59 protein-coding genes and 2 tRNA genes (2 of these 61 only partly in view) are annotated in these 54,169 nt (G+C 74.0%); 29 read left to right on the forward strand and 32 right to left on the reverse strand.

Annotation, left to right across the window (positions count from 1 at the left end; genetic code table 11):
* On the reverse strand, nt 1-1,062 hold the 5' portion of the coding sequence (locus tag AC6CH6_RS14615) for an MDR family MFS transporter (RefSeq protein WP_368794967.1). Its footprint begins 468 nt before the window's first position; 1,062 of the gene's 1,530 nt are visible here — the first part of the coding sequence; its start codon is at nt 1,060-1,062; its stop codon lies beyond the left edge, outside the window.
* Nucleotides 1,063-1,154: 92 nt separating this feature from the next.
* Here AC6CH6_RS14615 and AC6CH6_RS14620 point away from each other — a divergent pair, with 92 nt between their 5' ends.
* Together AC6CH6_RS14620 and AC6CH6_RS14625 are read left to right on the forward strand one after the other, a co-directional pair.
* A complete protein-coding gene (locus AC6CH6_RS14620; protein ID WP_498255665.1) occupies nt 1,155-1,925 on the forward strand; it encodes a spermidine synthase in 771 nt (256 codons plus the stop codon).
* An 87-nt stretch (nt 1,926-2,012) separates the two neighbouring features.
* Nucleotides 2,013-2,456, forward strand: coding sequence for a DUF779 domain-containing protein (locus AC6CH6_RS14625; protein WP_498255780.1), 444 nt, complete (start codon nt 2,013-2,015; stop codon nt 2,454-2,456).
* Here the strand turns inward: AC6CH6_RS14625 and AC6CH6_RS14630 are convergent.
* From AC6CH6_RS14630 to AC6CH6_RS14645, 4 genes are read right to left on the reverse strand one after another with little or no spacing between them, the layout of a single operon-like run.
* Nucleotides 2,431-2,820 carry a hypothetical protein gene (locus AC6CH6_RS14630; protein ID WP_498255666.1) on the reverse strand — a complete coding sequence of 130 codons (390 nt, stop codon included), beginning with the start codon at nt 2,818-2,820 and terminating at the stop codon, nt 2,431-2,433. The two genes, AC6CH6_RS14625 and AC6CH6_RS14630, sit on opposite strands and share 26 nt — an antisense overlap.
* Nucleotides 2,810-3,775, reverse strand: a complete 966-nt coding sequence (locus AC6CH6_RS14635; protein WP_498255667.1) for a cation diffusion facilitator family transporter — start codon at nt 3,773-3,775, stop codon at nt 2,810-2,812. The genes AC6CH6_RS14630 and AC6CH6_RS14635 overlap by 11 nt, the downstream gene beginning before the upstream one ends.
* A 41-nt stretch (nt 3,776-3,816) precedes the next feature.
* Nucleotides 3,817-4,155, reverse strand: a complete 339-nt coding sequence (locus AC6CH6_RS14640; RefSeq protein ID WP_017833480.1) for an acylphosphatase — start codon at nt 4,153-4,155, stop codon at nt 3,817-3,819.
* Nucleotides 4,152-4,634, reverse strand: a complete 483-nt coding sequence (locus tag AC6CH6_RS14645) for a pyridoxamine 5'-phosphate oxidase family protein (protein ID WP_017833479.1) — start codon at nt 4,632-4,634, stop codon at nt 4,152-4,154. Before AC6CH6_RS14645 ends, AC6CH6_RS14640 begins: the two co-directional genes overlap by 4 nt.
* Nucleotides 4,635-4,767: 133 nt before the next feature.
* On the opposite strand from AC6CH6_RS14645, the gene AC6CH6_RS14650 reads away from it, so the two are divergent.
* Nucleotides 4,768-5,307, forward strand: coding sequence for a nuclear transport factor 2 family protein (locus tag AC6CH6_RS14650; protein WP_498255668.1), 540 nt, complete (start codon nt 4,768-4,770; stop codon nt 5,305-5,307).
* Complete coding sequence (locus tag AC6CH6_RS14655; RefSeq protein WP_498255669.1) at nt 5,304-5,753, forward strand: nuclear transport factor 2 family protein; 450 nt, start codon at nt 5,304-5,306, stop codon at nt 5,751-5,753. Before AC6CH6_RS14650 ends, AC6CH6_RS14655 begins: the two co-directional genes overlap by 4 nt.
* Before the next feature lie 105 nt (nt 5,754-5,858).
* On the opposite strand, the gene AC6CH6_RS14660 is transcribed toward AC6CH6_RS14655, so the two are convergent.
* On the reverse strand, nt 5,859-6,518 hold the full coding sequence (locus AC6CH6_RS14660; RefSeq protein WP_498255670.1) for an SDR family oxidoreductase: 660 nt from the start codon (nt 6,516-6,518) through the stop codon (nt 5,859-5,861).
* A 177-nt stretch (nt 6,519-6,695) separates the two neighbouring features.
* Between AC6CH6_RS14660 and AC6CH6_RS14665 the strand changes: the two genes are divergently transcribed.
* Entirely contained in the window at nt 6,696-6,863 is a 168-nt protein-coding gene (locus AC6CH6_RS14665) for a hypothetical protein (RefSeq protein WP_017833475.1), read from the forward strand.
* Nucleotides 6,864-6,896: 33 nt separating this feature from the next.
* Here the strand turns inward: AC6CH6_RS14665 and AC6CH6_RS14670 are convergent, their stop codons facing one another.
* The 3 genes from AC6CH6_RS14670 to AC6CH6_RS14680 all read right to left on the reverse strand — a co-directional run bounded on the left by AC6CH6_RS14670 (nt 6,897) and on the right by AC6CH6_RS14680 (nt 8,333).
* Nucleotides 6,897-7,229 (reverse strand): cupin domain-containing protein, encoded by a 333-nt coding sequence (locus AC6CH6_RS14670; RefSeq protein ID WP_017833474.1) that lies wholly within the window; start codon nt 7,227-7,229, stop codon nt 6,897-6,899.
* Nucleotides 7,217-7,756 (reverse strand): DUF488 domain-containing protein, encoded by a 540-nt coding sequence (locus AC6CH6_RS14675; RefSeq protein ID WP_498255671.1) that lies wholly within the window; start codon nt 7,754-7,756, stop codon nt 7,217-7,219. The genes AC6CH6_RS14670 and AC6CH6_RS14675 overlap by 13 nt, the downstream gene beginning before the upstream one ends.
* A gap of 76 nt (nt 7,757-7,832) precedes the next feature.
* Entirely contained in the window at nt 7,833-8,333 is a 501-nt protein-coding gene (locus tag AC6CH6_RS14680; protein WP_498255672.1) for a pyridoxamine 5'-phosphate oxidase family protein, read from the reverse strand.
* 136 nt (nt 8,334-8,469) lie between these two features.
* Between AC6CH6_RS14680 and AC6CH6_RS14685 the strand changes: the two genes are divergently transcribed.
* On the forward strand, nt 8,470-9,312 hold the full coding sequence (locus AC6CH6_RS14685; RefSeq protein ID WP_498255673.1) for an SDR family oxidoreductase: 843 nt from the start codon (nt 8,470-8,472) through the stop codon (nt 9,310-9,312).
* On the opposite strand, the gene AC6CH6_RS14690 is transcribed toward AC6CH6_RS14685, so the two are convergent.
* From AC6CH6_RS14690 to AC6CH6_RS14700, 3 genes are all read right to left on the reverse strand, one after another.
* Nucleotides 9,270-10,553: a cytochrome P450 gene (locus AC6CH6_RS14690; protein ID WP_498255674.1), complete on the reverse strand. Its 1,284-nt coding sequence runs from the start codon at nt 10,551-10,553 to the stop codon at nt 9,270-9,272. The two genes, AC6CH6_RS14685 and AC6CH6_RS14690, sit on opposite strands and share 43 nt — an antisense overlap.
* Nucleotides 10,554-10,877: 324 nt before the next feature.
* On the reverse strand, nt 10,878-11,363 hold the full coding sequence (locus AC6CH6_RS14695) for a hypothetical protein (protein WP_498255675.1): 486 nt from the start codon (nt 11,361-11,363) through the stop codon (nt 10,878-10,880).
* A gap of 56 nt (nt 11,364-11,419) precedes the next feature.
* Complete coding sequence (locus AC6CH6_RS14700) at nt 11,420-12,388, reverse strand: DUF5919 domain-containing protein (protein WP_498255676.1); 969 nt, start codon at nt 12,386-12,388, stop codon at nt 11,420-11,422.
* A 289-nt stretch (nt 12,389-12,677) separates the two neighbouring features.
* Here AC6CH6_RS14700 and AC6CH6_RS14705 point away from each other — a divergent pair, with 289 nt between their 5' ends.
* The 3 genes from AC6CH6_RS14705 (at nt 12,678) to AC6CH6_RS14715 (ending at nt 16,469) form a co-directional block, all read left to right on the forward strand.
* Nucleotides 12,678-13,775, forward strand: coding sequence for an acyltransferase family protein (locus AC6CH6_RS14705; RefSeq protein ID WP_498255677.1), 1,098 nt, complete (start codon nt 12,678-12,680; stop codon nt 13,773-13,775).
* A 136-nt stretch (nt 13,776-13,911) separates the two neighbouring features.
* Nucleotides 13,912-14,868: an ABC transporter ATP-binding protein gene (locus AC6CH6_RS14710; protein ID WP_498255678.1), complete on the forward strand. Its 957-nt coding sequence runs from the start codon at nt 13,912-13,914 to the stop codon at nt 14,866-14,868.
* On the forward strand, nt 14,865-16,469 hold the full coding sequence (locus AC6CH6_RS14715) for an ABC transporter permease (protein WP_498255679.1): 1,605 nt from the start codon (nt 14,865-14,867) through the stop codon (nt 16,467-16,469). Before AC6CH6_RS14710 ends, AC6CH6_RS14715 begins: the two co-directional genes overlap by 4 nt.
* 133 nt (nt 16,470-16,602) lie before the next feature.
* Here AC6CH6_RS14715 and AC6CH6_RS14720 read toward each other — a convergent pair whose 3' ends face one another.
* Complete coding sequence (locus AC6CH6_RS14720) at nt 16,603-17,145, reverse strand: type 1 glutamine amidotransferase domain-containing protein (protein WP_498255680.1); 543 nt, start codon at nt 17,143-17,145, stop codon at nt 16,603-16,605.
* A 115-nt stretch (nt 17,146-17,260) separates the two neighbouring features.
* Nucleotides 17,261-17,680, reverse strand: a complete 420-nt coding sequence (locus AC6CH6_RS14725) for a DUF302 domain-containing protein (RefSeq protein ID WP_498255681.1) — start codon at nt 17,678-17,680, stop codon at nt 17,261-17,263.
* 251 nt (nt 17,681-17,931) lie between these two features.
* Between AC6CH6_RS14725 and AC6CH6_RS14730 the strand changes: the two genes are divergently transcribed.
* From AC6CH6_RS14730 to AC6CH6_RS14750, 5 genes are all read left to right on the forward strand, one after another.
* Nucleotides 17,932-18,795: a sulfite exporter TauE/SafE family protein gene (locus tag AC6CH6_RS14730; protein ID WP_498255682.1), complete on the forward strand. Its 864-nt coding sequence runs from the start codon at nt 17,932-17,934 to the stop codon at nt 18,793-18,795.
* Between the two features lie 82 nt (nt 18,796-18,877).
* Nucleotides 18,878-19,264: a thioredoxin gene (gene trxA, locus AC6CH6_RS14735; protein ID WP_498255683.1), complete on the forward strand. Its 387-nt coding sequence runs from the start codon at nt 18,878-18,880 to the stop codon at nt 19,262-19,264.
* Nucleotides 19,265-19,394: 130 nt separating this feature from the next.
* The gene (locus AC6CH6_RS14740; RefSeq protein WP_498255684.1) at nt 19,395-20,747 is read left to right on the forward strand and encodes an MBL fold metallo-hydrolase; all 1,353 of its coding nucleotides are present in this window, start codon (nt 19,395-19,397) and stop codon (nt 20,745-20,747) included.
* Nucleotides 20,748-20,828: 81 nt separating this feature from the next.
* Nucleotides 20,829-21,899, forward strand: coding sequence for a HoxN/HupN/NixA family nickel/cobalt transporter (locus AC6CH6_RS14745; RefSeq protein WP_498255685.1), 1,071 nt, complete (start codon nt 20,829-20,831; stop codon nt 21,897-21,899).
* Nucleotides 21,900-21,904: 5 nt separating this feature from the next.
* Nucleotides 21,905-22,408: a metallophosphoesterase family protein gene (locus tag AC6CH6_RS14750; RefSeq protein WP_368794987.1), complete on the forward strand. Its 504-nt coding sequence runs from the start codon at nt 21,905-21,907 to the stop codon at nt 22,406-22,408.
* A 34-nt stretch (nt 22,409-22,442) separates the two neighbouring features.
* Here the strand turns inward: AC6CH6_RS14750 and AC6CH6_RS14755 are convergent, their stop codons facing one another.
* Both AC6CH6_RS14755 and AC6CH6_RS14760 read right to left on the reverse strand, forming a co-directional pair.
* Nucleotides 22,443-23,012: a hypothetical protein gene (locus AC6CH6_RS14755; RefSeq protein ID WP_017833458.1), complete on the reverse strand. Its 570-nt coding sequence runs from the start codon at nt 23,010-23,012 to the stop codon at nt 22,443-22,445.
* A 143-nt stretch (nt 23,013-23,155) separates the two neighbouring features.
* Nucleotides 23,156-23,452: a DUF1540 domain-containing protein gene (locus AC6CH6_RS14760; RefSeq protein ID WP_498255686.1), complete on the reverse strand. Its 297-nt coding sequence runs from the start codon at nt 23,450-23,452 to the stop codon at nt 23,156-23,158.
* A gap of 233 nt (nt 23,453-23,685) precedes the next feature.
* Here AC6CH6_RS14760 and AC6CH6_RS14765 point away from each other — a divergent pair, with 233 nt between their 5' ends.
* The 3 genes from AC6CH6_RS14765 to AC6CH6_RS14775 are packed head-to-tail and all read left to right on the forward strand — an operon-like array spanning nt 23,686 to nt 25,623.
* Nucleotides 23,686-24,246, forward strand: a complete 561-nt coding sequence (locus AC6CH6_RS14765; RefSeq protein ID WP_498255687.1) for a carboxymuconolactone decarboxylase family protein — start codon at nt 23,686-23,688, stop codon at nt 24,244-24,246.
* A complete protein-coding gene (locus AC6CH6_RS14770; protein ID WP_498255688.1) occupies nt 24,243-25,253 on the forward strand; it encodes a pirin family protein in 1,011 nt (336 codons plus the stop codon). The genes AC6CH6_RS14765 and AC6CH6_RS14770 overlap by 4 nt, the downstream gene beginning before the upstream one ends.
* A 22-nt stretch (nt 25,254-25,275) precedes the next feature.
* Nucleotides 25,276-25,623 (forward strand): GNAT family N-acetyltransferase, encoded by a 348-nt coding sequence (locus AC6CH6_RS14775; protein ID WP_498255689.1) that lies wholly within the window; start codon nt 25,276-25,278, stop codon nt 25,621-25,623.
* Nucleotides 25,624-25,692: 69 nt separating this feature from the next.
* Here the strand turns inward: AC6CH6_RS14775 and AC6CH6_RS14780 are convergent, their stop codons facing one another.
* Nucleotides 25,693-26,568, reverse strand: a complete 876-nt coding sequence (locus AC6CH6_RS14780) for a shikimate dehydrogenase (protein WP_498255690.1) — start codon at nt 26,566-26,568, stop codon at nt 25,693-25,695.
* 285 nt (nt 26,569-26,853) lie between these two features.
* Here AC6CH6_RS14780 and AC6CH6_RS14785 point away from each other — a divergent pair, with 285 nt between their 5' ends.
* Nucleotides 26,854-27,636: a cyclase family protein gene (locus tag AC6CH6_RS14785; RefSeq protein WP_017833452.1), complete on the forward strand. Its 783-nt coding sequence runs from the start codon at nt 26,854-26,856 to the stop codon at nt 27,634-27,636.
* On the forward strand, nt 27,633-29,351 hold the full coding sequence (locus tag AC6CH6_RS14790) for a thiamine pyrophosphate-binding protein (protein WP_498255691.1): 1,719 nt from the start codon (nt 27,633-27,635) through the stop codon (nt 29,349-29,351). The genes AC6CH6_RS14785 and AC6CH6_RS14790 overlap by 4 nt, the downstream gene beginning before the upstream one ends.
* Nucleotides 29,352-29,406: 55 nt before the next feature.
* Here the strand turns inward: AC6CH6_RS14790 and AC6CH6_RS14795 are convergent, their stop codons facing one another.
* Entirely contained in the window at nt 29,407-30,747 is a 1,341-nt protein-coding gene (locus AC6CH6_RS14795) for a hemolysin family protein (protein ID WP_498255692.1), read from the reverse strand.
* 129 nt (nt 30,748-30,876) lie between these two features.
* Between AC6CH6_RS14795 and AC6CH6_RS14800 the strand changes: the two genes are divergently transcribed.
* Nucleotides 30,877-32,091, forward strand: a complete 1,215-nt coding sequence (locus AC6CH6_RS14800; protein ID WP_498255693.1) for a glycerophosphodiester phosphodiesterase family protein — start codon at nt 30,877-30,879, stop codon at nt 32,089-32,091.
* A gap of 60 nt (nt 32,092-32,151) precedes the next feature.
* Here the strand turns inward: AC6CH6_RS14800 and AC6CH6_RS14805 are convergent, their stop codons facing one another.
* The 5 genes from AC6CH6_RS14805 to AC6CH6_RS14825 form a co-directional block, all read right to left on the reverse strand.
* A complete protein-coding gene (locus tag AC6CH6_RS14805; RefSeq protein WP_017833937.1) occupies nt 32,152-32,364 on the reverse strand; it encodes a hypothetical protein in 213 nt (70 codons plus the stop codon).
* A gap of 94 nt (nt 32,365-32,458) precedes the next feature.
* Entirely contained in the window at nt 32,459-33,364 is a 906-nt protein-coding gene (locus AC6CH6_RS14810) for an ABC transporter ATP-binding protein (protein ID WP_498255694.1), read from the reverse strand.
* A complete protein-coding gene (locus AC6CH6_RS14815; RefSeq protein WP_109268494.1) occupies nt 33,354-34,127 on the reverse strand; it encodes an ABC transporter permease in 774 nt (257 codons plus the stop codon). Before AC6CH6_RS14815 ends, AC6CH6_RS14810 begins: the two co-directional genes overlap by 11 nt.
* Nucleotides 34,124-34,918: an ABC transporter permease gene (locus AC6CH6_RS14820; RefSeq protein WP_133409073.1), complete on the reverse strand. Its 795-nt coding sequence runs from the start codon at nt 34,916-34,918 to the stop codon at nt 34,124-34,126. Before AC6CH6_RS14820 ends, AC6CH6_RS14815 begins: the two co-directional genes overlap by 4 nt.
* A 39-nt stretch (nt 34,919-34,957) precedes the next feature.
* A complete protein-coding gene (locus AC6CH6_RS14825; RefSeq protein ID WP_498255695.1) occupies nt 34,958-35,914 on the reverse strand; it encodes an ABC transporter substrate-binding protein in 957 nt (318 codons plus the stop codon).
* A gap of 132 nt (nt 35,915-36,046) precedes the next feature.
* On the opposite strand from AC6CH6_RS14825, the gene AC6CH6_RS14830 reads away from it, so the two are divergent.
* On the forward strand, nt 36,047-36,997 hold the full coding sequence (locus AC6CH6_RS14830) for a LysR family transcriptional regulator (RefSeq protein ID WP_498255696.1): 951 nt from the start codon (nt 36,047-36,049) through the stop codon (nt 36,995-36,997).
* A 94-nt stretch (nt 36,998-37,091) separates the two neighbouring features.
* Nucleotides 37,092-38,693: a benzoylformate decarboxylase gene (gene mdlC / locus AC6CH6_RS14835; RefSeq protein ID WP_498255697.1), complete on the forward strand. Its 1,602-nt coding sequence runs from the start codon at nt 37,092-37,094 to the stop codon at nt 38,691-38,693.
* A gap of 24 nt (nt 38,694-38,717) precedes the next feature.
* Here the strand turns inward: mdlC and manA are convergent, their stop codons facing one another.
* Nucleotides 38,718-39,821 carry a mannose-6-phosphate isomerase, class I gene (manA, locus tag AC6CH6_RS14840; RefSeq protein WP_498255698.1) on the reverse strand — a complete coding sequence of 368 codons (1,104 nt, stop codon included), beginning with the start codon at nt 39,819-39,821 and terminating at the stop codon, nt 38,718-38,720.
* Between the two features lie 73 nt (nt 39,822-39,894).
* On the opposite strand from manA, the gene AC6CH6_RS14845 reads away from it, so the two are divergent.
* Nucleotides 39,895-41,295 carry a phosphomannomutase/phosphoglucomutase gene (locus AC6CH6_RS14845; RefSeq protein WP_498255699.1) on the forward strand — a complete coding sequence of 467 codons (1,401 nt, stop codon included), beginning with the start codon at nt 39,895-39,897 and terminating at the stop codon, nt 41,293-41,295.
* Nucleotides 41,296-41,365: 70 nt separating this feature from the next.
* On the opposite strand, the gene AC6CH6_RS14850 is transcribed toward AC6CH6_RS14845, so the two are convergent.
* The 3 genes from AC6CH6_RS14850 to AC6CH6_RS14860 all read right to left on the reverse strand — a co-directional run bounded on the left by AC6CH6_RS14850 (nt 41,366) and on the right by AC6CH6_RS14860 (nt 45,147).
* Nucleotides 41,366-42,553 carry a globin domain-containing protein gene (locus tag AC6CH6_RS14850; RefSeq protein ID WP_498255700.1) on the reverse strand — a complete coding sequence of 396 codons (1,188 nt, stop codon included), beginning with the start codon at nt 42,551-42,553 and terminating at the stop codon, nt 41,366-41,368.
* A 58-nt stretch (nt 42,554-42,611) separates the two neighbouring features.
* Nucleotides 42,612-43,103, reverse strand: coding sequence for an RrF2 family transcriptional regulator (locus AC6CH6_RS14855; RefSeq protein WP_498255701.1), 492 nt, complete (start codon nt 43,101-43,103; stop codon nt 42,612-42,614).
* 178 nt (nt 43,104-43,281) lie between these two features.
* Nucleotides 43,282-45,147 (reverse strand): phosphoenolpyruvate carboxykinase (GTP), encoded by a 1,866-nt coding sequence (locus tag AC6CH6_RS14860; protein ID WP_133409065.1) that lies wholly within the window; start codon nt 45,145-45,147, stop codon nt 43,282-43,284.
* A gap of 299 nt (nt 45,148-45,446) precedes the next feature.
* Between AC6CH6_RS14860 and AC6CH6_RS14865 the strand changes: the two genes are divergently transcribed.
* Nucleotides 45,447-45,522 (forward strand) — tRNA-Arg (locus AC6CH6_RS14865).
* A gap of 84 nt (nt 45,523-45,606) precedes the next feature.
* Here AC6CH6_RS14865 and AC6CH6_RS14870 read toward each other — a convergent pair.
* From AC6CH6_RS14870 to upp, 5 genes are all read right to left on the reverse strand, one after another.
* Nucleotides 45,607-46,791, reverse strand: coding sequence for an FAD-dependent monooxygenase (locus AC6CH6_RS14870; protein WP_498255702.1), 1,185 nt, complete (start codon nt 46,789-46,791; stop codon nt 45,607-45,609).
* Between the two features lie 12 nt (nt 46,792-46,803).
* Nucleotides 46,804-47,790 (reverse strand): aldo/keto reductase, encoded by a 987-nt coding sequence (locus AC6CH6_RS14875; protein ID WP_498255703.1) that lies wholly within the window; start codon nt 47,788-47,790, stop codon nt 46,804-46,806.
* 53 nt (nt 47,791-47,843) lie between these two features.
* Nucleotides 47,844-48,383 (reverse strand): SixA phosphatase family protein, encoded by a 540-nt coding sequence (locus AC6CH6_RS14880; RefSeq protein ID WP_017833923.1) that lies wholly within the window; start codon nt 48,381-48,383, stop codon nt 47,844-47,846.
* A 96-nt stretch (nt 48,384-48,479) separates the two neighbouring features.
* Complete coding sequence (locus AC6CH6_RS14885; protein WP_498255704.1) at nt 48,480-49,304, reverse strand: winged helix-turn-helix domain-containing protein; 825 nt, start codon at nt 49,302-49,304, stop codon at nt 48,480-48,482.
* 507 nt (nt 49,305-49,811) lie between these two features.
* Nucleotides 49,812-50,447 carry a uracil phosphoribosyltransferase gene (gene upp / locus AC6CH6_RS14890; RefSeq protein WP_031283230.1) on the reverse strand — a complete coding sequence of 212 codons (636 nt, stop codon included), beginning with the start codon at nt 50,445-50,447 and terminating at the stop codon, nt 49,812-49,814.
* An 88-nt stretch (nt 50,448-50,535) separates the two neighbouring features.
* Here upp and tadA point away from each other — a divergent pair, with 88 nt between their 5' ends.
* The 5 genes from tadA to AC6CH6_RS14915 form a co-directional block, all read left to right on the forward strand.
* Entirely contained in the window at nt 50,536-51,081 is a 546-nt protein-coding gene (tadA, locus tag AC6CH6_RS14895; RefSeq protein ID WP_498255705.1) for a tRNA adenosine(34) deaminase TadA, read from the forward strand.
* Nucleotides 51,082-51,110: 29 nt separating this feature from the next.
* Nucleotides 51,111-51,200 (forward strand) — tRNA-Ser (locus AC6CH6_RS14900).
* 180 nt (nt 51,201-51,380) lie between these two features.
* Nucleotides 51,381-52,214, forward strand: coding sequence for a thioesterase family protein (locus AC6CH6_RS14905; protein ID WP_498255706.1), 834 nt, complete (start codon nt 51,381-51,383; stop codon nt 52,212-52,214).
* Nucleotides 52,215-52,337: 123 nt separating this feature from the next.
* On the forward strand, nt 52,338-52,664 hold the full coding sequence (locus AC6CH6_RS14910) for a 2Fe-2S iron-sulfur cluster-binding protein (RefSeq protein ID WP_017833918.1): 327 nt from the start codon (nt 52,338-52,340) through the stop codon (nt 52,662-52,664).
* Between the two features lie 84 nt (nt 52,665-52,748).
* On the forward strand, nt 52,749-54,169 hold the 5' end (the start) of the coding sequence (locus AC6CH6_RS14915; protein ID WP_498255707.1) for an FAD-binding and (Fe-S)-binding domain-containing protein. Its footprint extends 1,450 nt past the window's final position; 1,421 of the gene's 2,871 nt are visible here — the first part of the coding sequence; the start codon lies at nt 52,749-52,751; the stop codon falls past the right edge of the window.

Consider the following 54,169-nt stretch of genomic DNA (forward strand, 5'->3'; position numbering starts at 1 on the left):
CCCCACGAAGGGTGCCAGCAGTCCCATGACGAGCCCGCCGGGCAGCAGCAGCAGGCCCGTGCCCAGGGGGTCGAGGCCGTGCACGGTCTGCAGGTAGATGGGCAGGACGATCAGCGTGCCGAAGAGGGCCATCATGCTGACGGCGAGCACCGCCGTGGACATCGTGAACACCCGGGACCGGAAGGTCCGCAGGTCCAGCAGGGCGCGGTCCGCGCGCTGCAGCCGCGTCTGGCGCCGCACGAACACGGCCAGCGCGGCCACGCCCAGCACGAGCGGCACCCACGCCGGGAGCGCGGCGTCCCCGCCCTCGCCGAGCGTGCTCAGGCCGTAGACGAGGCCGCCGAAGCCCAGGGCCGAGAGCACCACCGAGACCACGTCCAGCGGCGCCGGGCGGGGCTCGGTGACGTTCTGCATCCGCCACGCGCCGAGCAGCAGGGAGCCCACCGCGATCGGCAGCACCAGGATGAACATCCACCGCCACTCGAGCACGCTGAGGATGACGCCCGAGATGGTGGGCCCCACGGCCGGGGCGACCGAGATGACGATCGAGATGTTGCCCATGACCCGCCCGCGCCCGGCCGGCGGCACCAGGGTCAGCACCGTGGTCATCAGCAGCGGCATCATGATGGCGGTGCCGCCGGCCTGCACCACCCGCCCCGCGAGCAGCGTCCCGAACCCGGGCGCGGCCGCGCAGACGAGGGTGCCGAGGCTGAACAGGGTCATGGCGGTCAGGAACACGGGCCGGGTGTGCAGGCGCTGGAGCAGGAATCCCGTCACCGGGATGACCACGGCCATGGTCAGCATGTAGGCGGTGGTGAGCCACTGGCCGGCGACCGCCGTGACGGAGAGGTCGGCCATGAGGCGGGGCAGCGCCACGCCCATGATCGTCTCGTTGAGGATCACCACGAACGTGGAGACCAGCAGCAGCCCGATGACCAGGCGGTTGCGGGCGGAGTGGTCGGTGTCCGCGACGACGGCCGGGGGGCCGGTGTCCGGGAGCCCGGTGGAGGGCGCGGGGGCGGGGACGGGAGGGGTCTCGGACACGGGGACGTCGGGTGCCATGGGCGGGGGATCCTTCGGGACGCAGCAGTGGTTCACCGGTAGAGCCGTCCCGGCCCCCGCTTCATTCCCGTCCGGGAAGTGACAATGGGCTCATGCGCAGATACCTCAAGGACGCCGGCGTGCACGCCGAGATCACCCCGGACGGCTTCACCGAGGGCGGGTTCGTGCTCTCCATCGGCGGGGCCGAGCAGTCCCACGTGGACCTCGCCCGTCCCGGGGAGATCTTCTACGAGTACCTGCGGCGGATCGGCGGCGTGGTCGACGTGGTGGCGGCGCCGGGTGCGCCGGTCACCGCGGTCCACCTGGGCGCCGGGGCCCTGACGCTCGCCCGGTACGTGGCCGCGACCCGGCCCGGCTCCGCGCAGGTCGCCGTGGAGCTCGAGCGGGAGCTGCCCGCGTTCGTGCTCGAGGCGCTGCCCCTGCCTGCGGGGGCGGACGTGCGCGTCGTGATCGACGACGCCCGGGCGGCCCTGCCGGACGTCGTCGTCCCCGGGACCGCGGACCTCGTGGTCCTCGACGTCTTCTCGGGCCGGGACGCCCCCGCCCACCTCACGGAGCCGTCCTTCTACGCCGAGGCCGCCGGGCTGCTGGCGCCGGGCGGGGTGCTGGTCGTCAACGTGGGCGACGACCCCGGGCTGGCGTTCTTCGCCGGGCAGGCGCGGGCGATGCGGGTGGCGCTGGCCGACGTGTGGTGCCTGGCCGAGCAGCGGCTGCTCACGGGACGCTACCCGGGCAATCTGGTCCTCGTGGGCGGGCGCCGGGCCCTGCCCCGGGAGTGGGCGGACGCCTTCGCCGCCGCCGGACCGCACCCGGCGGGCGTGCTGGACGGCCTCGGCCTGGAGGAACTGCTCCACCGCCTGTAGCGTGGATCACACCGCCGAGCCGAGGAGCGTGCTGTGAGCACCGCCGAGAACACCGCCGAGAGCACCGCCACGAACGTCACCGCGAACATCCCGGGGAACACCACCGGGGGCACCGCCGGGGACACCACCGTCCTGGAGTCCGTCCCCGCCGTCGAGGGCGAGACGTTCTCCCGGGTGGCCCTGACGCCGGCCGCCGTGGAGCTGCTCGGGACGCTGCGGGGGATCCACGGGCGGCTGATGTTCCACCAGTCCGGCGGGTGCTGCGACGGCTCCGCGCCCATGTGCTACCCGGCCGGGGACTTCCTCACCGGCCCGGCGGACGTGCTGCTGGGCGTGTTCACGCTGCCCGGTGACCCGGCCACGGCCGAGCTCGAGTTCTGGATGTCCCGCGAGCAGTTCGAGTACTGGAAGCACACCTTCCTCACGGTGGACGTGGTGGAGGGCCGTGGCTCCGGGTTCTCGGTGGAGGCGCCGGAGGGCAAGCGCTTCCTGATCCGCTCGGCGCTCATGCAGGATCCGGCCGGCTCCTGAGCCGGCCCTGCTCGTCGAAGGACGGGCCCCGGTCGTGGACCGGGAAGGTGGTGAAGGCCGGGACCTCGTAGGGGTGGGCCCCGGCCATCGCCCGCAGCACGCGCTCGCGCTCGGCGGCCGGATACAGCGTCTCGATGCGGACCTCGTCGACCTCCTGGGGCGTGCCGACCTCCCCGATCACGGGGTGCGCCCCCGGCAGCGGCGTGAACCGCCCGGTGCCGCGGCTCACGAACGCGGTGTGGGAGTAGTTCCCGGCCCGTCCGGCCCCGGCCTCGCCCAGGGCCTGCAGGACCTGCTCGGCGTGGGTGGCGGGGACGAAGACGACCAGGCAGTGCTGCCCGCCGCTCGGGGGCTCAGTGCTCATGGGGGGCGCAGACCTCCGGTTCGTCGTGGTCCGCGGGCTCCAGCTGGATCGTGGAGTGCTGGACGGACACGGGGAAGTGCTCGGCCACGCACTGCTGGATCCGGCCCAGCGCCTCCGCGGAGCCGCCGGAGTAGAAGTACTCCTCCTCGAGCACCACGTGGGCGGTGAGCACGGGCAGGTCCGAGGAGATCCGGGTCGCGTGCAGGTCGTGGACCTCCACCACGTGCGGGAGCTCGAGGATGTGCCCGCGGACCTCGTCCATGTCGAGCCCGGGGGGCACGCTCTCCATGAGCACGGACAGGGACTCCACGAGCAGCCGGATGGTGCGGGGCACGATGAGCGCCCCGATGAGCAGCGCCACCACGGCGTCCGCCTGCACCCAGCCGGTGAGGGTGATGACCACGGCCGCGACGATCACGGCGACCGAGCCCAGGGCGTCGTTGAGCACCTCGAGCATCGCCGCGCGCAGGTTCAGGTTCGAGCGCCGGCCCCCGAAGAGCACGGCCATCGCCACGAGGTTGCCGGCCAGGCCCAGGGCGCCGAAGACCAGCATCTCGGCCGAGGCCACCGGGTGCGGCTCGAGGAACCGGCGCACGCCCTCCACGAGCACGAACAGCCCCACGGCCAGCAGCACCCCGGCCTGCAGGGCCGCGGCCACGATCTCCGCGCGCCGCCAGCCCCACGTGCGCCGGGCGCTGGGCGGGCGCAGGGTCAGCTGCGCGGCGATCAGCGCGAGCAGCAGCCCGCCCGCGTCCGTGAGCACGTGGGCGGTGTCGATGAGGAGCGCCAGGGAGCCCGTCCACAGGGCGCCGACCAGCTGGACGACGAACAGCGCCGCGGTGATCCCGAGGGCGGTGGCGATCCGCCACCGGTCGGTCCCGGGGCCGGCGTGCGAGTGCCCGGGTACGTGGTCGTGCTCCGCGCGTCCGCGGTCCCCGGCGTGGTCGTGAGCCATGCCCCCATCGTAGAACGCGGGCGGGGGCCCGGCGTCGCGGCTCAGCCGGTGACGAACCCGCGGAACTCCCCGGTGGCAGGGCCGTAGTGGGAGTCCACCTTCATCACGGCGCCGGGCGTGCCGCCGCCGTTGAGGGCCTTGAGCAGGTCCCGCACGGCGTGCCGGGGGCCCTCGGCGATCACCCCCACGGTGCCGTCCGCGTTGTTCACCGCCGAGCCGTGCAGGCCCAGCCGCTCCGCGTGGCGCGCGGTCCACCAGCGGAACCCGACGCCCTGCACGGAGCCGTGCACCACGGCGGTCAGGCGCAGGACCTCCTCGAGGTCCAGCCGTTCGGGGTCCCGGCCGGCGGTGGCTCCCTGGTGGATCGGAGGCAGGCTCACAGGTCCACCACCGTGGACTGGCCGGGGTCGATCTGCTCCCCGGTGGCGCGGGCCCTGGCCCAGCGCAGCGCGGTGGCGACCGTCCCGGGGCTGCGCCAGTGCTCGGCGGTCTCCGTGCGCACGCGCAGCACCACGAGCCCGGGGGTGGCGGGCCCGTCCGGGTAGTACGCCTTCAGCGCGTCGGACCACAGCCCTTCGAGCACCTGCCGGTCCTCGACCACCTCGGCGGCGCCGGAGATCGAGACCCATTCGTGGTCCCCCACGAACGCGACGTTGACGGCGTCGTTGGCCGCCACGTCCCGGACCGAGGAGGTGTCCCGGCTGGTGAAGAAGTTGAGGTCCTCCCCCGGGGCCACGTCGACCACCGTCATCGGGCGGCTGACGAGCTTGCCGGTGGCCTCGCGGGTGCTGAGCATGCCGACGCGGGTGCGGTTCACGAACTCGACGATGTGCTGGATGTCATCCTGGTGGGTGCTCATGTGGTCAGATTAGGGAACGACCGGGCCTCGTGGCACGGCCGGGCCCGGGAATTCATCATGGGCGGAACCGCGCATGCGCCGGCGCGCCGGAACGGCCCGGTCAGCGGGCCCACGAGAGGACGAGAGCAGGACCATGGACGACACACAGGTCTCGGAGCAGACCGCAGAGACAACGACGGAGAGCACCACCGGGGCGATCAGCGCCCAGGACCGGATCGAGATCGCCGAGATCCTGAGCTTCTCCTCGCACCTGCTGGACAACCGCCAGTGGGACATGTTCGGGGAGGTGTTCGTGCCGGAGGTCCGCCTCAGTGCACCGCAGGGCGAGTTCGACGGCCCGGCGGGCGTGCGGCGCTTCGTCGAGTCCGTCGATCTCGCCCGCTTCCCCGCCACGCACACCCTGAACTCGATCGTGGAGGCCGTGGACGCGGACACCGCCGTGTGCTGGTCCAGGATGCTGCTGCTGACGTGGGACCGGAGGGTGGCCTGCGGCGACTACATCGACACGTTCCGCCGCACCGGCGACGGGTGGCGGATCGAGCGGCGCACCGTGGCGCCCCGCAACGACTCCGCCTCCGCGGCGCTCGCCGAGGGCGGCTACGCGCCGGCCCCGTACGCCTACGCGATGTTCGACGACGCCGTGCTCGCGGCCGCCGACCGGACCCGCCGGTGAGCCCCGCACCGGGCGCGGGGTGGGACCGGGTGCCCGCCGCCGACGCGCTCGAGATCGGCACCGTCCTGAGCCGGTGCGCCCGGGTGGTGGACGCCCGCGCCTGGCCGGACCTGGACCGGGTGTTCACCGGGGACGCCGTCGTCGTGTCCCCGGGCGGGACCGCGCGCGGGCCCGCCGAGATCGCCGAGCGGACCCTGGCCGAGACCCGGGACCCCCACCTGGTCACCGACACGGTGCTGCGCCGGCTCGCCCCGGACCGGGTGCGGGCCTGGAGCAAGTGGCTGGTGGTGTGCGCCGACGGGACCGCACTGGGCGGGGACCAGCTGGACCTGCTCGTGCGCACCCCGGACGGCTGGCGGATCGCCGAGCGCCGCATCGCCGCCCTGGACGCGCCCGGGCCCGGCGCGACCGCACGCGCCCTGGGGACGGCCGACTTCCTGGCCTAGGGGCCGTGCGCCGTTCCCGGCCCGGGGGCCCTGCGACGAGGGGCGGCCGCCGTGCCCGGGGTCCCGGTGCGCGGCGGCCGCCCCTCGTGCGGTGCGCTCAGGCGGTCACGGCTGCACCTCGAGCGCCTCGGTGATGAGCGTGTGCCCGTCGGAGAACTCGATGGTCTTCCCGATGGTCGAGGGGTCGTCCAGCACGGCCGCGACCACGAGCGCCACGTTGGCCCGCGAGGTCCGGTGCTCGCCGTCCCGCTCGCCCGCGGACACGTCGATCCTGCCGGTCGCCTCGTCCTCCGTGAGGGCGCCGGGGCCCACGATCGTCCAGTCGAGCGAGGAGGCGCGCAGGTGGTCGTCGGCGTCGGCCTTGGCCTGGGCGTAGGCGTGGAAGGGGTCGTCCTCGGGGACGCCGTGGTCCTGGCCGGCGCCGAAGTAGGAGACCATGACGAAGCGCTTGGCGCCGGCCATCACGGCCGCGTCCATCGCGCGGATCGCCGCGTCCCGGTCCACGGCGTAGGTGCGCTCGGGGCTGCCGCCGCCGGCGCCGGCGCTCCACACGACGGCGTCCTGGCCCTCGAGCAGGTCCGCGAGCTGGGCGACCGACAGCTGCTCCACGTCGGCCACCACGGGGGACGCGCCGGTGTTCTCGACGTCGTCCGTGTGGTCGGGGTTGCGGAAGATGCTCGTGACCTCGTTGCCGCCGGTCTTGAGCAGCTGGGCGAGGACGAGGGCGACCTTGCCGTGGCCGCCGATGATGGCTGTGCGGGACATGGATGTGCTCCTTGGGGTGGTGAGGGGACGTGGTGTTCTCCCCCGACGCTAGCCCCCTCCCGGCCGCAGGGACACGGCTCACGCGGAGGGCGAAACCGGGAATGCGCCCGGCCCCGGCGTCCGGCGCCGCCTCGGGTAGCCTCGACGGGACCCCTGTTCCCGACCGGAGGCTGCCCCGTGCTGATCTTCCAGCTCCTGCTGACCGCGATCGCCCTCGTCCTGCTGGTCGTCGCCCTGATCGACGGCGCGTGGACGCTCGCGCTCATCGCCGCCATGATGCTGATGATCGCGGTGTCCGGCGTGTTCATCGCCTACCGCCGGGAGAAGCACCTGGGCCGGCGCTGAGCGCCCCCGCTCCTCCCCCGGACCGCTCCGGGGCTACTCGGCGGCGTCCTCGATGCCGGTCACGGCGGTGAGGATGAACACCGAGTCCTCCAGGGCCACCACGGAGTGCCTCTCCGCGGGGATCACGTGCAGGTGTCCGGCCCCGAGCACCAGGTCCTCGCTCGAGGAGACCCGGATCCGCCCGTGCAGCACCTGCAGGCTCCCGGCGTAGGGGGCGTTGTGCTCCGCGAGCACCGCCCCCTCCTTGAGGGCCAGGAGGGTCTGGCGCAGCACCTTCTGGTGCAGGAGCTGCTCGGCGCTGCGCCCGTGCGGGGCGTGGCGTGCCTCGTTCAGGTGCTGCAGGGCGATCTCGTTCAGGTGCTGCATGGTTCTCCTCCTGGGTAGGTGATCCGGTCTCCGTCGACCACGGCGAAGTCCCGCAGCGTCGCGGGGGTCAGCTTGCCGGGGCCCATGATGTGCTGCACGTCGTGCCCGCGCACCAGCAGGGCCTCGGCCACGAGCGAGCGGTGGCAGCGCCACCAGACGGCCTCCGCGCACATGATCGCGACGACGCGGTCCTCGGCCAGGCGCTCGAGCCCGGCCAGCGCGGCCCGGAACTCGTCGGTCAGCATGTGGTCGGCGTAGCCGCGGAAGGACTCGTTGCGCCAGGCGGTGTTGACCGAGTCCTTCGAGGTGGGGCGCAGCCCGCCCAGGCCCTTGCAGTAGCTGTGCCCGATGCCGGCCTCCGCGAGCGTGCCCGGCAGCGCGTCGAGGTTGAACTGCGGGTTCGTCCGCGAGCGCGGCACCGTGCGGATGTCGACGAGCTGCTGCACCCCGGAATCCTGCAGCAGCGCCACGAACTCCTCGGCGGAGCGCGTGGAGTGGCCCACGGTGTAGACGGTGTGCGCTGTCATGTCCCCACCCTACTGACCGGGCACGGAGGCCTCCCCGTCCCGACACGGCCCGCTCCGCGGGAGCCGGCACGGGCCGTCACGACCCGCCGGAGCCGGCCTCGGTCCAGCGGGCGGACCCGCCCGGGGTCCGGCGGCCGACGGCCGCCCGGGAGTTCCACGCCTCGTGGTCGGCCATGGTGAAGCGCCGGCCCGTCACCGCGGTCGGGACGATGCGGACGAACTGGTCCTTCATCCCCTCCTGCCATGGGAACAGGGGCAGCTGCAGGGCCTCCATCAGCGCGTGGCCCGGCCGGACGCTCTCGGCGGCGCCCTTCACGATCACGCTCCACGCCGTGGCGGTCGCCGGGTCGTGCCCGTCGATCTCGAGGGCCACCGCCAGGCCCTCGAGCGCGCCGCTCACCTTCGTGCCCAGGCCCGAGCGGAACACGATCGTCTCGCGGTCGACCACGTAGTTGATCGGGAAGATCTCCGGCGCCCCGTCCACCACGACGGCCAGCCGGGCGACGCCGTCCGCCCGCAGCCGGCCCCAGCAGTCCTCGGGGGCGAGCTCCTCCACGTCCTTGCGGTACCACTCCACCGTCGACCCCTTCCGTGCTCCTCGGCCGCCCGGGGGTGCCCGGCCGCCACCTCCAACCTACGGTGCCGCCGCCGCCGGGGGAACAGGACCGGCCCGCGCCGCGGCGCCCGGTCCGGGACGTGGGAGAATCGGGTCCATGAGCGTGGTGATCGCGGGATGCGGAGACCTGGGCACGGAGATCGGGCTGCGGCTGGCCGCGCAGGGGCACGAGGTGCTGGGCCTGCGCCGCCGCGCGGAGCTGTTGCCGCCGCCCCTGACCGGGATCGCGGTGGACCTGAGCACCGAGGTGCCCGAGCTGCCGGGCGACGTCGAGCTGCTGGTCGTGGCCACCGCCGCGGACGGGCGGACGCCGGAGGCCTACCGGGCGGCCTACGTCGACGGCCTGCGCCACCTGTTCGACGGGCTGCGCGCCGCCGGGGCCCTGCCCCGGCGCGCCCTGCTGGTCTCCTCGACCGCCGTGTGCGGGGACGCCGACGGCGGTGAGGTCACCGAGGACACCCCGCCGGACCCCTCGACCCCCACCGCGCGGATCCTGCTGGAGGCCGAGGAGCTGTTCCACGAGCAGTTCCCGCACGGCACGGTCCTGCGGCTGTCCGGGATCTACGGGCCGGGCCGGACGCGGCTGATCGACAAGGTGCGCTCCGGGGACGGTGCCGCCGGGGCCGCCTGGACCAACCGCATCCACCGCGACGACGCGGCGGCGGCCGCCGTGCACCTGCTGACCATGGACGCGCAGCCGCTCACGCTGTACCTGGGCACGGACGACGAGCCCGTGCCCGAGCTCGAGGTCCTCGAGTTCCTGGCGCAGGAGCTCGGCGTCCCCCGGCCCGAGGACGTCCCGGAGGCGGACGCGCCGCGCCGGGGCTCGAAGCGGCTGTCCAACCGGCGGCTGCGGGAGTCCGGCGTCGAGCTGCGCCACCCCACGTACCGGGAGGGCTACCGGGCGGTGCTCGCCGGGGAGGGCGTGCGCCACCCCTGACCGGCGCCCACCCGCAGGACGACGTCGCGCACCTCGTAGGCGGCGATCAGCTCGACCCACGCGACCCGCGGCGGGTGCGCGAACTCCAGGGGCAGCCGCAGCAGGCGCTGCAGGAAGACGTCGGTCTCCTGGATCGCGAGGAACCCGCCCGGGCACCGGTGGGCGCCGTCCCCGAAGGACATCGCCTCGGGCCGGATCCCGCGCGGCCGGGACCGTTCCGGGCACAGCTGCCGGGCGTCCTCCCCCAGGGCCTGCTCGTCGGTGTTCGCCTGGCGGACGTAGAGGTCGAGCAGCGCCCCGGCGGGCACCTCGTGGCGCTCGTCCCCGTCCTCCAGGACCAGCTCCCGCGTGGTCCGGCGGTAGAGGTGGCCCACCACCGGTTCCAGGCGCAGGATCTCGTGCAGGACCCCGTGCCGGGCCGGCTCGTCGGCCGCGAGGTACTCCTCCCGCAGCCGGTCGTCCTCCAGCAGGTGCCAGGCGGCCACCGCGATGAACTCGCGGGTGGTGGCCATGCCGGCGGCCGCGTAGGTGAGGCACTCCACGAGGATCTCCCGGTCCGTGTAGTCCTCCGCGAGCAGGTGGGACACGACGTCCTCCTGCGGCTCCCGGCGCCGGGCCCGGATGGCCGGGCGCACGTCCCGGAGCTGGAAGGCGGTCATCGCCCACATCGGCCGCAGGGCTCCGGCGACGGCGCCCAGCCGAGCGGGGAGCCGGCGCCGCGGGGAACCGGCGGAGCCGCTCACGGGGCCGCTGAAGAAGCGCTCCAGGCGCCGGGACATCCCGTCGATGTCCGAGTTCGTCAGCCCCACCACCTGGGCGGCGACCTCCACGGAGTAGCGCAGGGTGATCGCGGACAGCTCGGCCCCGCCGTCCTGCCGGATCCGCTCGATCAGCTCGTCGGCGCGCTCCTCCATCAGGGCCCGGTAGCGGCGGCTCACCGCGGCCGGGGTGAAGAACCTCGCGGTGGCGGTGCGCTGGCGCCGGTGCTCCGGACCGTCCGCGTAGAGCACGGGCGGGTGGTCGCCGGTCAGGCCCTGCCGGGCGGTCTCCGCGCTGAAGCCGGCCTGGACCGTGCCGTCGGCCTCCCGCAGCACCTGGCGGACCATCGGCAGGGAGCGGACGTGCCAGACGCCGTCGAGCACCTCCACCCGCGGCGCGCTGCGCTCGCCGGGCGGGGCGGTCCGGCGCCGGTCGCCGTGCGGGACGGGGCAGCGGGTCTCGGGGCGGGCGTCGTCGCTCATGGGCTCATGCTAGTCCCGCCTCCTGACGCCGGGGGTCGCGTTCTGCGGCGATCGGCGACTCGGTCCGACCGGACGCGACCCCTCGGGGATGCACAGTGCAGAACGAGCCCCGTCGCGGCAGCCGGACCCCGGGGCGCAGCTGCGCGCGCAGGGGACCGGGCCCCTGGTCAGCGCACCGGCTCCGCCACGAGGCCGGAGACCTCGAGCCGGTCCCCGGTGACGCCGTGCCGCTGCATCAGGTCCGCGGTCCGCTGTAGATCCTCCTCCTGCGCTCCCCCGGACGAGAGCGCCGCCGCGGCCTCGCCGCCGGATCCGGGCGCGGTCTCAGCTCCGCTCCGCCTGGTCGTTCTCGATCTGCGCCGTGGCGGGCAGCACCTGGGAGGACGAGGGCCCGTCCAGCACGACCAGCAGCACGCGCAGGTCGGCCTCGGAGAGGTAGGCCCCCACCAGGCGGTGGTTGGAGTCGAGGACCACGAGGAAGCCCTCGGTCCGGTACGCCGGGACGGTGAGCTGGACCGGGCCCGACTCCTCCGCGAACTCCTGCCGCATGTGCTCGATCTTGCCCTGCCGGTCCTCCGGCCACTGCTTCGCCGCCGCCTCGGCGAGGGTCAGCGGCCGGTGCTGCGGGTGCGACCACTCGCCCGGGTTGCCCTCGGGGTCCACGTGCCACACCGTGTAGAGGTCGGCGAGCTCCTCCCGGGACGAGATCACGAGGTCCTCGATCCGGGAGTTCTCGTCGTCCACCGCACCCCAGTCGAGCCAGGCCCGGATGTCGTCGCCGAACAGGGTCTTGAAGTCCGAAACGTCCATGCCGTCATCTCAGCAGACTTGTGTGCTCACCGCCACAGTGACGCCGGGCCGGGCGCTCAGGAGCCCTCGGCGCTCCCCCGGGCCGGGCGCGCCGCCGCCCCGGGCCGGACGTTGAACGCCGAGGCGGAGCGGTCGACGGGCTCGGTCGGGAACACCGTGTGCCCCTCCGTCCACTTGTGCCGCGCGTAGGAGTGCAGCCGGTCGGCGAACGGCCCGTCCCGCCACTCCAGGTAGGGCATGTCCTGGCTCGCGTCGAGCAGGAAGTAGCTGCTGAACGCCCGGATCACCTGCGGCGCGCCCGGGTCCGCCGCCGGCTCCTCCGCCGCGGCGGGATCCCCGAGCACCAGGAAGATCGGGGCTCCGGGCAGGCCGTCGTAGACCCGCACCTCCAGGCGTTCGGCCACCACGGGATCGAGCTCGCCGAGGGCCCGGAGCTGGTGGACCAGCGTGTCGAAGCTGCGCCGCAGGTCCATGGGCGAGAGGCCGTAGTGGTGGCGGATCTCGCGGAGCCGGGACGCGAGCGCGGGCGACTTCGGGTCGAGGACCAGCAGCCGGACGCGGACCCCGGCGTCGAGCGCCTTGTGGATCGCGTCCAGGTCGCCGGCCAGGGTCAGCGGGAAGGTGTCCATCCACCACAGCTCCTGTCCGGGCTGCACGCCCCGGAGCACGTCGACCGCGTCGAGCTCCTCACGGACCCCCACGAGGCCGAGCCGGTCGTCGCGGGCCGCCGCCGGCGCGGGGACCGGGGGACGCTGCGCCTCGACGGGCCAGGAGCCGCGCCAGCGCGCCAGCCCGGCGTCCAGGAGCAGCCCCACGCCGCCCACGGTGAGCAGGACGGCCCCGGCGTCGAGGAGCACCTCCGACCACGCCCGTCCGGCCACCAGGGCGACGACGACGAGCGCCGCGCCGAGGCCGACCAGCACGACCGGCGCCGTGACCGGGCGCCGCTCCGGCACGGTGCGTGCGGCGGCGCGCCACCCGTCACCCCCGGCCCGGTCCTGGGCGGCACTGCGGATCTCCAGCACGGGACTCCCCCTCCTCGAGCGGCTCTGCTCCCACCCTGGCACGGCTCCTGACCTGGGCGTTAGCACCGTGGGCACCGGGGCTTTTTGTGACAGCCGGTGCGCCGCGCCCGTCCGGAGCTCCGTCCCCACTTCTGCGGCACCGCACCACACCATGCGTTTGCATACCTAAACTCGGAGTCGGGCGGGTGGGGGCACGGCGTCACGACCGCTCCCCGCCCCGGGGACCGGCCCCACGCCCAGCAGCTGACCGCACCGGCCGCGCTGCCCCCTCCTGCGGAAGGCACCTCTCTTGGCCACGACACTCCGGGACCGCCTCGGCGACCGTCACAACCGCCTCAACGCCCTCCGCCTGGGCCTGGCGTCCCTGGTGATCGTCGGCCACGCCTGGCCGCTGACCGGCGCGAACGGCCCGAGCCTCGAGGTCCTGTCCGACGTGGCCGTCAACGGCTTCTTCGTGCTCAGCGGCTACCTCATCGCGGAGAGCAGGGGGCGGACCACGCTGGTGCCCTACCTCTGGCGTCGGTTCCTGCGCATCTACCCGGCCTTCCTGGTGAGCCTGCTCGTGGTGGCCGCCCTCTTCGCGCCGCTCGCGGCCGCGCTCGAGGGCACGTCCCTCGACCTGGCCTCCGCCGCCGGCTTCGTGCTGAGCAACGGGGACCTGAGGATCTCGCAGTGGGGCATCGAGGGGACCCTGGTCCGGGTCCCGGCCCCGGACTCCTGGAACGGCTCCCTGTGGACCTTGTTCTACGAGGCGCTGGCCTACGTGCTGATCGGGCTCGTCCTCAGCCTCGCCGTCGCGGCGCGGCACGCCCGGTGGGTGCTCCCTGCGCTGTTCCTCGTCGTGCTCGTCCTCCGACCCCTGGTCGAGGGCCCGCTGGAGGTCACGAGCCACCTCTGGCTCAACGGCGCCCGGCTGGTGGGCTACTTCCTGGCGGGCGCGGCGGTCTGGGCCTGGGCGGGGACGTGGCGGCCCACTTGGGTGCACGTCGCGGGGGCGGGCGTCGTCTACGCCGTGCTGACGGACCAGGGCTGGGCGGACCTGTACGGGCAGCTGCCGCTCGCCGTGCTGCTCCTCGGCCTCGGCGCCGCCCCGTCCCGGAACTGGACCACCCGCACCGACCTCTCCTACGGCGTCTACATCTACGCGTACCCGGTGCAGCAGCTCCTCGTGCTGCTCGGCACGGCGTCGTGGGGCGTCGCCGTCAACTCCCTGCTCGTCGTCCTGCTGACGCTGCCCCTGGCGCTGCTGTCGTGGACGCTCGTCGAGAAGCCCGCCCTGCGGGCCAAGGCGTGGCTCGACCCCCGCCACCGGCCCGACCGGAGGGTCCCCTCCGCCGGCGCGCAGAATCCCCCGCCCGCGGCAGTGGAGGGATCCCGTCCGGAGTGACCGCACCGGCTCCCACCCCCGCCGCCCGGCCGGCGCGCCCGGGACCGCCGGGCCTCCTTGTCCGGCACCGGGGCGGTGCCTACCGTGAGGAGCAGGCGGGCGCGACGCCGCCGGCCCCGACCCGTCAGGAGCACCCATGGACACCCCGGTGATCGAGGCCCGCGGGCTCGTCAAGACCTTCGGCCCCACCGCGGCCCTGGACGGCTTCGACCTCACCGTGGCGCCGGGGCAGGTCGCGGGTTTCCTGGGCCCCAACGGCTCGGGGAAGTCCACGGCGATCCGGGTGCTGCTGGGCCTGCTCCGGTCGGACGCGGGCACGGCCACGGTCCTCGGCCTGGACGCCTGGCGGGACGCCGTGCAGATCCACCGCCGCACCGCCTACGTCCCCGGGGACACGAACCTGTGGCCCAACCTGACCGGGGGCGAGATCGTGGACCTGCTCACGGGCATCCGCGGCGGACGACGGCGGCGCCGCCGCCGCGACGAGCTCGTCGAGCGCTTCGAGCTCGACCCCACGAAGAAGGCCCGCAGCTACTCCAAGGGCAACCGGCAGAAGGTGGCCCTGGTGGCCGCCCTGAGCGCCGAGGCGGAGCTGTACGTCCTGGACGAGCCGACCTCCGGGCTGGACCCCCTCATGGAGGCCGTGTTCACGGACGAGGTGCGCCGGCTGAGCGGGCAGGGCAGCACGGTCCTGCTCTCGAGCCACATCCTGGCAGAGGTCGAGAAGCTGTGCGACACCGTGACCATCATCCGCGCCGGACGGGACGTGGAGAGCGGCACCCTCGCCCAGCTGCGCCACCTGACCCGCTCCGCCGTCACGGCCACGACCTCCGCCGACCCCGGCCGCCTGGGCGGGCTGCCGGGCGTGCACCACCTCGTGCACGAGGACGGGAGGCTGGGCTTCGACGTCGACGACGCCCGGGTCCCCGAGGTGCTCCAGGCGCTCGCCGACCTGGGCGTGCAGAACCTGACCGTCACCCCGCCCTCGCTCGAGGAGCTCTTCCTGCGCCACTACGGCGACCGCCCGGCCGAGCCCGCCGCCCCGGACGGGACCGGGCGCGGCGCCGGCCGGGACGTGCGGGCGCCCCGATGAGGACCGCCGAGCCGTGGGCCGCGACCGGCCGGCTGTTCCGGCTCAACCTGCGCCTGGACCGGGTCCGGATCCTCGTGTGGGTGCTCGCGCTCACCGGCACCGTGTCCGCGACGGTGCTCGCCCTCGAGGAGACGTTCCCGGACGGCGAGGCCCGCCAGGCCCGGGCGGCCCTGCTGGACAACCCGTCCGCCGTGCTGATGACCGGCCCGGCCTTCGGCGCGGACGACTACACGCTGGGCGCCATGACGGTCAACGAGCTGAGCCTGTCGGTGCTCGTGGCGACGGCGATCATGAGCATCCTGCTCGCGAGCCGGCACGTGCGGGCCGAGGAGGAGTCCGGGCGGCTCGAGGTCGTCCGTGCGCTGCCGGTGGGCCGCTTCGCCCCGGCGGCGGCCGCCCTGGGAGCGGTCGCCGTGGCGGACGCGGCGGTCGGCGCCGGGATCACCGCCGGGCTCTTCGCAGCGGGCCTGGGCGGCGTCGACGCCGTGGCGTGGGGCGTGGCCACGGCGCTCACCGGCCTGGTCTTCGGGGCCGTGGCGGCAGTCACAGCCCAGCTCACCGAGCACGCACGGGCCGCCTCCGGCACGGCGATGGCCGTGCTCGGCGCGGCCTTCCTGGTGCGCGGGATCGGGGACGTCGTCGAGCCCACCGGCTCGTGGCTGTCCTGGTTCTCGCCGATCGCCTGGGCCCAGCAGACCCGGCTCTACGTGGACCTGCGCTGGTGGCCGCTGGCGCTCTCGGCGGCACTCACGGCGGCGCTGCTGGTGGCGGCCGTGCTGCTGGCCCAGCGGCGGGACCTGGGCGCCGGGCTGCGGCCGGCACGCCCCGGGCCCGCGGCGGCCGGGGCGGCCCTGCTCTCCGCGACCGGGCTGGCGCGGCGGCTGCTGCGCGGCACGTTCCTGGGGTGGACCGCCGGGCTCGTCCTCTTCGGCCTGGCCTTCGGCTCGCTGGCCGACTCGCTGGAGGACAGCATCGCGGACATCCCGTCGATCACCGACTGGCTCGTGATGGACCTCGACGCCCTCACCGAATCCTTCGCCGCCGCGACGCTGTCCTACCTCGCGCTCGGGGTGGTCGCCTTCGCCGTCTCGGGCGTGCTGCGCCTGCGCTCCGAGGAGGAGTCCGGCCGCACGGCCCTGCTCCTCTCGACGGGCCTCGACCGGGTGCGCTGGGTGCTCGGCTGGCTCGCCGTGGTCGTGGTGGAGGCCCTCCTGGCCCTGCTGCTGGCCGGGGCCGCGCTGGGCGCCGGGGTCACCGCCACCACCGGGGACCTGCGCTGGACCGGCGAGCTCGCCCTGGCGGCCCTGGCCTACGCCCCGGCCGTGCTCGTGGTGGCGGGGGTCGCCGCCGCCCTGGTAGGACTCGTCCCGCGGTTCGCGGCGCTGAGCTGGGCCGTGGTCGCGTACGTGGTCTTCGTCTCGTGGTTCGGCCTGCTGCTCGACCTGCCGGAGGCGGCGATGAACCTCTCCCCCGTGCAGCTGACGCCGCTCGTGCCCTCCGAGGACTGGGAGGCCGCTCCGCTGCTGGGTCTCGCCGGGCTGGCGCTCGTCCTCCTGGCCGCGGCCGCCGCCGGGATCCGCCGCCGGGACCTCGTGGCCTGAGCCGGCGGGCCGGCCACCACCGAGGGGGCGCCCCCGGGCGGCGTCGCGGTCGACGGCCGTCCGGGGGCGCCCCCTCGGCACGCGCGGAGCCGCGCGGCCCCGCGGCCGGGCTGCGGCGGAGCCGCGGAGCGGGTCAGCCCGCGACGAGCTTGAGCGTCTCCCGGCTGAAGGCCTCGAGGTCACCGGGGTTGCGGGAGGTGACGAGGCGTCCGTCGACGACGACCTCCTCGTCCACCCACTCCGCCCCGGCGTTCTTCAGGTCCGTGGCCAGGGAGGTGTAGGACGTGAGCCGCTTGCCCTGCGCGAGTCCGGCCTCGATGAGGATCCACGGGGCGTGGCAGATGGCCGCGATCGGCTTGCCCGCGGCGTCGAACTCCTTGACCAGGCGCAGGGCGTCCTGGTCCGTGCGCACGGTGTCCGCGTTGAGGGTGCCCCCGGGCAGGACCAGCGCGTCGAAGTCCTCGGCCTTCGCCGCGGCGAGGGTGCCGTCGACGTCGTAGCTGCCGGCGCGGTCCCAGTCCCCCTGCATCGCCGTGATGGTGCCCTGCTCCGGGGACAGGAGCACGGGGGTGCCGCCGGCCTCCTGGACGGCCTTCCACGGCTCGGTGAGCTCGGGCTCCTCGACGCCGTTCGTGGCGATGAACGCGATCTTCTTGCCGGTGATGTCGGTGGTCATGAACTGCCTCCTGGGTGCGGTGGATCTGTGGATGGGGTGGATCTGTCCGTTCGGTGGACCTGCGGCTCCGGTGGAGCCGCCGGTCCGGCGGAACCGTGCCGGGGCGCCGCGGCCGCTACTGCGACCGGAGACCGCCGAGGACGTCGAGCGCCGCCCGCAGCCGGACGCCGGCGTCGTCGGCGACCTCCTGCACGGCGGGGCTGCCGCTGAGCTGGACCATGGTCTGCGGGTCGATGGCCTCGACCGTGGAGGAGCCGGCGTCCGCGCCGCGGCGCACCACCACGTTGCAGGGCAGGAGCGCGCCGAGCTGGGGCTCCGCGGCCAGGGCCTTGCTGGCGAGCCCGGGGTTGCAGGCGCCGAGGATGACGTAGTCGCCCACGCCCTCGGCGGCCTCGGCGCCGAGCTTCTTCTCGAAGGTGGCGCGCACGTCGATCTCGGTGAGGATGCCGAAGCCCTGCTCGGCCAGGGCGACCCGCGTCCGCTCGACCGCCTCCGCGTAGGGCAGCGGGACGACGACGGCGTTGGTGTAGCTCATGCTGGCACTCCTTCTCGGTCCGGGCTCCTGCTCAGGACTCCACTGTTGGCACGCGGGGCGCGGAAAGGGAAGTGCGGGACGGCCACGTTCTCGCTGGGCGATACCGGCACCCGGCCTCGATACCCCCGGGGGTAGTTGAATACCCCCAGGGGTATCTGCCATACTCGGAACGAACGCCGGGCGGAGCGCCCGGCACCCCTCCACGGCCTGACCACCCCGCCCCGGCCGGCGGGAAGCAAAGGACACGCACCATGACCGTCACCCTCGTACTGACCCTCCTGCTGTCGGTGCTGATCGGGCTCTCGCTCGGCCTGCTCGGCGGCGGCGGATCCATCCTCACCGTCCCGATCCTCACCTACGTCGCCGGACTGGACCCCAAGGAGGCCATCGCGGCCTCCCTGTTCGTCGTCGGGGTGACCTCCGCCGTCAGCGCCGTCAACCACGCCCGCAACCGGCGCGTGAAGTGGCGCACCGGCCTCGTCTTCGGCGCGGCCGGCATGGCGGGGGCCTTCCTCGGCGGCCTGGCCGGCGGCTACATCCCCGGCACCGTGCTGATGGTCGCCTTCGCCCTGATGATGGTCGCGACCTCCCTGGCCATGATCCGCGGCCGCAGGAACAGCACCGCAACAACCCACGACGGCGAGCTGCCCGTCGGCAAGGTCGTCGCCGAGGGCCTGGTCGTGGGTCTGGTCACCGGCCTGGTGGGGGCCGGCGGCGGCTTCCTCGTCGTCCCGGCCCTGGCCCTGCTGGGCGGGCTGTCCATGCCCGTGGCCGTGGGCACCTCCCTGGTGGTCATCGCGATGAAGTCCTTCGCCGGCCTCGCCGGCTACCTCACCACGGTCTCCCTGGACTGGGCCCTGGTGGGTGCGGTGACCGTCGCCGCGGTCGCCGGCTCGTTCGTCGGGGCGCGGCTGGCCGGGCGCATCCCCGAGGCCGCCCTGCGCAAGGGCTTCGGCATCTTCGTCCTGGTCATGGGCGTCTTCGTCCTGGTCCAGGAGCTGCCCGGCGCGGCCGGCCTCGCCGTCGGGATCGCCGCGGCGGCCGCGGGCGCGGCCGCCGCCGTCTGCTGGTTCGCGGTCCCGAGGTGCCCGCTGCGCACGCCCCTCACCGCCTGAGCGCCCCCTCCTCCCCGCACACCTGCACACCCGCACACCTGCACACCGCACACCGCACACCGCACACCGACAGGAGTTCCCCATGGCCACCATCGATCTCACCGAACAGGTCTTCGCCGAGACCGTCCAGGACCACGACATCGTCCTCGTGGACTTCTGGGCGAGCTGGTGCGGCCCCTGCCGCATGTTCGCCCCGACCTACGAGGCCGCCTCCGAGAAGCACCCGGACGTCGTCTTCGCCAAGGTCGACACCGAGGCCGAGCAGCGGCTCTCCGCCGCCGCCGGCATCAGCTCCATCCCCACCCTGATGGCCTTCCGCGAGGGCGTGCTCGTGTTCTCCCAGCCGGGCGCCCTGCCCGCCGCCGGGCTCGAGCAGGTCATCACCGCGGTCAAGGGCCTCGACATGGCCGAGGTCCACGCCGAGCTCGCCCGGCAGCAGGCCGGGCAGCGCACCGGGCAGCAGGCCTGAGCCGCGGCGCGGGTCCCCGGCACGTCGCTTCCGCGGTGGCCCCGCCCCTGGAACACTCCCGTAACAAGCCGCCGATACCGTCACCACGCCCCACGGCGCGCCGCGGGGCACCACCAAGGAGGAACGCACCATGGACGTCACCGTCATCGACACCCCGCAGCTCGGGGACCGCAGCTACCTCGTGCACGACGGGCAGGTGGCGCTGGTCATCGACGCCCAGCGCGACATCGACCGCGTCGAGGCCGCCGTGGAGCAGGCCGGGGTGAAGGTCACCCACGTGGCCGAGACGCACATCCACAACGACTACCTGACCGGCGGCTGCCTCTACGCCCGGAAGCACGGCGCGGCCTACCTCGTCAACGCCGCCGACGACGTCTCCTTCGAGCGCACCCCGATCGCCGACGGGGAAACCGTGCAGGTCGGCGAGCTGACCGTGAAGGCCGTGGCCACCCCCGGCCACACCCACCACCACCTCTCCTTCGTGGTGGAGCACGGCGAGGAGCAGGCCGTGTTCTCCGGCGGCAGCGTCCTCTACGGCTCCGTGGGCCGCACCGACCTGCTGGGCCGCGAGCACATGGTGGGCCTGACCCACGACCAGTACGCCTCCGCCCGCCGCCTGGCGGAGGAGGCCGAGGAGAAGGCCGCCCTGTACCCGACCCACGGGTTCGGCTCCTTCTGCTCCTCCGGCCCCGCCACCGGCGCGGACGAGTCCACGCTGGGCGAGCAGATCAGGACGAACCACGTCTACACCGATCCGGACGAGGAGCACTTCGTCGCCGAGCTGATCAGCAACCTCACGGCGTACCCGAACTACTACGTGCACATGGGCCCGGCCAACGCCGCCGGCCCCACCGAGCCGGACCTGTCCGTGCCCGACTCCCTGGACCCCGAGGAGCTGCGGTCCCGCCTCGAGGCCGGCGAGTGGGTGGTGGACCTGCGCCACCGGGTGGCCTACTCCGCCGAGCACCTGAAGGGCACCATCAGCTTCGAGTACGGCGACGGCTCCAGCTTCACCGCGTTCCTGGGCTGGATCTTCCCCTACGACCGGCAGCTGACCCTCGTGGGGTCGCGTGCGGACGTCGAGAACGCGATCCGGGACCTGTCGCGGATCGGCATCGACTCCCCCGACGCCGCACTGGGCGAGGACCCGGAGAAGCTCGCCCCCGGGGCGGCCCGCTCCTCCTACCCGCGCGTCGACTGGAAGGGCATGCTCGAGGGGCGGCCCGAGGACGAGACCGTCCTGGACGTCCGCCGGGTGGACGAGTACGAGGACTCGCACCTCCCCGGGGCGGTCAACATCCCGCTGCACGAGCTGCTGCCCCGGATGGACGAGGTGCCCGCGGGCCGGCTGTGGGTGCACTGCGGCTCCGGCTACCGCTCGGGCGTGGCCGCCAGCCTGCTCGAGCGCGCGGGCAAGGACCCGGTGCACATCGACGCCCTGTTCGCCGAGGCCGAGGAGGCCGGCGTGCCGCTCGAGAACTGACGCCGCCGCGGGGGCCGGTGCGCGCCCCCGGCCCCCGCGGCCCCTCCCCGAAGCCCGCCCCAGCCCAGCGAAAGGCCCGCCGTGAGCACCTCCCGCACCGTCCCCCCGTCCGCCGCCGGACGGCGCAGCGTCACCGTCATCGGCGCCGCGGTCGTCCTCCTGCACGTCGCAGGCTGGGGCGCGCTGCTCGCCCTCGTCCTGGGCACCGACACCCCCCAGGGGGGCACGGGGCTGTTCGTGGGACTCGCCCTCAGCGCCTACGCCCTGGGCGTCCGGCACGCCTTCGACGCCGACCACATCGCCGCGATCGACAACGCGACGCGCTCGCTGATGGCGCGGGGCCGGCAGTCCGCGGCCACCGGCTTCTGGTTCGCCCTGGGCCACTCCTCGGTGGTCCTCGTCTCCGTGCTGCTGCTGACCCTCGGCCTGGAGGCCTTCGCCGGCGGCCTCGCGGACGAGGGCTCCGGGCTGCGGCAGGCCGCGGGGCTCTGGGGCGGCACCGTCTCCGGGCTGTTCCTCGTCACCGCCGGGGTGCTCAACCTCGCCGTGCTGCTCCGGCTGCGCCGGGCCCGCCGCGCGGCGCGCACCGGCACCCTGGACGCCGCCGAGATGGACGCCCACCTCGCCGACCGGGGCGTGCTGCACCGCGTGCTGCACCCCGTGACCCGCATGGTGGACCGCCCGGCCAGGATGTACCCCGTCGGCTTCCTCTTCGGCCTCGGCCTCGACACGGCGGCCTCCATCGGGCTGTTCGTCATGGCCGGCGGGCTCGCCCCCGAGCTGCCCTGGTACGCGGTGCTCGTGCTGCCCGTGCTCTTCACCGCGGGCATGACGATGTTCGACAGCGCCGACGGCATCCTGATGAACCGGGTCTACGGCTGGGCCTCGGTGGACGCCCGCCGCCGGCTGAACTACAACGTCACGGTGACCACCGTCTCGGTCGTCATCGCCTTCGTGATCGGTGGGACCAGCCTGCTGTCCGTGCTCGCCGAGCTCCTGCAGCCGACCGGCGGCGCGCTCGCCCTCGTGGCGGCGGTCGACCTCAACTTCCTCGGCATGGCCGTGATCGTGTTCTTCGGCGTCGTCTGGCTGGGCTCGAAGGGCCGGGACCGGATCCGCCGCGACGGACGGCCGGTCCCTGTGCGAGGCTGATCGTCATGGTCCGACTCCTCCTGCTCGCCGACACGCACGTCCCGAAGCGCGCCCGCGACCTGCCCGCCGCGGTGTGGCGGGCCGTCGACGACGCCGAGGTGGTGCTGCACGCGGGCGACTGGATCGACCTCGCGACCCTCGACCGGCTCGAGGAGCGGGCCGCGCGCCTCGTGGGGGTCTGGGGGAACAACGACGGCCCGGAGCTGCGCGAACGGCTGCCCGAGGTGGCCCGCGAGACGCTCGGGGGCGTGCGCTTCGGGATGGTCCACGAGACCGGTGCCGCCGCCGGGCGGGAGGCCCGGATGGACCGGGCGTTCTCCGGCCTCGACGTCCTGGTCTTCGGCCACAGCCACATCCCGTGGGACAGCACCACCCCGGCGGGCCTGCGGCTGCTCAACCCCGGCTCCCCCACGGACCGGCGGCGCCAGCCGCACTGCACCTATCTGACGGCGGTCGCCGACGGCGGGCGGCTCACCGACGTGGAGCTCGTCCGCCTCCCGCCGCGCTGACGCCCGGCGGCACCGGCGCCGCCGGGCCGACCGCTCAGAGCAGGCCCCGCAGCTGGTAGTAGCGCCGGCCCACCACGGTCCCGTTGACCCGGACCGCGGCCCACACCAGCACGAGCAGCAGCGCCACCAGCACGGCCGGGACGGGCACGAAGAGCGCCCACACCACCAGCGCCATGCCCGGCACGGTCAGCAGGATCGGCCAGGCGTACTGCACCATCTCCACCGCCATGTAGTCCTGCATCTCCCGCAGGACCGGGTCCCGGGGGACGGCGCCGCGGCGCACCGAGGTCCGCAGCCCCTTGCTCGCCCGGGCGCGGGCGTCCATGAGGTCGTTGCGGGGCGCGTCGTCCGCCCGGGTGAGCGAGAGGATGATGCCGCTGACCAGCAGGGCCGCCCCGCCCACCACGAGTCCCCACTGGACCGGGCTGAGCAGCCCCCTCTCGCCCAGGAGGAGCGCGGCCGCGATGCCGCCCAGCAGCCCGACCACCAGGCTGGCCACGACGGCCAGCACGATCCGGCGGGCCCAGACCGCGTCGAGCTCCCCGAGCCGGGGGATCTGCACGTGCGGGTGGTCGGCCCCGCTGAGCCGGATCTCCTCGTCCATGGCGCACCGTCCTCTCGTCGCCCCGTGCTGCTGCACGGGCCCCTCCATTGTCCCGCGCCCCGGGCACGGTGGCACGTCCGCCCCGGGACAGACGGAAACCCCGGCCCCGGTCAGGTCCCCGGGGCCGGGGCGGCCGACCGCCCTCAGGCGGCCTGGTAGGTCAGGCAGTCGGCCTCGTCGGCGCCGGCGCCGATCCTCACGTCGTGGGCGGTGCACATCAGGTGCGCGTTGTGCTTGCACTCGGACCGCTGGCAGGCGCCCACCTCCGCGTGGACGGTGGGCAGGCCGCCGTCGGGGCCCAGCGAGATGAACGTGCCGCAGTGCGCGTGGCCGGAGGATCCGGTCACGGTGATCGCGTGGGCCGTGCACTCGTGGTCGTGGTTGAACGAGCACTGCCCCACGGTGCAGTCGGAGACGGGAACGAACTCGGTGGTGGCCATGACTTCTCCTCCGGGAGGATCTCCGGGCCGGAGCCTGCTGCCCCGGCCTGAACAAGCTCTTCCAGGATGCGCCTCACGAGGGACGATGGATAGCGCATCTTTTCGTGCCCCAATGTCCGCGGGCCGGCCGACGGGCCCCGCGGCGCCGCCCTTGACGGGGCACCGCCGCGGGGTATTCGCTGGACGCACGGCGGTGCCGCCCGGCGGCGCCGCGACGACCCCGAGGAGAACCCATGAGCGCCGGCGACCACTTCTACCTCGACAAGGCGGATCCCGGCAGCTGGCGGGCGCTCAACGGCCTGGCGCGCAAGGTCGCCGCCGCGGCCGAGGACGCCGGGCTGTCCCGGGCGCTCGTGGAGCTGCTCAACATCAGGGTCTCCCAGCTCAACGGGTGCGCCTACTGCCTCGACCTGCACACCGGCTACGCCGTGGAGGCCGGGGTGAGCGCGCAGAAGCTGGCGGTGCTCCCCGCCTGGCGCGAGACGGAGCTCTTCGACGACCTGGAGCGCGCCGCGCTGGCCATCGGGGAGTCCGTGGCCCTGCTGCCCGACGAGGAGACCCGGCTGGCGGAGCTGGCGGTGGCCCGGGCGGAGCTGACCGACGAGCAGTACTCGGCGCTGCAGTGGACGGCGGTGGCGATCAACGCCTTCAACCGGGTCTCCGTCCTCTCCCGCCACCGGGTCCGCCCCCGTGCGGCCGCGCCGGAGGGACACGCCCCGGGAGAACAGGCCGCGGACGAGCCGGCGCCGGACGCCCCGCGCACCCCGTCGACCGTCGCGGGGGGCACGGCGTGACCAACCTGGACGTGGACCCGCAGGAGCTGCTGTGCTCCGAGGCCGTCGGAGCCGGAGCGCAGCTGCTGGCCCCGCGCGAGGTGCCCCTGGGCGGACCCCGCGCGATGACCGTGCGCCGCACCCTGCCCCAGCGGCAGCGCAGCCTCATCGGGGCGTGGTGCTTCGTCGACCACTACGGCCCCGACCTGGTCTCGGAGTCCGGGGGCATGCGGGTGGCACGGCACCCGCACACCGGCCTGGCCACCGTGAGCCTGCTGTTCACCGGCGGGATCGCGCACCGGGACTCGGCCGGCTACGACGCGATCGTCCGACCCGGTGAGGTCAACCTGATGGTCGCCGGACGGGGGATCTCCCACCAGGAGTTCTCCACCCCCGGCACCACGCTGCTGCACGGGGTCCAGCTCTGGTACGCCCTGCCGGAGGCGACCCGCCACATGGCACCCACCTTCGAGCACCACGCCCCCGAGCCGGTGGTCGGGGAGGGCACGGAGCTGCGCGTCTTCCTCGGCTCCCTGGCCGGCAGCACCTCCCCGGTGGACACCTTCACCCCGCCGCTGCTGGCCGCCGAGGCCACCCTGCGGCCCGGCGCCCGGCTGGAGCTGGAGCTGGACCCGGCCCTCGAGCACGGCGTGCTGCTCGACACCGGCGACCTGGCGCTCAACGGCGCCCCCGTGCCGGTGGACCACCTCGCCTACCTCCCGGTCGGGCAGGGTCCCGTGGTGCTGGAGGCCGGCCTGAGCCCGGTCCGGCTGCTGCTCATCGGCGGCGAGCCGCTGGGCGAGCAGATCGTGATGTGGTGGAACTTCGTCGGCCGCAGCCACGAGGAGGTCGTCGCCTACCGCGCCGCCTGGCAGGCGGAGATCGAGGCCGAACCGGCCCCCGCGCCGGCCTCCGGCAGCTACGAGGACGGGGCGCCGTACCCGCGCTTCGGTCCCTACCCGGCGGAGCAGCCCGCCCCGCTGCCGGCCCCACCCCTGCCCACCGTCCAGCTGCGGCCCCGCGGCTGAGCCCGTCCCCCAGGAGACCACCATGGACACCTCCGCCGTCACGGTGCGGAACAACCCCGGCCGGCAGCGCTACGAGCTCCTCGACGGGGCGACCGTCATCGGCTCGGCCCACTGGGTGCCCTTCGAGGGCGCCGACGGGCCGCAGCGGATCTTCTACCACACCACCGTGGACGACGCCTACGGCGGGCAGGGCCTGGCCTCGAGACTGGCCCGGGAGGCCCTGGACGACACCGCCGGGGCCGGGCTGACGGTCGTCCCGGTGTGCCCCTACATCAAGAAGTGGCTGCACAGCCACCCCGACCACCAGCAGCACGCCGTGGCCGTGCGGCCCGAGCACCTCGCCGCCGTCCCGCGGCACGAGCAGCAGTGAGCCCGCCCGCCGCCGCGGGCCGGAGCCCGGCTGACGCCGGCCCGCGGCGGCCGGGACGGGAGCCCGTTCTCAGCCCCGCTGGGCGGCGATGAGATCGAGGAAGTGGGCGCGCATCCGGGCCCGGTCGGGCTCCACGCCGGTGATGAGCCGGAACGCGTCCACCGCCTGGCCGACCGCCATGTGGCCGCCGTCGAGCACCTGGCACCCCCGGGCCCGGGCCGCGGCGACGAGCTCGGTCTCCACCGGCAGATAGACCACGTCGGCCACCCACTGCCGGGCCTCCAGCAGGCCGGGGTCCACGGGGGTGCCGGGGTGGTGGTGCATGCCCACCGGGGTGGCGTTGACCAGCCCGTCGGCCGCGCGCACCAGCTCCGGCAGCGTCTCGGCGGTGGCGGCCGCGACCTGCTGCCCGGGGAAGAGCTCGGCCATGGCGGCGGCCCGCTCGCCCGCCCGAACGGGGTCCACGTCGAACAGGTGCAGGGTCTGCACGCCGGCGCTCAGCAGCGCGGAGGCCACGGCGGAGCCGGCGCCGCCGGTGCCGACCTGGACCACGCGGTCCTTGGCCGCGCCGGGGAGCACGGCCCGGAACCCCGCGGCGAAGCCGGACACGTCGGTGTTGTGGCCGATGAACCGCCCGTCGCGGATCACCACCGTGTTGACGGCCCTCAGCGCGGCCGCCTCCGGGGCGACCTCGTCGAGGTGGGCCAGCACCAGCTGCTTGCACGGGTGCGTGATGTTGAAGGCGTTGAACCCGAGGTCGCGCCCGGCCCGCAGCAGCTCCCCCACGTCCTCGCCCGGGCGGCCGATCACCTCGAGGTCCACCGGACGGTACAGGTAGTGCAGCCCGTGGTTCCGCGCCTCGGTCTCGTGCATCGGCGGGGTGAGGCTGCGGGTGATCCCGTCGCCGATCAGGCCCACGAGGTAGGACTCGGAGGTGGTGCTCATGCAGGGCTCCTTGCGGGGTGCGGTCAGGACGCGGCCGCGCCGACCGCTCTCGGCGCAGCACCGGTGCCGGTGGCGCGGAGGGCATCGCGAGCCGTTGGGACGCCCATCACAGTACACCGGGAGGACGCGCAGGACCCGCTCTGCACTCACTATGTGAACACGGATGCCACAGCGTGGAAGTGATTCCCGCGGCGGGGGCGCCGGGCCCGCGCCGGGGCACAATGGGCGGCAAGGCATGTGCCACGGCCCCGCCGACGGGGCCCACGAACTGCGGAGGGTGACGTCATGAGCGTGCTGGGCGAACTGGGGGCGGCGCTGGCCGCCGGGACCGTAGAGGTCGTGGACCTGACCACCCCCCTGGACCGGGACACCCCGATCCTGCGGCTGCCGGAACCGTTCGCCAACACGGTGGGCCTGTCCATGACGCCGGTGAGCGCCTACGACGAGGCCGGGCCCGGCTGGGCGTGGAACGACCTGACCCTGGGCGAGCACGCCGGCACGCACCTGGACGCGCCCGTGCACTGGATCACCGGCCGGGACGGGAGGTCGGTGGACCGGATCGAACCGGCGCGGCTCGTCGGGCCGGCCGCCGTCCTGGACCTCACCGCCGAGGCGGAGGCGGACGCCGACGCCCTGCTGGAGCCCGAGCACCTCGAGCGGTGGGAGGCCGAGCACGGGCGCTTCCCCGAGAACTGCTGGGTGCTCCTGCGCACCGGCTGGTCCGCCCGCGCGGACGACCCCGAGCGCTTCCTCAACGCCGACGCGGACGGTCTGCACGCCCCGGGGCCGTCGGTGGCCGCCGCCGAGTGGCTCGCCGCCCACCCGCACGTGAGCGGTTTCGGCGTGGAGACCGTCGGCATCGACGCGGGCATCGCCGGCGGCTTCGACCCGCCCTTCCCCGCCCACCACCACCTGCTGGGCCACGACAAGTACGGGCTGACCTCCCTGCGCCGCCTCGACCGGCTGCCGGTCCTCGGGGCGCAGCTCGTGGTCGCTCCCCTGCCGGTCGTGGGCGGCACGGGCAGCCCCGCCCGGGTGCTCGCCCTCGTCGAGCGGGCCGGGGCGTGACCGGCACGGTCGCCCAGCTCGTGGGCCGTGCGCTCGCGGAGCTGGGCGTGGGGCACGCGTTCGGCGTGGTGGGCAGCGGGAACTTCCACCTCACCAACGCGCTCATCGCGGCGGGCGTGCCCTTCACGGCCGCCCGGCACGAGAACGGCGCCGCGACCATGGCCGACGCCTGGGCCCGCACGAGCGGGCGCGTCGCCGTGGTCACCACGCACCAGGGCTGCGGGCTGACCAACGCGACCACCGGCATCGGCGAGGCCGCGAAGTCCCGCACCCCGCTGATCGTGCTCACCGCCGACACCCAGGCCGCGGCCGTGCACTCCAACTTCCGGATCGACCAGGACGCCCTCGCCCGGGCGGTGGGGGCGGTGGCCGAGCGGGTGCACTCCCCCGCGAGCGCCGCGGCCGACGTCGCCCGGGCCGTCCGGCGCGCCCGCAACGACCGCCGCACCGTGGTGCTCAGCGTCCCGCTCGACGTCCAGGCGTCCCCCGCCCCCGAGGGCGCCGTGGTGCCCGCGCTCCCGCCCGCGCCGCGCGTGCGCCCGGACGAGGACGCCGCCGAGCGCCTGGCGGGGATGCTGGCCGCCGCGCGCCGGCCGGTGTTCGTGGCGGGACGCGGCGCCCGGGGGGCCCGCGCGGAGCTGACCGCCCTCGCCGAGCGCTCGGGGGCGCTGCTGGCGACGTCGGCGGTGGCCAAGGGCCTGTTCGCCGGCGAGGACTTCGACCTCGGCATCTCCGGGGGCTTCTCGTCCCCGGCGACCGCGGAGCTGATCGGGGCGGCCGACCTCGTGGTGGCGTGGGGCTGCGCCCTGACCATGTGGACCACCCGGCACGGGCGCCTCCTGGGCCCGGAGGCCGCGGTGGTGCAGGTGGACCTCGAGGAGTCCGCCCTGGGCGCGCACCGGCCGGTGGACCGGCCGCTGGACCTCGGGGTCGTGGGCGACTGCGCGCTCACCGCCCGGGACGTCCTCGCAGCCCTGGAGCACGACGACCTGCGGACGGGCGGCACGCCAGGAGAGGTGGCGGCCGGGCCGGGAGCCGCCGCCCCGGCGTCGTCGTCCTGGCGCACGCCCGAGCTGGCCGCGCGGATCGCCCGGGAGGCCCGGTGGCGGGACGTCGCGTTCGAGGACCTGTCCACGGCGGAGCGGATCGACCCGCGGTTGCTGTCCCGCGAGCTGGACGCGATGCTGCCGTCCGAGCGGGTCGTGGCCGTCGACAGCGGCAACTTCATGGGCTACCCCAGCCAGTACCTCTCCGTGCCGGACGAGCGCGGGTTCTGCTTCACCCAGGCCTTCCAGTCCGTGGGCCTGGGCCTGGCCACGGCCATCGGCGCCGCGCTGGCGCAGCCGCACCGGCTGCCGGTGCTCGGCACGGGGGACGGCGGTTTCCTCATGGGGATCGCCGAGCTCGAGACCGCCGTCCGGCTGGGCCTGCCGCTGGTGTGCGTGGTCTACGACGACGCCGCGTACGGCGCGGAGGTGCACCACTTCGCCGGTGACGAGGACGTGCCCCTGGACACGGTGGTCTTCCCGGACGTCGACATCGCCGCGATCGGCCGGGGCTTCGGCGCCGACGGCGTGGTCGTGCGCTCCGCCGAGGACCTGGCCGCCGTGCGCACCTGGCTCGACGGGCCCCGGGACCGGCCGCTGGTGATCGACGCCAAGATCGCCTCCGACGGCGGGGCGTGGTGGCTGGCCGAGGCCTTCCGGGGCCACTGACCCGGTTCCCGCGCCACGAGGTCGCCGACGGCGGGCCGGGCCCCGCCGGGACGGGTCAGGCCCCGGACCGGCCGTCCTCCGCCGCGTCCCGCCGCAGCCGGGTGATCCGCACCCGCTCCACCCGGCTGCGGTCCACGGCCAGGACCTCGAGCCGGTAGCCGTCCACGTCGACGACGTCCGCCGGGCGCGCCACCCGCCCCAGCCGGTCCATCACGAACCCGCCGACCGTCTCGTAGTGGCCCTCCGGGATGACGGGCCCGGCCTCCACCGGGACCTCCTGGATGATCAGCCCGCCGTCCACGAGCACGGCCCCGCCCTCGCGCAGCACCGTGTCCTCGTGCTCCCGGACCCCGGCGTCGAACTCGTCGTAGATCTCGCCCACGAGCTCCTCCACGAGGTCCTCGAGGGTCACGATGCCCGCCGTCCCGCCGTACTCGTCGACCACCAGCGCGATGTGGTGCCCGTCCTTGCGCATGGCCTGCAGGGTGCGCAGCACGTGGTTGGTCTCCGGCAGGAAGGGGATGGGCCGCACCACGTCCTGCAGGGTCCGCGGCGGGGCCTCGATGACCCCGTCGCCGTCCTGGTCCGCGACCACGAGGTCGCGGATGTGCACGAAGCCCAGGACGTCGTCCACGCTGGTGCCGAGCACGGGGTAGCGGGAGTGCGGCAGGGCCAGGGCCGTGCGGTAGGCCTCCGTGACGGGCAGGGTGCCGTCCAGGAAGTGGACGTCGGGGCGCGGGCGCATGACCTCGGCGAGACGGCGCTCGCCCGCCTCGAAGACGTCCGTGAGGATCGAGCGCGAGACGGCCCCGATGCCCCGGGTGTCCACGACCATCTCCCGGATCTCCTCCGCCGAGACCTCCTCGGTGACGGCGTGCGGGTCCCCGCCCACGAGCCGGACCACGAGGTTCGTGGACACGGACAGCAGCCAGATGACGGGGCGCATGAGCTTGGCGAAGACGCTGAGCGGAGGGGCCAGGATCTTCGTGAAGCCCACGGAGCGCTGCATGGCCAGGCGCTTGGGCACGAGCTCCCCGAGGACGAGGGAGAGGTACGCGATCACCAGGGTCATGCCGATCAGCGCGGAGGTCTCCGCGGCCGCGGTGGACAGCCCGGCCCGCTCGAAGACGGGGGCCACGTCCGGGGCGAGCGTCGAGGCGCCGTAGGCCGAGGAGAAGAACCCCGCCACCGTCACGCCGATCTGCACCGCCGAGAGGAAGAGGTTGGGGTCCCGGACGAGGGCGGCGGTCCGGGCGCCCTTGCGGCCCGAGCGCTCGATCCGCTTGACCTGGCTCTCCCGCAGGCTCACGATCGCCATCTCGGTGCCCGCGAAGACGCCCCCGACGGCCACGAACAGCAGGACCAGGAGGATGTTCACGATCGTGCTGTTGTCCATGGCGACCACAGTACCGGCCGCCTCCGGGACGCCTGGAGCTCATCTGCGCGTCACGCCGCGTTGACCGGTTCGTCTCCGCGCTCCGCTTCGGTGGTGGGGTACCGTCCCCCAGGCACGAGGAGCACCGTCATGACCACCCGTTCCCCCCGCACCCTGCGCGGCGCCGCCGCGGCCCTGTCCGCCGTGGCCGTGCTCGGCTCGGCGCTGCCGGCCGCCGCCGCCCCGTCCGGCACCGAGGACCCGATCGTCGTCGGGCACCGCGGCGCCGCCGGCACCGCCCCCGAGAACACGGTCCCCGCGTTCAAGGACGCCCGCGCCGCCGGCGTCGACTACCTGGAGATCGACGTCCAGCTCAGCGCCGACGGCGTGCCGTTCCTGTTCCACGACAGCACCCCCGCGCGCACCACGGACGTCGAGGAGGTCTTCCCCGGCCGCGAGGACGACCCGATCACGTCCTTCACGTGGGACGAGCTGCAGCAGCTCGACGCCGGCTCCTCCTTCGACGCGCAGTTCGCCGGGGAGCGGATCCCCCACCTCGACGACGCCGCTCGGATCGCCACCGTCAACACCGGCGTCTACATCGAGATCAAGTCCCCGCAGAACTCCCCCGGCATCGAGCAGGTCGTGGCCGACGCCCTGGCCGAGGACCGGGACTGGGCGAAGCTGCTCGCGGCGGACAAGGTCACCGTCATCGGCTTCGACGAGGCGTCCAACCGGACCTTCGCCGGGCTGGCCCCCGACGTGCCCCTGCAGCAGCTCACCGGCAGCGTCCCGGACGCCGCCACGATCGAGCGGTGGGCCGGTGTCGTGGACTCCGTGGGCACGAACTACCGCACCCTCGACGCCGGCGACGTCGCGCGCGTCGACGCCGCCGGCCTGGCCCTGGGCGTCTACACCGTCAACTCCCCGGAAGCGGTCCAGCACGTGGTGGACCTCGGTGTCGAGATGATCACCGGCGACTTCCCCCTCCAGACTGCGCGCCACCTGGACGGGCGCGACCCCTTCCCCGCGAACAACGGGATCCGGATCGAGGACTCCGTCAACGACGTCCCCGGCGACGACCTCCAGCCCGAAACCGGCGAGCACGTGGTGCTCACCAACACGGGCCCGACCGCCGTGGACGTCAGCGGGTACGTGCTGCGCGACGCCGCGAACAACGTCCTCACCGTGGGCGAGGGCTACGAGCTGGCCCCGGGCGGGCGGCTGCGCGTGCACACCGGACCGGGCACCGGCACGGAGGACGCCCACTACAACGGCGGCACCTCCGCCGTGCTCAACAACGGCGGCGAGTCCGTCGCCCTGTGGACGGACAACGGCCGGCTGCTGGACGTCTTCGCCAACTGATCCGGGACGCCCCGCGACGGGCGGGCCCCGCCGGCGGCCACCGGCGGGGCCCGCCCGGGCTCACCAGAGGTGGCGGCACTGCCCGTTCTGGCAGGAGAACTCGGGGGCGCGCCCATCGGGCAGCATCATCGACGGGGACGCCAGCTCGACGTCGCGCGCCAGGTCCCAGTCGTCGGGCATGATCTGCACGTAGACCAGCTCGAACCCGGTGGCGCCGCAGCGCGGGCACGGCGCGGTGGTGCCGCGCAGACCGTCGGACGGGGTGGTGCTCATGGCGGGCCTCCCGGGGAGAACGGCCCCGGGCGCTCCGGAGCCGGTGGGCCCAGTGTACTGGGCGCACCGGCCCCGGACGCGGCCGCGGGCCGGCTCAGGCCCTCGTGCCCGCCTCCCGCTTGGCGCGCTGGATCTCCTCGTAGACGTGCCCGCGCAGCTCGGTGAACCGCGGCAGACCGCGGGTGGTGAGCTGGTCGCGGTCGTCGGGCAGGTCGATCGGGAGGTCCTCCTGGACCACGGTGGGCGAGCTCGAGAGGATGATGACGCGCTCGCCGAGGTAGACGGACTCGTCGATGTCGTGGGTCACGAACAGCACGGTCACGCCCATCCGGTGCCACACGTCCCGGATGAGGTCCTCGAGGTCGGCGCGGGTCTGGGCGTCCACCGCGGCGAAGGGCTCGTCCATCAGCAGGATCTTCGGCTGGTAGGCGACCGCCCGGGCGATGGCGACGCGCTGCTGCATGCCGCCGGAGAGCTGCCACGGGTACTTCTTGTCCGCGCCGCGCAGGTCCACGGCGGCGATCGCCTCCTCCACGAGCCGGTTCCGCTCGTCCCGGGCCAGCCTGGCGTTCTTCAGCGGCAGCTCCACGTTCTCGCGGACCGTCATCCAGGGGAACAGGCTGCGCCCGTACTCCTGGAAGACCACGGCCATGTCCTTGGGCGGACCGGTCACCTTCTCGCCGCCCAGCAGCACCTCGCCGGAGGTCGGCGCCATGAGCCCCGAGATGCACTTGAGCAGCGTGGTCTTGCCGGAGCCGGAGGGCCCCACGAGGCACGCCAGCTCGCCGCGGCCGAGGTCGAACGTGAGGTTGCGGACCGCCTCCACGTCGCCGTGGACGCTCTGGTAGATCTTCTGCAGCCCGCGCACGGACAGCAGCACGTCCTTCCCGCCGGTGCGTCCCGCCCCGGCGTCCGAGACCCCGGTGGCGGTCGCGTCCGTGCCGGTCCGGGGTGCGGTCGCGCCGCCGTCCACTGCCGAGCTTCCTGATTCAGCCTGCATTCTCCACCTCTTTCAGGCCCCGGTACCAGGCGAGGACCTTGCGTTCAACACGTTGGAAGACGAACGCCAGCACCACCCCGATGAGACCCAGGACGGCGATGCCGCTCCACATCTCGGGGATGGCGAACGATCGCTGGAACTGCACGATGGTGAAGCCGAGCCCCGAGGACGAGGCGAACATCTCCGAGATCACCATCAGGATCAGCCCGATCGACAGGGCCTGCCGGATGCCGGCCATCATCTGGGGGCTGGCGGCGGGGATCACCAGGTGGACGATCCGCGACCACCCGTGGATCCCGTACGAGCGTGCCGTCTCGTTCATCACGGAGTCGACCGAGCGCACGCCCTCGATGGTGTTCAGCAGGACGGGCCACACGGACCCGAGCACGATCACCACCACCTTCATCTGGTCGTTGACGCCGATGAGCAGCATCAGCACGGGCACCAGCACCGGCGGCGGGATCGCCCGGAAGAACTCGAGCACGGGCTCCAGCAGGTTCCGCAGCCAGCGCACCGACCCGATCACGAGCCCGGCGACGACGCCGAGCAGGATGGACAGCGCCAGACCCACCAGGAGCCGGCCGATGCTCGGCAGCACGTCGTCGAAGAACCGGTCCCCGAACCAGACGTCCACGAACGTCGTGGCGAACTCGCCGGGTTCCGGGACGTAGAAGTTGGTCGTCGTCAGGGTGTAGGCCCACCACAGCAGGACCAGCAGGACGGGCAGCGCGAGCGCATAGCCCAGGGTCTTGACGAGTCTCACACCGCCACCTCTCCGCGGACGGACGAGTGCCAGGCCAGCGCCCGGCGCTCGAGCGCCCGCATCCCCAGGTTGATGAGCACGCCCAGCAGCCCGGCCGTGACGATGAACGCGTACATGGCCGTGACGGCGCCGCCGGACTGGGCCAGGGAGATCTCCCGGCCCAGCCCCGGCGTGCCGATCACGAGCTGGGCGGTGACCGCCAGGATCAGCGCCACGGCCGCCCCGAGCCGCAGCCCGGTGATCACGTAGGGCAGGGACGTGGGCCACGTGACGTACCGGACGCGGGCCAGCGTCCCGAGCCCGTAGCTCTTGGCCGTGTCCTGCGCCACGGTGTCCACGTCCCCGACCCCGTACAGGACCTGGATGAGGATCTGCCAGAAGGACGCGTACACCACCAGCAGCAGGGTGGACTCGAGCTGCACCCCGAACAGCAGCACGGCCAGCGGGATGAGCGCGACCGACGGGATGGGCCGGAGGAACTCGATCGTGCTGTGGGTGGCCCGGCGCAGGAACGTGCTGCTGCCGATGACCAGCCCCAGGACGATCGCGGCGACCGCGGCGATCAGCAGCCCCAGGAACCAGGCCCGGACGGTCTGCCAGACCGCCAGCCAGAAGCCCGCCGAGCCGAGCTGCTCCCCGAGCTCCAGCAGGACGGCGCTGGCCGGGGGCAGGTACCGCGGGTCCACGATCCCCGTCAGGGGCAGGAGCTCCCAGGTGACCAGGAACCCGAGGATCCCCAGCACCCCGAGGGCGCCGGGCCCCCAGTCCCGCCCCGTGCGCTTTCGTGCCATGTCGTGCTCCCTCTCTTGCGTGCCGGGTCCGCGGACGGGCTACGGCAGCAGCGCGTCGAGGTCGGGGGCCTGCTCGAGGGTCCCGTACTCGACGGCGGCGTCGCCCAGCTTCTGCAGCGCCTCGCGGTCGAACTCGGTGCGGAAGCGCGGCAGGGCCATCTCGGCGCGCAGCTCGTCGCTGATCTCCGTGTAGGTCCCGACGATCTCCCGGACCGCGTCCGGGTTCTCGTTCGCGTACTCGAGCGAGCGGTTCATGGCGTTCTGGAACTTCTCCACCAGCTCGGGGTCCTCCTCGAGCTTCTGGGCGGTCGTGAAGTAGCCGGCGATGTCGAGCTCCGGGTCGAACTCCACGAAGTTGTAGGACACCGCGCGGGCGCCCTCGTCGAGGACCTGGGTGAGGAACGGGTCGAGGATCCAGGCCGCGTCCACCTGGCCGCGGTCGAGCGCGGCCGGGGCGTCCGGGAAGCCGACCTCCACGAAGTCGATGCTCTGCGGGTCCCCGCCGGCCACCTCGACGACGTGGCGGATCGTCGTGTCGCCGATGTTGTTGAGGTTGTTCACCGACACCGTCTTGCCCGCCAGGTCCTCGGGGCCCTGGATGTCCGAGTCGGCGGGCACCACCACGGCGCCGAAGTCCCGCTCGGTGTCGCCCGAGGTCGTGGTGCCGTTGGCGACGTACTTGAGGTCCAGCCCCTCGCCCTGGGCGACCATGACGGACAGGGTGTTGCCGAAGGCGAAGTCGAAGTCCCCGCTGACCACGCCCGGCACGGCGGCGGCGCCGCCGCTGGTGGTCTGGATGTCGAGGTCGATCCCCTCCTCCTCGAAGAAGCCCTGCTCCTCGCCCAGCCAGATGGCGGCGGTGTCGACGATGGGGATGACGCCGACGGTGACCGCCTGCATCTCCCCCTCGGCCTCCGTGCCGCCGTCGCCGCCGCCGCACGCGGCCAGCGCCAGTACGGATCCTGCTGCTCCCAAGCCGATGAGCGGTCGCCGCATCGTGCCTCCCCTGTGTCGTCCGGTGCCCGTTGTGATAGGGATCACTCTAGTGACGTAGCATTCACAAACCAGTGCATGTTGTCGATGGAGCGATGCATGACGTCTATGAGTCGCTGACCGAGAAGGGGTGCCGTGGAACTGGACCTGAACCTGATGCGCGTGTTCTGCACGGTCTACGAGCAGGGCAGCGTCACGGGGGCCGCCGCCGAGCTGCACCTCACCCAGCCCACGGTGAGCCACGCCCTGAAGAACCTGCGCCGGCAGTGCAACGACCAGCTGTTCGTCCGGGAGGGCCGGGGCCTGAGCCCCACGCCGTTCGCGAGGAGCATCTTCCCGCAGGTCAAGGCGGGGATCGCCCAGGTGACCGCGGCCGTCTCCTCCGGCGGGCTGTTCGACCCGGAGACCGCCCGCGAGCGCTTCACCCTGGCGCTGACCGACCTCGGAGAGCTGGCGTTCCTGCCGTCCGTCATGGTGGCGCTGCGGGAGCAGGCGCCCGGCGTGGAGCTGACCGTGCTGCCCCTGGACGTGGAGCGCGTCCCGGAGGACCTGCTGCGCAACCGGGTGGACGCCGCGATCTGCGCCCCGTACATCGGCGGGCCCGGCATCGTCCGCACCGTCGTCGGCACCGACGAGTACGTGGTGATCGCGGCCCGCGGCCACCCGCGGGTCCGGGAGCGGCTCACGCTCGAGCAGTTCGCGGAGGAGCCGCGGATCCGGCTCGCCCCGTCGATGGGCCACGACCTCGCCGAGGTCGCGGCGGAGCGGGCGGGCGCCCCGGGCAGCACGGCTCTGCGGCTGTCCCACTTCACGGGCCTGGTCTCCGTGGTGGAGCGCACCGACTGCCTCGCGGTGCTGCCGCGGTTCCTCGCCGAGACGCTCCAGGAGGCGGCCGGGATCCGGGTCTTCCCGCACCCGGTCGAGATGCCGGTCCTGCAGCTGGCCGCCTACACCCGCGAGACCGCGCATCAGCGCCCCGCGCAGCAGTGGTTCGCGCGGCTGGTCGTGGACACGCTGCGGGAGTTCGTCTCGCCGGACCCGTCGGCGCCGCTGCGGCCCGGGCCCTGGCATCGTCGCCGTCTATGAGGGGATAGAAAACATCGACTGGCCGCGCCCCCGGCCCCCTTCTACTCTCGCGGTGAGGCGGCACACCGGTGCCGCGTCCCGATTGGAGCGCAGCGTGACCACCATCCGTGCCAGGACCCACCGCTGGATGCAGGCCCGAGGACTCGACACCGTGTTCGGCAACCCGGGCTCCAACGAGCTGCCCTTCCTGCGGGACCTGCCCCCCGGCATCCGGTACGTCCTGGGGCTGCACGAGGGGGTGGTCGTGGGCATGGCCGACGGCTACGCGCAGGCCACGGGCCGGCCGGCGCTCGTGAACCTGCACTCGGCCTCCGGCACGGGCAACGCCATGGGCGCACTGACCAACGCCGCCAGCTCGCACACCCCGCTCGTGGTCACGGCCGGCCAGCAGGTGCGCGCCACGATCGGCGCGGAGCCCATGCTCGCCAACGTGGCGGCCCCGGACCTGACCTCCCCGCTGACGAAGTGGGCGGGCGAGCCGCTGTCCGCGCAGGACGTCCCCCGCATGCTGGACCAGGCCCTGTGGGAGGCGTGCACCGGGTCCCGCGGCCCCACCTACGTCTCGGTCCCCTACGACGACTGGGACCGGGAGTCCGCCGACAACGACGACTACCTGCTGCCCCGGCGGGTGGTCGAGGGCCTGCACCCGGCCCCCGAGCACGTGCAGGAGATCGCCGGTCTGCTGGCCGGAGCCCGCCGGCCCGCGCTGGTGCTGGGCTCAGAGGTGGACGCCGTGGCGGCGAACGGGGTCAGCCGCGAGCTCGCCGAGCTGCTCGGCGCCGACGTGTGGGTGGCGCCCTCCCCCTACCGGCTGCCCTTCCCCAACCGGCACCCGCAGTTCCGCGGGGTCCTCCCCGCGTCGGAGCGGGGCGTGCACGCCGCCCTCGAGGAGAACGACGTGGTCCTGGTGCTCGGCGCCCCCGTCTTCCGCTACCACCAGTACGAGCCCGCCCGGTACCTGGCCGAGGGCACGCAGCTGCTGCACGTCACGGAGGACCCGGGCGAGGCCGCCCGGGCGCCGTTCGGGACCTCGTTCGTGGCCGGGCTCGCCGCGACGGCCGCGGCCCTGGTGGCCGCCCTGCACGAGCGGGGCGGCGGGGCGCGCCCGGCCGCCCCGGTCGGGTGGACGGTGCCGCCGCCCGCCCGCGAGCCCGTGGACGGCGTCTTCCACCCGGGCGCCGTGTTCGAGGTGCTGCGCGAGACGGCGCCGGCGGACACCGCCTACGTGGTGGAGTCGACCTCCACCAACGGGGACTTCTGGAGGCACATGGACCTGCGGGAGCCCGGCTCCTACTTCTGGCCGGCCTCCGGCGGCCTGGGCTTCGGGCTGCCCGCGGCGGTCGGCGTGAAGCTGGCCCGGCCGGACCGTCCCGTCATCGGGGTGGTCGGCGACGGGTCGGCCAACTACGGGATCACCGCCCTGTGGAGCGCGGCGCAGTACCGGGTCCCGGTCGTGTTCGTGATCCTCAACAACGGCACCTACGGCGCGCTGCGCTGGTTCGCGGGCATGCTCGGCACGGGGGACGTGCCGGGGCTGGACGTGCCGGGCATCGACTTCCTGAGCCTCGCGCGGGGCTACGGGGTGCCCGCGCAGGCCGCGGGCACGGCCGCGGAGCTCGCCGACCTGGTGCGGCAGGGTCTCGCGGCCGAGGGCCCCACGCTCATCGAGGTCCGCACGGAGCTGACCACCCCCTGAGCGGCACCGCGCGCCGGGGGCGGCTCAGCGGCAGGAGACCGTGAACACCCGGGCGTCGCCGGACAGCTCGACGGTGCCGGGGCCGCCCCGGTGCAGCAGCGACTCCCCGCCGGCCAGCTCCCACTCCCGGCCGGCGGCCCGCACCAGCACCCGGTCCCCGGTGCTCAGCAGGACCGTGGTGCCCCGCAGCCCGACGGGCACGGCCCGTCCCGGCACGAGCTCGTGGGCGGTGAGCGACAGCCGCTCGTCCCACAGGGGGTAGACGCGGCGGCCGTGCTCGTCGGCGGCGGGCTCGACGACCTCCGGGGCCGCCTGCTCGTCGGCCAGCACGGCGAGCAGCTCGGCCACGTCCACGTGCTTGCCCGTCAGCCCGGCGCGCAGGACGTTGTCCGAGGAGCTCATCACCTCGATCGCCGTCCCGGACAGGTACGCGTGGAGCTGCCCGGCCGGGGTGTGCAGGGACTGCCCCGGGGCGAGGCGGACGTGGTGCATGCACACCGCGACCAACAGCCCGCGGTCGCCCGGGTGCCGGTCGTGCACGTAGCGGACCAGCGAGGCCACCGGGTCCTGCGGGCCCGCGGCGCGGGCCGCGGCGACGGTCGCCGCCACGGCGGCCGCGGCGGCGGCGTCGTCGAGCGTCAGCACGGCCGGCAGCACGGGGCGCCCGCCGGCGGCGGCGTCGCGCAGCCACTCCAGCCCCAGGCGCGCGGCCGTGGCGCGCAGCCGGTCCGCCGGCTGCACCCCCGTGAGCAGCTCCACGTCGGTGAGGGCCACGACGGTCTCGGGCTTGGCGGAGCGGTCCTTGTAGTTGCGCCGCGGGTCGTCGAGCGGGATCCCCGCCCGCTGCTCGCGCTCGAAGCCCGCCTCGGCCTGCTCCGGCGAGGGGTGCACCTGGATGGACAGCGGGGCGTCGATGGCCAGGATCTTGAGCAGGAACGGCAGGCCCTCCAGCGGCTCGTCCCGGCCGTCCCGGACGACGACGGAGGGCGCGGAGGGGTGCGCGCCGACCCACAGCTCGGCCTCGGGCTCGGGGCTCGGCACGGGTCTGCCCTGGAGGCGGGCCAGCACCTCGCGGGAGCCCCACGCATAGTGCTGGACGGGATTGCGCATGCGGAGGATCTCGACCATGCTCGTCATCCAATCACAGGACCGCCCGCGCCCCGCGGCACCCGGGAGCGCCCGTGGCCTAAGATCACCCCTTGTGACTATCGATCTCTCAGCTTCGTTCAAGGCCTACGACGTGCGCGGCATCGTGGGCGAGTCCATCACCGCGGAGACGGTCCGGGCCACCGGCGCCGCGTTCGTGGACGTCCTGGGCCTCGCCGGCCTGACGGTCCTGGTGGGCGGCGACATGCGCCCCTCCTCGCCGGAGTTCGTGGACGCCTTCGCCGAGGGCGCGGTCCGCCGCGGCGCGGACGTCGTGAAGATCGGGCTGATCTCCACCGACGAGCTGTACTACGCGTCCGGGACGTTCGGCGCCGCCGGGGTGACCTTCACGGCGAGCCACAACCCCGCCGAGTACAACGGCATGAAGATGTCGAAGGCCGGGGCCGTCCCGGTCTCCTCCGAGACGGGTCTCTACGACATCCGCGACCTCGCCCAGCGCTACCTCGACGAAGGAGCGGTCCCGGAGACCCCCGTCCCCGGCACGGTCACCGAGCGGGACGTGCTGACCGGCTACGCGGAGTACCTGCGCTCCCTGGTGGACCTGTCCGGGACCCGCCCGCTCAAGGTGGTGGTCGACGCCGGCAACGGGATGGCGGGGCTGACCACTCCCGCGGTGCTGGGCGACGCCGTGCTGGAGCCGCTGCCGCTGGAGGTCGTGCCCCTGTACTTCGAGCTGGACGGCACCTTCCCCAACCACCCCGCCAACCCGCTCGAGCCGGAGAACCTCGTGGACCTCCAGCGGGCCGTGCGCGAGCACGGCGCGGACCTGGGCATCGCGTTCGACGGCGACGCCGACCGCTGCTTCGTGGTCGACGAGCAGGGCGGGGCCGTCTCGCCCTCGGCCGTCACCGCGCTCGTGGCCGAGCGGGAGATCGAGCGCGCCCGGGCGGAGGGCGTGGAGAACCCGGTGATCATCCACAACCTCATCACATCCCGCGCCGTGCCCGAGCTGGTCACCGCCCGCGGCGGCCGCCCCGTGCGGACCCGGGTGGGCCACTCGTTCATCAAGGCCGTCATGGCCGAGGAGGGCGCCGTGTTCGGGGGCGAGCACTCCGCGCACTACTACTTCAAGGACTTCTTCAACGCGGACACCGGGATGCTCGCCGCGATGCACCTCCTGGCCGCGCTGGGCGAGCAGGACGGGCCGCTGAGCGAGCTGATGCACCAGTACGACCCGTACGCGGCGTCCGGTGAGATCAACTCCACGGTGGAGGACAAGGCCGGTGCCGTCCGGCGGGTCGTCGACGCCCTGGCCGGCCGGGACGTGAGCGTGGAGGAGCTGGACGGCACCACGCTCAGCTGCCCGAACGAGGGCTGGTGGTTCAACCTGCGCCCCTCCAACACCGAGCCGTTCCTGCGCCTCAACGTCGAGGCGAAGGACCCGGCGACGATGGAGCGGGTCCGGGACCGGGTGCTGGACATCGTGCGCGCCTGAGACCCCGGCACGCAGCGCACGGGGCCCCGCCGGACGAGCCGTCCGGCGGGGCCCCGTGCGCTGCGGGCGCTCAGACCGCGGCGGTCTCGCGCGCCTCGTCGTGGAGCATCCACTGGTCCGGGCCCAGGATCTCGTAGGCCACGCTGCGCCCCGGGACGCCCTGGGCGATCACGGCGGAGCGGACGGCCTGCATGAAGGGCAGCGGGCCGCACAGCACCACCTGGGCGTCGGCCGGGATCCGCACCGCGCCGAGGTCCATGAACCCGTCGTGGTCGCCGTCCCCCGGGGTCTCCATCCAGGTCTCCAGGCGGGCGTGGGGCAGCTCGGCGACCAGCATCTCGTGCAGCTCGCGCAGCGCCCAGTCCTCCGCCGAGCGGTCGGCGTGCAGGACGAGGACCTGCCGCTGCGACTCCTGGCGGACGAGCCGGTCCAGGAACGCCAGCATGGGGGTCACGCCGATGCCGGCGGACGCGAGCACGAGCGGCCCGCCCCCCTCCGGGAGCACCACGTCCCCGTAGGGGTTGGAGACCCGCAGGACGTCGCCCACCTGCACGTCGTGGCAGAGCACCGGGGTGACCTCGCCGCGCTCGTCGAGGCGCACGGCGATCCGGCGGGTCCCCTCGGGCCCGGGGACCAGCGTGAACTGCCGCGGCTGGTCCACGCCGTCGGGCATCCGCACCTCGACGGTCACGTACTGGCCGGCCACCGCGGGGGTCATCGGGGTGCCGTCGGCGGGCTCGAGGGTGATCGCCGTGGTGGTGGTCCCGGTCTGCTCCTTGGCCGCGACCCGGAACGCGGCGAAGACCACGCTGTTCGCCTGCCCCGCGTAGAGGCCCTCCTCGATCTTGATCAGGGCGTCGGCCATCAGCCAGTACACCTCGTCCCAGGCGGCCACGACCTCGGGCGTCGCGGCGTCGCCGAGGTCCCGGGCGATCGCGCCGAAGAGGTGCTCGTGGACGATCGGGTAGTGCTGGGGCAGCACACCCAGGGACGCGTGCTTGTGCGCCACGCGGGAGAGCAGCTCGTCGGGGTAGCCCTCGGGGTGGGTCAGCAGCCAGGAGGCGAACATCGCGATGGAGCCGGCGAGGGCCTGCGCCTGGGTCCCGTTCCTCTGGTTGGAGCGGCTGAACATGCCGTCCAGCAGATCGGGGCGCGCCTCGAACATGGACCGGTAGAACTCGGGGGTGATGAACGGGATGCGCTCGGCGACGACGCCGATGGTCTGCTCGATGACGGGACGGGACTGGTCGGACAGCACGGTTGCCTCCTGGGGAGCCGGTGGATGACTCCTCAAAAGTAGCATCTCAGATGCTTGATTACGTCATCGGCGGCGGCGTGCCCCCCGCGGTGGCCGCCGGCGGCTCGGGCGGGCGCAGTCCGATGGACACCAGCACCGGGCCCACCTGCCGCTCGCTCACGAGGTCCCGCACCCGCACGTCGTCGAGCGCGCCGTAGAAGGCCTCCCGCGCGTCCGCGAGGGCGCGGCGCAGCCGGCACCCGTGGTCCAGCGGGCAGTCGCCGCCGGCCGACTCGCACTCGACCATCGCGGAGCCCGCCTCCAGCTCGCGCAGGAGCGAGCCCACGGTGGCGTCCAGGCCGGCGGGGGTGATCGACACCCCGCCGGTGCGGCCGCGGCTCGAGGCCAGCAGCCCGAGCCCGCTCAGCCGGCCCACGGTCTTGGTCACGTGGTGGTAGGGGGCGCCCACGCCCTCGGCAATGGCGCGCGTGGTGAGCTTCTCCCCCTCGGGGACGGCTCCTGTCAGCAGCAGGACGCGCAGGGCGATGTCCGAGAACGCGGTCAGCCGCACGGCGGGGTCCTCCGGTCGCTCATGGCGGCTCCTTCCGAGACCTCGCGCGTCCCGGCCGGCCGCGGGAGCGCCCCCATTGTCCCACGCGGGCGGCGGACGCGGACGAGGGGCCTCCCGGCACGGGAGACCCCTCGTCCGACCGCCGGCCCCGGGGCGCCGCAGCGCCCCGGGACGGGGATCACGCCTGGTTCAGGCGGTCCTCCAGCCCGGCGCGCTGCTCGAGGATGGGCTCGGGCACGTGGCCGAGCCGGTGGAACCACTCGTCGATGCTGGGCAGCTCGGCCCGCCATTCCTCGACGTCGACCTTGAGGGCGGCCTCGAGCTCCTCGTCCGAGACGTCCAGGCCGGTGAGGTCGAGGTCCTCCTTGGTGGGCACGATGCCGATCGGGGTCTCCCGGCCGCCGGCCGTGCCCTCGAGGCGGTCGAAGATCCACTTGACCACGCGGGAGTTCTCGCCGAAGCCCGGCCAGGCGAAGCCGCCGCTCGGGGTGCGGCGGAACCAGTTGACGTAGAAGACCTTCGGCATGTCGTCCTCGCCGATGCGCTCGCCGACCTCGACCCAGTGCTCGAGGTAGTCGTTGGCGTTGTAGCCGATGAACGGGAGCATGGCCATGGGGTCGCGCCGGACGACGCCCACGGCGCCCTTCGCGGCGGCGGTGGTCTCCGAGGACAGCGTGGCGCCCTGGAACACCCCGTGCTCCCACCCGAAGGACTGGGACACGAGCGGGATGGTGGTCTTGCGGCGGCCGCCGAAGACGATCGCGGACAGCGGCACGCCCTCCGGGTCGTCGTACTCGGGGGCGAGGATGTCGGCCTGCTTGATGGGGGTGCAGAAGCGCGAGTTCGGGTGCGCGGCGGGACGGCCGCTCCCCGGGGTCCAGTCCCGGCCCTTCCAGTCCGTCAGGTGCTCGGGCGTCTCCTCCGTCATGCCCTCCCACCAGACGCCGCCGTCGTCGGTGAGCGCCACGTTGGTGAAGATCGTGCTGCCCCGGGCGATGGCGCGCATGGCGTTGGGGTTGGTGGGCCACCCCGTGCCGGGGGCCACGCCGAACAGGCCCGCCTCCGGGTTGGTCACCCGGGCCTGGCCGTCCTTGCCGAAGCGGATCCAGGAGATGTCGTCGCCGACCATCTCGGCCTTCCAGCCCTCGAGCGTGGGCTCGAGCATCGCGAAGTTGGTCTTGCCGCAGGCCGAGGGGAAGGCCGCGGAGATGAACCGGCTCCTGCCCTCGGGGTTCGTGACCTTGAGGATGAGCATGTGCTCGGCCAGCCAGCCCTCGTCGTGGGCGATGGCGGAGGCGATGCGCAGCGCGTAGCACTTCTTGCCGAGCAGGGCGTTGCCCCCGTACCCCGAGCCGAAGGACCAGACGGCCCGGTCCTCGGGGAAGTGCACGATGTACTTGGCGGGGTTGCAGGGCCAGGGCACGTCCTGCTCGCCCGGGGCCAGCGGGGCGCCCAGCGAGTGCAGGCACTCGACGAAGAAGCCGTTCTGCTCGGTCATCTTCTCCAGCACCGGGGTGCCGATGGTCGCCATGATGCGCATGGAGCACACCACGTAGGCGGAGTCGGTGATCTCCACGCCGTAGCTCGGCCGCGAGGCCTCCAGGTGGCCCATGACGAAGGGGATGACGTACATCGTGCGCCCGCGCATGGCGCCGCGGAACTTCTTGCGCAGGGAGCTGCGCATCACCTCCGGGTCCTCCCAGTTGTTGGTGGGGCCCGCCCCCTTCTCGGTCTTGGTGCAGATGAAGGTGCGCTCCTCGACCCGGGCGACGTCGTCCGGGTCCGAGAACGCGGCGAAGGAGTTGGGGAACTTCTCCTCGTCCAGGCGGACGAAGGTGCCGGCGTCCACGAGCTCGTCGGTGAGCTGCGTCCACTCGGCCTCCGAGCCGTCGACCCAGTGGATGCGGTCCGGCTGGGTCAGCTCCGCCATCTCCCGCACCCACGAGAGGAGGTGCGCATGGGTGGTGGGCGCGCTGTCCAGCGCGTCCTTCACAGCCTCGTTCAGCCCGGTGGTCTCCGTCGTTGCAGTGGGGTTGTCAGCCATTGACATGTCTCCTCGTTGAGGCCGTCCGCCGACCGCCCGGGGCTCTCGTGGTGGTGCTCGTCGTCGAACACTCGACCCGGTGTCACCGGGCCCACAGTGAGCGGCGTGGAGGTGGGCGGCCGGTCTCTACTGTGATGTGGGTCCATCGTATCGCCCCGGCCCCGGCCGCCCCAGCAGGGTTACGCGCGCCGCGGCCCGTCGCGCCGGGTGTCGGGCGGGGCGCCCTCGGATTTTGCGCAGCCGGGGGCCGCATGTAGAGTGATGTCCGGCTTGAACGGCGGTGACGCCGGGACGCCGATGCGCCTGTAGCTCAACGGATAGAGCATCTGACTACGGATCAGAAGGTTGGGGGTTCGAATCCCTTCGGGCGCACCATCCACGAAGAAGCCCCTCACCAGCGGAGACGCCGGTGAGGGGCTTCTTCGTGCCCGGCCGTCCGCGGCCCCGGCCGCGGACGGCTCAGGCCGGGGCCGCGGCGAGCGCCCGGACGTCGCCCCCGGCGCGCCCCACGAGGCCGCGGGTCACCACGGTGTCGAGCCCCGGGAGGGCGGCGAGGCGCAGCGCCAGGCGCCGCGCCTGCCGGCGGGCGCGGGAGGACGGCAGGAACCACTGCGCCCCGCCGCGGGCGACGCGCTGCTTCTCCTCCACGACCGGCCGCCAGACCCGCTCCCAGCCCGTCAGCGCCTCCTCCACCGACCCGGCGCGGTCGAGCCGCTCGGCGAGCAGCCACGCTCCGGCGATCCCCAGCGAGGCGCCCTGGCCGCCCAGCAGGGACACCGCCTGGCCCGAGTCCCCGAGCAGCACGACCCGGTCGCTGCTCCACCGCGGCAGCTCGATCTGCACCACCTGGTCGTAGTAGAGCCGGTCCCGGCCGGGACAGGCCGCCAGGACGCGGGGCGCGATCCAGCCCAGTGAGCCGTGGACGGCGCGCAGGGTGTCCCGGGGGTCGGCCGGCAGGGACGGCGCGGCGGCCCGGTGCACGGCGAACACCGCCAGGCGCCCGTCGCGCAGCCCGTAGAACCCCATCGCCCGGTCGATGCTGTCCGTGAGGCAGAAGCGGTCGCCGACCTGCCGGTGCGCCTCCGGGTCGTCGACCACGAACGCCGCCGTGTGCAGGCCCAGCCAGCGGCGGAAGCGCTCCTCGGGCCCGAACGCGGAGCGCCGCACGGCCGAGTGCACCCCGTCGGCGCCGACCACCAGGTCGGCGTCGAGCACCGTGCCGTCGTCGAGCACCGCGCCCGCCCCGCCGGGCCGCTGCCGGACCCCGACGACGCGCCGGCCGTAGCGGAGCTCCGCGGCGCCCCGGGCGTGCTCGCGCAGCACCCGCTCGAGGTCGGGGCGCATCACGCTGACCAGGTGCCCGTCGAGGGCGTGGGCGAACCGGGCGAACGGCAGTCCGGCCCGGTCGCGGCCGCGGTCGTCCACGTAGCTGAGCCGCTCCACCCGGTAGCCGAGCTCCAGGACCGCCGGCAGCACGCCCATCTCCTCGGCGGCGTCCCAGCCGGGGCCGAAGAAGTCCATCATGTAGCCCTGCTCCCGCGGGCGCGGCGCCCGTTCCAGGACCACCACGTCCCAGCCCCGCCGCCCCAGGCAGCCGGCCAGGGCCAGTCCCGCGATGCCCGCCCCGCAGACGACCGCGCGCACGGCCCGTGCCGCTCAGTACCGGTCGCCGACGGCTGCCACGCCGTCCAGCAGGGTCAGGTCCTCGGCCGTCAGGCGCAGGTCCGCGGCCGCCGCGTCCTCCCGCAGGTGGCCGGGGTCGGTGGTGCCGGGGATCGGCAGCACGTGCTCGCCGCGCACCGTGGTCCAGGCGATCGCGACCGCCGCGGGCGAGGCCCCGTGCCGGCCGGCGACATCGCGGAGGGGGGCCAGCACGGCGTCCTCGTTGGCGGCCATGGCCTCCGGCGTGAACCGGGGGTTGCGCGAGCGGAAGTCGGAGCCGGAGAACTCCCGGCCCGCGAGAGCGCCCGAGAGGTAGCCGCGGCCCAGCGGGGAGAAGGGGACGAACACCGCCCCGTGCTCGGCGCACCACCCGATGACGTCCCCGGAGGGGTCCCCGTCGGCGGTGGGGCCCGACCCCTCGGGGTTGCGGGTCCACAGGGAGTACTCCGACTGGACGGCCGCGACCGGGTGGATCGCGTGCGCCCGCTCGGCCTGCTCCGTGCTGACCTCGGAGAGCCCCAGGTGGCGCACCTTGCCCGCGGTCACGAGCTCGCCCATCGCGCCCCAGGTGTCCTCGAGGGGCACGTCGGGGTCCACGCGGTGCAGGTAGTAGAGGTCCACCGCGTCGGTGCGCAGCCGGCGCAGGCTGTCCTCGATCGAGCGGCGCACCTCGTCCGGGTGCCCGCAGCGCTCCGTCCGGGGCGGCTCCAGGGAGGCCGCGCGCAGCCCGGTCTTGGAGCAGAGGAACACCTCGTCCCGGCGCGGGGCGAGGGCGGCGCCGACGAGCTCCTCGTTGGCTCCCCCGCCGTAGAGCACCGCCGTGTCCACCACGTTCATGCCGAGGTCCACCGCGAGCCCGAGCACCTCGTGCTTGCGCCGCTCGGTCAGCCCGTGCCGGTCGTAGACCCAGCTCAGGCCCATGGCCCCGAACCCGATCGCGCCCACGCGGTCCCCGGACGGGGTGAATTCGATCTGTCGCATCCAGTGCTCCTTCGTCGGTCCGGCCGCCGCGCCGGCGCCCGGAGGGCCGCCGTTCAGCGGTCGCCCGCGGACGGTCGCGGCACCGTGAAGTCCACCAGGCGGGCGTCGGCGCCGTCCAGTCCGGCCCAGGTGCCGGGAACCTCCAGGACCGCCAGTCCGGAGGTGGGGCAGCCGTCGGCGAGGGCCATGACGGCGTCGTAGTCGGAGTCCGGTGTGGCCAGGCGGAGGGCGGCGTCGCGCAGGCCGGGCAGGTGGCCGATGAGCAGCAGGGACTCCACGGTGTCCGGCACGTGGTTGAGCACCGCGATGATCCGGCTGTCCTGGGCCGCGTAGAGGGACTCGTCGAGCCGGGCGGTCGGGGCGAGGTCGCCGAGCTCGCTGCACACCCACGTGCAGGTCTGGCGCGCGCGCAGGGCGCTCGAGCACAGGATCATGTCCGGCACGTGCCCGTTCGCCAGCAGCCAGCGCCCCGCGGCGGCGGCGTCCGCGGCCCCGCCGCGGTCCAGGGGGCGGTCGTGGTCGGCCACGCCCCACGGGTGCTCGGCCTCCGCGTGGCGCATGAGGACGAGCTTCTTCCGGTCGTGGCGGGTCATCGGTTCATGATGCCACGCGCCCGACGGGCACGGAGCGACCCCGGCTCCTCCGCGTCGCGGGACGGAACCGGGGCCTGCACGGATCGGGGACGCGGATCAGATGGAGTACTCGGGGGCCGCCCACACGACGACCTCGGGGTGCTCGTAGAAGCGGTAGCCCTGGCCGCGGACGGTGCGCACGGTGTTCGCGAGCCGGCCGAGCTTGGAGCGCAGGCGCCGGATGTGCACGTCGATGGTCCGCTCGTTGGGCACCTCCTCGGAGTCGCGCCACAGGCTGTGCAGCAGCTCGTGGCGGCCGACGGTCCGGCTGCCGTTCTCCACGAGGTAGTTCAGCAGCTCGAACTCCTTGAACGTGAGGTTCAGGAGGCCGCCGTCGAGGAAGACCTCCCGGCGGGAGAGGTCGATGAGCACCCCGGTGGACTGGCTCGTCTTCGTCTCGGGCGCCGGCGCGGGCGCGGCGGGCGCCGTGGGCCGCACGGCCCCCGAGGTGGGATCGCCCAGGGCGTTGCGCACGACCTCGAGGTCGGTGCCGGCGGTGTTGGCGGGAGCCAGCGCCACGGCGGCATAGGAGTCGGCCTGCGGGACCAGCTGCTGGGCGTACGCCCGGATGCTCTGGACCATCTTGACCAGCGAGGTGCCGCTGGCCGCCGCGGTCTCCTCGTCGAGGCCCACGTAGATCACGAACCCGCGCGCCTCGTTCTCCTGCACCTGCGGACGCGGCGCAGTCTCCCGCTGCAGGCGGGTGGGGAGCGGGGTCTCGCCCGGCGCGGCCGGCATGGGTCCGATCGTGCTCCGGAGGTTGCGGTAGTCGGCGGGGGCGGCCTGCCCCCGCTCGGGGGCCGCCGCCGGACCGCGGACAGCACGGGCCTCGCTCGTGCGGTTGCGCTGGGAAATGTGCACGTATCCCGGTGTGCCTGGCATCTGGTGCCCCTCGTCTTTCCGTCGTGCGGCGGACGAGGTTCCGTCCGCCTGAGTCGATCCGCCCCTCGGAACGGCCCCGCCGCTCCCAGCTCCCGAACCGGCCCGCTCCGTGGTGGTCGGGGAGGGTCCCCGCGAAGCTGGCAAATTCCTGACAGTGGCGTTGCTCTCATGGTCCACCAGCCCCCTGGATCCCGCAAGTAATATTCGAGGCACTATCTCACGATGCGAGATTCGAACGACGGCTGTCCAAGTACTCCGCCAAAATGAATCCCCTTCACCTTGCGGCTGGGATGCCGCTTTCCGTCCGACCCCCGGGATATCAGACCTCTGGGACGATCCAGAGGCTTTTCCGCCCCTAAAGCAGGTCCAGATTCTGTTGTCAAGATGGCGCCATCGGTGAACTGTTCGTCTCACTATGTGGACACATGGTCGGAGGTCGAAAAAAGGCCCGCCGAGGACGTCGACGGGCCTTTTCAGCATGTGGTCTGCGGTGTCACGGGACGGCGGTCAGTCGACCACGCCGTAGAGCCGGTCCCCGGCGTCCCCGAGGCCCGGGACGATGTAGGCGTTCTCGTCGAGCCGTTCGTCCCTCGCAGCCAGGACGATGTTGACCTCGGAGTCCCCCAGCTCCTCCTCGAGGGCGGCCAGGCCCTCGGGGGCGGCCAGGAGGCACACGCACGTGATCTGCTCGGCCCCGCGGCGGTAGAGGAACTTGATCGCCTCCCGCAGCGTCCCGCCCGTGGCCAGCATCGGGTCGAGGACGAAGACCTGGCGGCCGGTGAGGTCGTCGGGCAGCCGCTCGGCGTAGGTGATGATGTCGAGGGTGTCCTCGTTGCGGGCCATGCCGAGGAAGCCCACCTCGGCCGTGGGGATCAGCCGGGTCATGCCCTCGAGCATGCCCAGGCCGGCCCGGAGGATCGGCACGACCAGCGGCCGGGGCTTCGACAGCCCCACGCCCGTGGTGCGCGTGACCGGCGTGTCGATCTCCACCGGTTCCACGCGGACGCCCCGGGTGGCCTCGTACGCGAGCAGCGTCACGAGCTCCTCGACGAGCAGGCGGAACACCGGGGACGTGGTGTTCTTGTCCCGGAGCACGGTCAGTTTGTGTGCCACCAATGGGTGGTCGAGAACGGTCACTCGCATGGACCAAAATTACCATCGGGCCACGGGGGCACCCCGCCCCCTCGCCGGACCCCGCCCGGCCCGGCGACCCGCCCAGGAGGAGAACCGCATGGCACTGCCCCCGCGCACCCGCTCCGAGGCCCGGGCGGAGGAGTGGATGCGGCTGGCCCTCGCCGAGGCCCGGGCGGCGCTCGGGACACAGGACGTGCCGATCGGCGCCGTCGTCGTCGGCCCGGACGGAACGGTGGTCGGCCGGAGCCGCAACCGCCGGGAGGCCGACGGCGACCCCACCGCTCACGCCGAGATCCTGGCGCTGCGCGACGCCGCCCGCGCCCTGGGCTCGTGGCGGCTGGACGGATGCACGCTGGTGGTGACCCTCGAGCCCTGCGCTATGTGCGCGGGCGGGATCGTCCTGGCCCGCGTGCCCCGGGTGGTCCTGGGCGCGTGGGACGACAAGGCCGGGGCGGCCGGCTCCGTGTTCGACATCCTGCGAGAGCGGCGGCTCAACCACTGGGTGGAGGTGACCGGCGGCGTGCTGGCCGACGAGTGCTCCCGGCTGCTCCTCGACTTCTTCGCGGAGCACCGGCGCGGCGGGGACGACGACGCCGGGCCCGCCGCTCCCGGTCCCGCCGGCCCCGCGGGTTTTGGCGGTTGAGCTCGCCAGCCGGTACAGTACTGCGAGCTGGTGACGTGTCCGAGCGGCCGAAGGTGCATCACTCGAAATGATGTTTGGTGTAAGAGCCAACGAGGGTTCAAATCCCTCCGTCACCGCCAGTCGGGAAGGCCCCGGGTCCTGAGGGACCCGGGGCCTTCCGCATGCCCGCCCGCCGGTCCCGCCCCGTCCGGCGCCCCCGGAGGACGTGGGCGGCGGCGGGGAGCGCGGGCCGCCGTTGGATACCGTGGTGGCGATCACCACGCCCGCCGTGCGGCGGGCCCGGACGGAAGAGGGGCAGCATGACGACGTCGGCGCAGGCAGTCGGACACCTGGGAGCGGACGGGGAGGAGTACCCGGACGCGTACTTCGTGCGGCTGGACCGCACCCGGTTCCGCTCGACGCTGCACTCGCAGGGCGCGTGGAGCGACGCCGAGCAGCACATGGGCGCCGCCTCGGGGCTGCTCGCCCACGCCGTGGAGGCCGACCACCCCCGCGCGGACCTCCTGCCCGTGCGCTTCTCCTACGACATCCTCGGCTTCATCCCCGGCGGCGAGGTCGAGGTGACCACGCGCGTGGTCCGCCCGGGCCGCACCATCGAGCTGGTCGAGGCCACCATGAGCCACGCCGGGCGCTCCTGCATCCGGCTGAGCGTGTGGCGGCTGCTCCGGGGCGAGACCGCCGACACCGCCGGCACGCACCGGGAGGCCCTGCCGCCGGTGGGCGACGCCCTGCCCGCCACGATGACCGGGCGGTGGCCGGGCGGCTACATCGCCTCCCTCGAGGGCCGCACCGTGCGCGAGCACCGGCCCGGCCGGGCGGCCATGTGGCTGCGCGCGCCGCACGCCGTCGTCGCCGGGGAGGAGTCCTCCACCACGGCGCGGTTCCTGGCGGCCGTGGACGCCGCCAACGGCATCGCCGTGCGGGTGGGCCCCGACGAGATGGTCTTCCCCAACGTGGACCTGAGCGTGCACCTCGTCCGGGAGCCGGTCTCCCCCTGGGTGGGCCTCGACACGCACGTCACCTTCGGCGACACCGGCGTGGGCCTCACCGAGTCCGCGCTGCACGACGAGGCCGGCTACCTGGGCCAGGTCGCCCAGTCCCTGACGATCCGCCCGCTCCCGGTCTCCGGCTGAGCCGCACCGGACGGGCCGGGCGCGGGCCCCGGCCCGTCTGTGGGCGCCGCCGCGCGACCGTACAATGGGGCGGGATTTCCGACGTCGAGACCAGGGGCGACCGTGCCCCGAGGAGGCCACCCAGTGAGCAGCATCAACATCACCGTGATCGACCGCGAGGGCAACCGCACCGAGGGCGTCGAGTGGAAGGACTACGAGAGCCTCATGGAGGCCCTCACCCGCCACAAGTACCCGATCCTCGCGACCTGCGGCGGCAACGCGTCCTGCTCCACCTGCCACTCCTACCTCGACCAGACCTCCTTCTCGAAGGCCAACGAGATCAACGACGAGGAGGAGGACCTCCTCGACATGCTCGACGACACCCGCCACGACACCTCCCGGCTCAGCTGCCAGGTCGAGTGGGCGGAGGAGCTCGACGGCGCCGAGGTCACCATCGCCCCCGAGTGGTGAGCCCCCCGTCCCCGCGGGGACGCCCCCGCCAGCCCTGACCAGACCCCGGACGGACCGGCCTCGCCGGCGCGCAGGAAGTGGACCATGACCGACATCCGCGAGGACCTCACCACCCGCGCCGCCTACGTCTCGGACGCGTCGATCTACCGGCGACTGCCCGAGGCGGTGGCCGAGCCGCGCAGCGTCGAGGAGGTCCGCGAGCTGCTGGCGCTGGCGAAGGAACGGGGCTGGTCGGTGGTCTCCCGCGGCGGCGGCACCTCCGTGGCGGGCAACGCGATCGGCGACGGGCTGGTCATCGACACCTCCCGGCACTTCAACAAGATCCTGTCGATCGACCCCGAGGCGATGACCGCCACGATCGAGCCCGGGGTGATCTGCGACCAGCTGCGCTCCGCGGCGTCCGAGTTCGGCCTCACCTACGGACCCGACCCCTCGACGCACTCGCGGTGCACGATCGGCGGGATGGTCGCCAACAACGCCTGCGGCTCCCACTCCGTGGCGTGGGGCACGTCCGCGGACAACCTGGTCTCGCTGAAGGTCATGCTCGCCGACGGCCGGGTGGTGGAGCTGCACGAGGGCGGCACCTCCGAGCCGGGGATCGACCGGGCGCTGACCGGGATCCGGGACCGGCACCTGGCCATGCTGCGCACCGAGCTCGGCCAGTTCCCGCGCCAGGTCTCCGGGTACGGGCTGCACTACCTGCTCGGTGAGAAGGGCTTCGACGCCGCCAAGGCCTTCGCCGGCACCGAGGGCACCTGCGGGGTCATCACCGAGCTCACGGTCCGCCTGGTCCGCAGGCCCGCCCACACGGCCCTGGCCGTGCTGGGCTTCGAGGACGCGTTCGAGGCCGCCACAGCGGCGCCGAAGCTGCGCGTGCCCGGGGTGTACACGATCGAGGGCATGGGCGCGGACCTGCTCGATGCCCTGCGCACCCGGCAGGGCCAGGAGCACGCCGGCGGCGAGCTGCCCCGCGGCGGCGGCTGGCTCTACTGCGAGGTCGGCGCGGACACCCTCGAGGAGGCCGAGGCGGCCGCCCGCACCCTGCCGGGGCTCGTCCCGGAGAACGTCGTGGACTCCGTGATCGTCTCCGACGCGGGGCAGGCCCGCGCCCTGTGGCGGATCCGCGAGGCCGGCGCCGGGATCGTCACCCGCCTGCCCGACGGCGGGGAGGCCTGGCCGGGGTGGGAGGACTCCGCGGTCCCCCCGGCGCGCCTGGGCGAGTACCTGCGCGACCTCTACGACCTGCTGCACGAGCTGGGCCTCACCGGCATCCCCTTCGGGCACTTCGGGGAGGGCTGCGTGCACATCCGCATCTCCTTCGACCTCGGCACCGAGGAGGGGATGGCGACCTACCGCACGTTCATCGAGCGCGCCGCGCGGCTCGTGCACCGCTACGGCGGCTCGGTCTCCGGCGAGCACGGCGACGGCCGCGCCCGGTCCGAGCTGCTGGCCACGATCTACTCCCCCGAGGCCCTGGCCGCCTTCGCGGAGTTCAAGGCCGTCTT

The sequence above is a fragment of the Kocuria sp. GQ42 genome, assembly GCF_059758435.1.

Coding starts and splice junctions, on each gene's coding strand:
- AC6CH6_RS14775 (WP_498255689.1), top strand. CDS start 25,276: ATGGACACCTCCGCCGTCACGGTGCGGAACAACCCCGGCCGGCAGCGC.
- AC6CH6_RS14780 (WP_498255690.1), bottom strand. CDS start 26,568: ATGAGCACCACCTCCGAGTCCTACCTCGTGGGCCTGATCGGCGACGGG.
- upp (WP_031283230.1), bottom strand. CDS start 50,447: ATGCGAGTGACCGTTCTCGACCACCCATTGGTGGCACACAAACTGACC.
- AC6CH6_RS14880 (WP_017833923.1), bottom strand. CDS start 48,383: ATGACCCGCCACGACCGGAAGAAGCTCGTCCTCATGCGCCACGCGGAG.
- AC6CH6_RS14695 (WP_498255675.1), bottom strand. CDS start 11,363: ATGGACGTTTCGGACTTCAAGACCCTGTTCGGCGACGACATCCGGGCC.
- AC6CH6_RS14660 (WP_498255670.1), bottom strand. CDS start 6,518: ATGTCCCGCACAGCCATCATCGGCGGCCACGGCAAGGTCGCCCTCGTC.
- AC6CH6_RS14650 (WP_498255668.1), top strand. CDS start 4,768: ATGGACGACACACAGGTCTCGGAGCAGACCGCAGAGACAACGACGGAG.
- AC6CH6_RS14645 (WP_017833479.1), bottom strand. CDS start 4,634: ATGAGCACCCACCAGGATGACATCCAGCACATCGTCGAGTTCGTGAAC.
- AC6CH6_RS14675 (WP_498255671.1), bottom strand. CDS start 7,756: ATGACAGCGCACACCGTCTACACCGTGGGCCACTCCACGCGCTCCGCC.
- AC6CH6_RS14630 (WP_498255666.1), bottom strand. CDS start 2,820: ATGAGCACTGAGCCCCCGAGCGGCGGGCAGCACTGCCTGGTCGTCTTC.
- AC6CH6_RS14730 (WP_498255682.1), top strand. CDS start 17,932: ATGACCGTCACCCTCGTACTGACCCTCCTGCTGTCGGTGCTGATCGGG.
- AC6CH6_RS14725 (WP_498255681.1), bottom strand. CDS start 17,680: ATGAGCTACACCAACGCCGTCGTCGTCCCGCTGCCCTACGCGGAGGCG.
- AC6CH6_RS14755 (WP_017833458.1), bottom strand. CDS start 23,012: ATGGACGAGGAGATCCGGCTCAGCGGGGCCGACCACCCGCACGTGCAG.
- AC6CH6_RS14710 (WP_498255678.1), top strand. CDS start 13,912: ATGGACACCCCGGTGATCGAGGCCCGCGGGCTCGTCAAGACCTTCGGC.
- AC6CH6_RS14820 (WP_133409073.1), bottom strand. CDS start 34,918: ATGGCACGAAAGCGCACGGGGCGGGACTGGGGGCCCGGCGCCCTCGGG.
- AC6CH6_RS14685 (WP_498255673.1), top strand. CDS start 8,470: ATGAGCGTGGTGATCGCGGGATGCGGAGACCTGGGCACGGAGATCGGG.
- AC6CH6_RS14670 (WP_017833474.1), bottom strand. CDS start 7,229: ATGCAGCACCTGAACGAGATCGCCCTGCAGCACCTGAACGAGGCACGC.
- AC6CH6_RS14740 (WP_498255684.1), top strand. CDS start 19,395: ATGGACGTCACCGTCATCGACACCCCGCAGCTCGGGGACCGCAGCTAC.
- trxA (WP_498255683.1), top strand. CDS start 18,878: ATGGCCACCATCGATCTCACCGAACAGGTCTTCGCCGAGACCGTCCAG.
- AC6CH6_RS14795 (WP_498255692.1), bottom strand. CDS start 30,747: ATGGACAACAGCACGATCGTGAACATCCTCCTGGTCCTGCTGTTCGTG.
- AC6CH6_RS14690 (WP_498255674.1), bottom strand. CDS start 10,553: ATGAGCGACGACGCCCGCCCCGAGACCCGCTGCCCCGTCCCGCACGGC.
- AC6CH6_RS14760 (WP_498255686.1), bottom strand. CDS start 23,452: ATGGCCACCACCGAGTTCGTTCCCGTCTCCGACTGCACCGTGGGGCAG.
- AC6CH6_RS14875 (WP_498255703.1), bottom strand. CDS start 47,790: ATGCGACAGATCGAATTCACCCCGTCCGGGGACCGCGTGGGCGCGATC.
- AC6CH6_RS14720 (WP_498255680.1), bottom strand. CDS start 17,145: ATGACCACCGACATCACCGGCAAGAAGATCGCGTTCATCGCCACGAAC.
- AC6CH6_RS14825 (WP_498255695.1), bottom strand. CDS start 35,914: ATGCGGCGACCGCTCATCGGCTTGGGAGCAGCAGGATCCGTACTGGCG.
- AC6CH6_RS14785 (WP_017833452.1), top strand. CDS start 26,854: ATGAGCGTGCTGGGCGAACTGGGGGCGGCGCTGGCCGCCGGGACCGTA.
- AC6CH6_RS14750 (WP_368794987.1), top strand. CDS start 21,905: ATGGTCCGACTCCTCCTGCTCGCCGACACGCACGTCCCGAAGCGCGCC.
- AC6CH6_RS14885 (WP_498255704.1), bottom strand. CDS start 49,304: ATGCCAGGCACACCGGGATACGTGCACATTTCCCAGCGCAACCGCACG.
- AC6CH6_RS14800 (WP_498255693.1), top strand. CDS start 30,877: ATGACCACCCGTTCCCCCCGCACCCTGCGCGGCGCCGCCGCGGCCCTG.
- AC6CH6_RS14765 (WP_498255687.1), top strand. CDS start 23,686: ATGAGCGCCGGCGACCACTTCTACCTCGACAAGGCGGATCCCGGCAGC.
- AC6CH6_RS14810 (WP_498255694.1), bottom strand. CDS start 33,364: ATGCAGGCTGAATCAGGAAGCTCGGCAGTGGACGGCGGCGCGACCGCA.
- AC6CH6_RS14905 (WP_498255706.1), top strand. CDS start 51,381: ATGACGACGTCGGCGCAGGCAGTCGGACACCTGGGAGCGGACGGGGAG.
- AC6CH6_RS14620 (WP_498255665.1), top strand. CDS start 1,155: ATGCGCAGATACCTCAAGGACGCCGGCGTGCACGCCGAGATCACCCCG.
- AC6CH6_RS14805 (WP_017833937.1), bottom strand. CDS start 32,364: ATGAGCACCACCCCGTCCGACGGTCTGCGCGGCACCACCGCGCCGTGC.
- manA (WP_498255698.1), bottom strand. CDS start 39,821: ATGGTCGAGATCCTCCGCATGCGCAATCCCGTCCAGCACTATGCGTGG.
- tadA (WP_498255705.1), top strand. CDS start 50,536: ATGGCACTGCCCCCGCGCACCCGCTCCGAGGCCCGGGCGGAGGAGTGG.
- AC6CH6_RS14635 (WP_498255667.1), bottom strand. CDS start 3,775: ATGGCTCACGACCACGCCGGGGACCGCGGACGCGCGGAGCACGACCAC.
- AC6CH6_RS14860 (WP_133409065.1), bottom strand. CDS start 45,147: ATGGCTGACAACCCCACTGCAACGACGGAGACCACCGGGCTGAACGAG.
- AC6CH6_RS14715 (WP_498255679.1), top strand. CDS start 14,865: ATGAGGACCGCCGAGCCGTGGGCCGCGACCGGCCGGCTGTTCCGGCTC.